The 57141-nt window shown below is 61.3% G+C and carries 50 protein-coding genes and 3 pseudogenes (1 of these 53 only partly in view); 29 read left to right on the top strand and 24 right to left on the bottom strand.

All coding sequences use genetic code 11. The annotated features are described in order from the left end of the window. The 4 genes and pseudogenes from QIW53_RS17305 to QIW53_RS17320 all read left to right on the top strand — a co-directional run. Positions 1–99, top strand: a pseudogene (locus tag QIW53_RS17305) (electron transfer flavoprotein subunit alpha/FixB family protein); the annotation flags it as partial. A gap of 15 nt (positions 100–114) precedes the next feature. Next, positions 115–957, top strand: a complete 843-nt coding sequence (locus QIW53_RS17310; RefSeq protein ID WP_371050819.1) for an FAS1-like dehydratase domain-containing protein — start codon at positions 115–117, stop codon at positions 955–957. Further along, entirely contained in the window at positions 954–1769 is an 816-nt protein-coding gene (locus QIW53_RS17315) for an HpcH/HpaI aldolase/citrate lyase family protein (RefSeq protein WP_371050821.1), read from the top strand. Before QIW53_RS17310 ends, QIW53_RS17315 begins: the two co-directional genes overlap by 4 nt. Positions 1770–1805: 36 nt before the next feature. Further along, positions 1806–2369, top strand: a complete 564-nt coding sequence (locus tag QIW53_RS17320) for a TetR/AcrR family transcriptional regulator (RefSeq protein WP_371050822.1) — start codon at positions 1806–1808, stop codon at positions 2367–2369. A 26-nt stretch (positions 2370–2395) separates the two neighbouring features. On the opposite strand, the gene QIW53_RS17325 is transcribed toward QIW53_RS17320, so the two are convergent. From QIW53_RS17325 to ptrR, 3 genes are all read right to left on the bottom strand, one after another. After that, positions 2396–3040, bottom strand: coding sequence for an alpha/beta hydrolase (locus tag QIW53_RS17325; RefSeq protein ID WP_371050823.1), 645 nt, complete (start codon positions 3038–3040; stop codon positions 2396–2398). 51 nt (positions 3041–3091) lie between these two features. Then, the gene (locus QIW53_RS17330) at positions 3092–4216 is read right to left on the bottom strand and encodes an MFS transporter (protein ID WP_371050955.1); all 1125 of its coding nucleotides are present in this window, start codon (positions 4214–4216) and stop codon (positions 3092–3094) included. A gap of 270 nt (positions 4217–4486) precedes the next feature. After that, on the bottom strand, positions 4487–5374 hold the full coding sequence (gene ptrR / locus QIW53_RS17335) for a putrescine utilization regulator PtrR (RefSeq protein WP_371050825.1): 888 nt from the start codon (positions 5372–5374) through the stop codon (positions 4487–4489). A 100-nt stretch (positions 5375–5474) separates the two neighbouring features. On the opposite strand from ptrR, the gene QIW53_RS17340 reads away from it, so the two are divergent. Next, positions 5475–6866, top strand: coding sequence for an aldehyde dehydrogenase family protein (locus tag QIW53_RS17340; protein WP_371050826.1), 1392 nt, complete (start codon positions 5475–5477; stop codon positions 6864–6866). Positions 6867–6946: 80 nt separating this feature from the next. Here QIW53_RS17340 and QIW53_RS17345 read toward each other — a convergent pair whose 3' ends face one another. Continuing rightward, on the bottom strand, positions 6947–7870 hold the full coding sequence (locus tag QIW53_RS17345) for a LysR family transcriptional regulator (protein ID WP_371050827.1): 924 nt from the start codon (positions 7868–7870) through the stop codon (positions 6947–6949). Positions 7871–8238: 368 nt separating this feature from the next. Here QIW53_RS17345 and QIW53_RS17350 point away from each other — a divergent pair, with 368 nt between their 5' ends. Next, positions 8239–9606, top strand: a complete 1368-nt coding sequence (locus QIW53_RS17350; RefSeq protein WP_371050828.1) for an MFS family transporter — start codon at positions 8239–8241, stop codon at positions 9604–9606. A 196-nt stretch (positions 9607–9802) separates the two neighbouring features. Here the strand turns inward: QIW53_RS17350 and QIW53_RS17355 are convergent, their stop codons facing one another. Together QIW53_RS17355 and QIW53_RS17360 are read right to left on the bottom strand one after the other, a co-directional pair. Then, the gene (locus QIW53_RS17355) at positions 9803–10927 is read right to left on the bottom strand and encodes an oxidoreductase (protein WP_371050829.1); all 1125 of its coding nucleotides are present in this window, start codon (positions 10925–10927) and stop codon (positions 9803–9805) included. A 1-nt stretch (position 10928) separates the two neighbouring features. Continuing rightward, positions 10929–11324: a RidA family protein gene (locus QIW53_RS17360; RefSeq protein ID WP_371050830.1), complete on the bottom strand. Its 396-nt coding sequence runs from the start codon at positions 11322–11324 to the stop codon at positions 10929–10931. 154 nt (positions 11325–11478) lie between these two features. On the opposite strand from QIW53_RS17360, the gene QIW53_RS17365 reads away from it, so the two are divergent. The 7 genes from QIW53_RS17365 (at position 11479) to QIW53_RS17395 (ending at position 19982) form a co-directional block, all read left to right on the top strand. After that, positions 11479–12366 (top strand): LysR substrate-binding domain-containing protein, encoded by an 888-nt coding sequence (locus tag QIW53_RS17365; RefSeq protein ID WP_371050831.1) that lies wholly within the window; start codon positions 11479–11481, stop codon positions 12364–12366. A 167-nt stretch (positions 12367–12533) separates the two neighbouring features. Next, the gene (locus QIW53_RS17370; RefSeq protein ID WP_371050833.1) at positions 12534–13445 is read left to right on the top strand and encodes an alpha/beta fold hydrolase; all 912 of its coding nucleotides are present in this window, start codon (positions 12534–12536) and stop codon (positions 13443–13445) included. A gap of 2079 nt (positions 13446–15524) precedes the next feature. Further along, entirely contained in the window at positions 15525–16373 is an 849-nt protein-coding gene (locus QIW53_RS17375; protein WP_371050834.1) for an ABC transporter substrate-binding protein, read from the top strand. Between the two features lie 82 nt (positions 16374–16455). Further along, complete coding sequence (locus tag QIW53_RS17380; protein ID WP_371050835.1) at positions 16456–17964, top strand: amino acid ABC transporter permease/ATP-binding protein; 1509 nt, start codon at positions 16456–16458, stop codon at positions 17962–17964. A 17-nt stretch (positions 17965–17981) separates the two neighbouring features. Next, positions 17982–18647 (top strand): GntR family transcriptional regulator, encoded by a 666-nt coding sequence (locus QIW53_RS17385; protein WP_201192097.1) that lies wholly within the window; start codon positions 17982–17984, stop codon positions 18645–18647. A 15-nt stretch (positions 18648–18662) separates the two neighbouring features. Then, on the top strand, positions 18663–19514 hold the full coding sequence (locus tag QIW53_RS17390) for an urea carboxylase-associated family protein (RefSeq protein ID WP_192308190.1): 852 nt from the start codon (positions 18663–18665) through the stop codon (positions 19512–19514). Between the two features lie 258 nt (positions 19515–19772). After that, a complete protein-coding gene (locus tag QIW53_RS17395; RefSeq protein WP_371050836.1) occupies positions 19773–19982 on the top strand; it encodes a hypothetical protein in 210 nt (69 codons plus the stop codon). Positions 19983–20221: 239 nt separating this feature from the next. On the opposite strand, the gene QIW53_RS17400 is transcribed toward QIW53_RS17395, so the two are convergent. Together QIW53_RS17400 and QIW53_RS17405 are read right to left on the bottom strand one after the other, a co-directional pair. Beyond that, positions 20222–21148: a LysR family transcriptional regulator gene (locus tag QIW53_RS17400; RefSeq protein ID WP_371050956.1), complete on the bottom strand. Its 927-nt coding sequence runs from the start codon at positions 21146–21148 to the stop codon at positions 20222–20224. 88 nt (positions 21149–21236) lie between these two features. After that, positions 21237–22436 carry an MFS transporter gene (locus QIW53_RS17405; RefSeq protein ID WP_371050837.1) on the bottom strand — a complete coding sequence of 400 codons (1200 nt, stop codon included), beginning with the start codon at positions 22434–22436 and terminating at the stop codon, positions 21237–21239. A gap of 282 nt (positions 22437–22718) precedes the next feature. Here QIW53_RS17405 and QIW53_RS17410 point away from each other — a divergent pair, with 282 nt between their 5' ends. The 4 genes from QIW53_RS17410 (at position 22719) to QIW53_RS17425 (ending at position 26952) form a co-directional block, all read left to right on the top strand. Further along, positions 22719–23999 (top strand): c-type cytochrome, encoded by a 1281-nt coding sequence (locus QIW53_RS17410; protein WP_371050838.1) that lies wholly within the window; start codon positions 22719–22721, stop codon positions 23997–23999. Next, positions 23996–24469 carry a (2Fe-2S)-binding protein gene (locus QIW53_RS17415; RefSeq protein ID WP_371050839.1) on the top strand — a complete coding sequence of 158 codons (474 nt, stop codon included), beginning with the start codon at positions 23996–23998 and terminating at the stop codon, positions 24467–24469. The genes QIW53_RS17410 and QIW53_RS17415 overlap by 4 nt, the downstream gene beginning before the upstream one ends. Then, the gene (locus QIW53_RS17420; protein WP_371050840.1) at positions 24466–26703 is read left to right on the top strand and encodes a xanthine dehydrogenase family protein molybdopterin-binding subunit; all 2238 of its coding nucleotides are present in this window, start codon (positions 24466–24468) and stop codon (positions 26701–26703) included. Before QIW53_RS17415 ends, QIW53_RS17420 begins: the two co-directional genes overlap by 4 nt. Positions 26704–26817: 114 nt before the next feature. Further along, positions 26818–26952 (top strand): hypothetical protein, encoded by a 135-nt coding sequence (locus QIW53_RS17425; protein WP_371050841.1) that lies wholly within the window; start codon positions 26818–26820, stop codon positions 26950–26952. On the opposite strand, the gene QIW53_RS17430 is transcribed toward QIW53_RS17425, so the two are convergent. Further along, complete coding sequence (locus QIW53_RS17430; RefSeq protein WP_371050842.1) at positions 26953–27867, bottom strand: LysR family transcriptional regulator; 915 nt, start codon at positions 27865–27867, stop codon at positions 26953–26955. Between the two features lie 100 nt (positions 27868–27967). Here QIW53_RS17430 and QIW53_RS17435 point away from each other — a divergent pair, with 100 nt between their 5' ends. From QIW53_RS17435 to QIW53_RS17445, 3 genes are all read left to right on the top strand, one after another. Continuing rightward, a complete protein-coding gene (locus QIW53_RS17435) occupies positions 27968–28717 on the top strand; it encodes an SDR family oxidoreductase (protein ID WP_371050843.1) in 750 nt (249 codons plus the stop codon). Positions 28718–28801: 84 nt separating this feature from the next. After that, on the top strand, positions 28802–29686 hold the full coding sequence (locus tag QIW53_RS17440; RefSeq protein ID WP_371050844.1) for a LysR substrate-binding domain-containing protein: 885 nt from the start codon (positions 28802–28804) through the stop codon (positions 29684–29686). Between the two features lie 185 nt (positions 29687–29871). After that, positions 29872–30798 (top strand): AEC family transporter, encoded by a 927-nt coding sequence (locus tag QIW53_RS17445; RefSeq protein WP_371050846.1) that lies wholly within the window; start codon positions 29872–29874, stop codon positions 30796–30798. Between the two features lie 27 nt (positions 30799–30825). On the opposite strand, the gene QIW53_RS17450 is transcribed toward QIW53_RS17445, so the two are convergent. Continuing rightward, positions 30826–32715, bottom strand: coding sequence for a sigma 54-interacting transcriptional regulator (locus tag QIW53_RS17450; RefSeq protein WP_371050847.1), 1890 nt, complete (start codon positions 32713–32715; stop codon positions 30826–30828). Between the two features lie 242 nt (positions 32716–32957). Between QIW53_RS17450 and cynS the strand changes: the two genes are divergently transcribed. Together cynS and QIW53_RS17460 are read left to right on the top strand one after the other, a co-directional pair. Continuing rightward, complete coding sequence (cynS, locus tag QIW53_RS17455) at positions 32958–33398, top strand: cyanase (protein WP_371050848.1); 441 nt, start codon at positions 32958–32960, stop codon at positions 33396–33398. Between the two features lie 54 nt (positions 33399–33452). Next, positions 33453–34265: a formate/nitrite transporter family protein gene (locus QIW53_RS17460; RefSeq protein ID WP_192308207.1), complete on the top strand. Its 813-nt coding sequence runs from the start codon at positions 33453–33455 to the stop codon at positions 34263–34265. Between the two features lie 177 nt (positions 34266–34442). Here QIW53_RS17460 and QIW53_RS17465 read toward each other — a convergent pair whose 3' ends face one another. After that, on the bottom strand, positions 34443–34673 hold the full coding sequence (locus QIW53_RS17465; protein WP_371050849.1) for a DUF3079 domain-containing protein: 231 nt from the start codon (positions 34671–34673) through the stop codon (positions 34443–34445). Positions 34674–34829: 156 nt separating this feature from the next. Here QIW53_RS17465 and QIW53_RS17470 point away from each other — a divergent pair, with 156 nt between their 5' ends. From QIW53_RS17470 to QIW53_RS17490, 5 genes are all read left to right on the top strand, one after another. Then, positions 34830–35183, top strand: a complete 354-nt coding sequence (locus tag QIW53_RS17470; RefSeq protein ID WP_371050850.1) for a hypothetical protein — start codon at positions 34830–34832, stop codon at positions 35181–35183. 87 nt (positions 35184–35270) lie between these two features. Further along, a complete protein-coding gene (locus QIW53_RS17475) occupies positions 35271–35801 on the top strand; it encodes an iron transporter (RefSeq protein WP_371050851.1) in 531 nt (176 codons plus the stop codon). 1 nt (position 35802) lies between these two features. Continuing rightward, entirely contained in the window at positions 35803–36132 is a 330-nt protein-coding gene (locus QIW53_RS17480; protein WP_371050852.1) for a cupredoxin domain-containing protein, read from the top strand. A gap of 21 nt (positions 36133–36153) precedes the next feature. Continuing rightward, complete coding sequence (locus QIW53_RS17485; protein WP_371050853.1) at positions 36154–37008, top strand: FTR1 family iron permease; 855 nt, start codon at positions 36154–36156, stop codon at positions 37006–37008. Then, positions 36996–38375, top strand: a complete 1380-nt coding sequence (locus QIW53_RS17490; protein WP_371050854.1) for a 4Fe-4S binding protein — start codon at positions 36996–36998, stop codon at positions 38373–38375. The genes QIW53_RS17485 and QIW53_RS17490 overlap by 13 nt, the downstream gene beginning before the upstream one ends. A 205-nt stretch (positions 38376–38580) precedes the next feature. Here the strand turns inward: QIW53_RS17490 and QIW53_RS17495 are convergent, their stop codons facing one another. The 13 genes and pseudogenes from QIW53_RS17495 to QIW53_RS17555 all read right to left on the bottom strand — a co-directional run bounded on the left by QIW53_RS17495 (position 38581) and on the right by QIW53_RS17555 (position 54962). Further along, a complete protein-coding gene (locus QIW53_RS17495; protein WP_371050957.1) occupies positions 38581–39717 on the bottom strand; it encodes a methyl-accepting chemotaxis protein in 1137 nt (378 codons plus the stop codon). Then, positions 39709–40254: pseudogene (locus QIW53_RS17500) on the bottom strand (MCP four helix bundle domain-containing protein); the annotation flags it as partial. The pseudogene QIW53_RS17500 and the gene QIW53_RS17495, both read right to left, overlap by 9 nt. 33 nt (positions 40255–40287) lie before the next feature. Continuing rightward, complete coding sequence (locus QIW53_RS17505; protein ID WP_371050855.1) at positions 40288–40983, bottom strand: anaerobic ribonucleoside-triphosphate reductase activating protein; 696 nt, start codon at positions 40981–40983, stop codon at positions 40288–40290. Then, positions 40980–41147 carry an anaerobic ribonucleoside-triphosphate reductase gene (gene nrdD, locus QIW53_RS17510; protein ID WP_192308219.1) on the bottom strand — a complete coding sequence of 56 codons (168 nt, stop codon included), beginning with the start codon at positions 41145–41147 and terminating at the stop codon, positions 40980–40982. Before nrdD ends, QIW53_RS17505 begins: the two co-directional genes overlap by 4 nt. A gap of 32 nt (positions 41148–41179) precedes the next feature. Further along, entirely contained in the window at positions 41180–43195 is a 2016-nt protein-coding gene (locus QIW53_RS17515; protein WP_371050856.1) for a ribonucleoside triphosphate reductase, read from the bottom strand. Positions 43196–43471: 276 nt separating this feature from the next. Beyond that, on the bottom strand, positions 43472–44464 hold the full coding sequence (moaA, locus tag QIW53_RS17520; protein ID WP_371050857.1) for a GTP 3',8-cyclase MoaA: 993 nt from the start codon (positions 44462–44464) through the stop codon (positions 43472–43474). A gap of 24 nt (positions 44465–44488) precedes the next feature. Continuing rightward, entirely contained in the window at positions 44489–45445 is a 957-nt protein-coding gene (locus QIW53_RS17525) for a peptidylprolyl isomerase (RefSeq protein ID WP_371050858.1), read from the bottom strand. 10 nt (positions 45446–45455) lie between these two features. Beyond that, positions 45456–46136, bottom strand: coding sequence for a respiratory nitrate reductase subunit gamma (gene narI / locus QIW53_RS17530; protein WP_371050859.1), 681 nt, complete (start codon positions 46134–46136; stop codon positions 45456–45458). Then, the gene (gene narJ / locus QIW53_RS17535) at positions 46129–46884 is read right to left on the bottom strand and encodes a nitrate reductase molybdenum cofactor assembly chaperone (RefSeq protein WP_371050860.1); all 756 of its coding nucleotides are present in this window, start codon (positions 46882–46884) and stop codon (positions 46129–46131) included. Before narJ ends, narI begins: the two co-directional genes overlap by 8 nt. 2 nt (positions 46885–46886) lie before the next feature. Further along, positions 46887–48425, bottom strand: coding sequence for a nitrate reductase subunit beta (gene narH / locus QIW53_RS17540; protein WP_371050861.1), 1539 nt, complete (start codon positions 48423–48425; stop codon positions 46887–46889). A 1-nt stretch (position 48426) separates the two neighbouring features. Continuing rightward, entirely contained in the window at positions 48427–52200 is a 3774-nt protein-coding gene (locus QIW53_RS17545) for a nitrate reductase subunit alpha (RefSeq protein WP_371050862.1), read from the bottom strand. A 69-nt stretch (positions 52201–52269) separates the two neighbouring features. Next, on the bottom strand, positions 52270–53682 hold the full coding sequence (locus QIW53_RS17550) for a NarK family nitrate/nitrite MFS transporter (RefSeq protein ID WP_371050863.1): 1413 nt from the start codon (positions 53680–53682) through the stop codon (positions 52270–52272). Beyond that, positions 53660–54962, bottom strand: a pseudogene (locus QIW53_RS17555) (MFS transporter). The gene QIW53_RS17550 and the pseudogene QIW53_RS17555 overlap by 23 nt, the downstream one beginning before the upstream one ends. 304 nt (positions 54963–55266) lie before the next feature. On the opposite strand from QIW53_RS17555, the gene QIW53_RS17560 reads away from it, so the two are divergent. Together QIW53_RS17560 and narL are read left to right on the top strand one after the other, a co-directional pair. Further along, positions 55267–57069 carry a HAMP domain-containing protein gene (locus QIW53_RS17560; RefSeq protein ID WP_371050864.1) on the top strand — a complete coding sequence of 601 codons (1803 nt, stop codon included), beginning with the start codon at positions 55267–55269 and terminating at the stop codon, positions 57067–57069. Next, positions 57066–57141, top strand: partial view of a two-component system response regulator NarL gene (gene narL, locus QIW53_RS17565; RefSeq protein ID WP_371050866.1) — the 5' end (the start) only. It continues 566 nt past the right edge of the window; 76 of the gene's 642 nt are visible here — the first part of the coding sequence; it begins with the start codon at positions 57066–57068; the stop codon falls past the right edge of the window. The genes QIW53_RS17560 and narL overlap by 4 nt, the downstream gene beginning before the upstream one ends.

Raw genomic sequence — 57141 nt, forward strand, 5'->3', positions numbered from 1 at the left:
ATCAACAAGGACGAAGAAGCGCCGATCTTCCAGGTGGCCGATTACGGCCTGGTGGCAGACCTGTTCGAAGCCATCCCACAACTCGCTGCACAGCTTTGATACAAGGATTGCGCGATGACAACACAACATCTCAACGCCTGGATTGGCCGAAGCGAAATCAGCCACGACCGTATTACGCACAATCTGGTAAAGCGCCTGGCTTCGACGCTCAGTGAGCCTGCGCCAGCCCCCGGTGATGCCCTCCCCTTGCTGTGGCATTGGGCGTTCTTCCAGGAACCGGTAGACGAAAAAGGCTTGGGCGACGATGGCCATCCCGCTCGAGGTGGCTTCCTGCCGCCGGCGGATAATCGCAATCGTATGTGGGCGGGCAGTCGTCTGGAGTTCATTCGGCCGCTTCGAGTGGAGGCAGAGGTATCACGTCGCTCGACCATCTTGAATGTTGAGGAAAAACTCGGGCGCACGGGCTCGTTGTTATTCGTCACGGTCAAACACGAATACATACAGGATGGATTGAATGCACTTGTAGAAGAACAGGACATTGTCTACCGGGAGCCAACGCCACCCAAATTGGCTGGAACAGAACCAGCACCGCAAGGAACCTGGCTGGAAACGGTGGTTCCGACTCCGACATTACTGTTCCGATATTCGGCGGTTACTTTCAACGGGCATCGGATCCATTACGACTGGCCTTACGTGACCGAATCTGAAGGTTACCCGGGGCTCGTCGTCCATGGCCCGCTCATCGCTACCCTGAACCTGCGCGCTTTCCAACGCGCAAATCCATCCGTACACGTTCATAGGTTCAACTTCCGTGGCGTGAGGCCACTGATCTCTCCCGATGAATTCGAGGTGGGAGGACGCTTGCTGAAAGCCGGTAAGGCTCAGCTTTGGGCAGCGACTGACGCCGGCATGGCTCAGGCAGCAGAAGTCGAATTCACGTTGGAGGCGCAAAAATGAACACTGATAAAGTGCGCACGGCGCTATTCGTCCCCGCAAGCCGTCCAGAGCGTATCCCCAAAGCACTGGCCAGCGGAGCCGATCGGGTCATTGTCGACCTGGAGGATGCTGTCGAAGAGGCCGCAAAGGAAAATGCACGGAACAATCTGGATAACTTCCTTACAGAACATCCCGATGCTCGTGTGCTCGTTCGTGTCAACGCTCCCGAACACTGGGCACATGAATCCGATCTCACGGTGTGCCAACGTCACTCTGGAGTCACCGGCATTCTGCTGCCCAAGGCTGAAACGGCTGAACAGGTGGGACGGGTGTGGGCCACAGGCAAACCTGTATGGCCAATCATCGAAAGCGCTCGCGGGCTGGTTGCCCTCCCCCTACTTTCCTCCTGCGCAGGTGTCGAGCGCCTCTCATTTGGCAGCCTGGATTTGGGACTGGATCTCAATCTGAGTACGGGCAGTGATGCCGCGGGCCAGGTCCAGGGCCACGCTCGGTATGCTGTGCTGGTGCATAGTCGTGCCGCGGGTTTGGCGGATCCTCTTGATGGGGTATTTCCAGCCATTCAGGACGTCGACGGTTTGTTTCGCAATGTCCAGTTTGCCCGCGACATGGGATTCGGCGGTGCGCTGTGCATCCATCCGAGCCAGGTCAGCATCATCCATCAGGCATTGGAACCATCAGCGGCAGAACTGGAATGGGCACGCAGGGTTGTGCAGGGTGCAAGCCATGGCGCGGGCGTGTTCACCCTCGACGGCCAGATGGTTGATGCCCCCGTAATTCTGCGTGCCCGGGCAATCCTGAAGCTTTCGAGGTAGTCAGCGAGATCCACGCCCTGTCCAGGTTACCGCCCCATGACTGAATCTCGATTGCTGGATAAGAAAACACTGTTGCAAGCGGCACGCGAACTCCTGGTCGAGTGCGGTTACGGTGCCATGAGCATGCGCCAGCTTGCTGCACGGGTTGGACTGCAACATGGAAGCCTCTATCACCACGTGGCCAGCAAGCAGGACCTGCTGCTCGACGTCCTCATGGATATCCTCAGATTGCGACTGGAGGACTGGCGCGACGGCTCACACTCACGTGATTTGCACGGCTATGTGAGCTTTCTTCTCAACCGCCAGCGCTCCCACCCGTGCGAAGAGCTCTTGCTTCGTCACGAGTCTCGTCACTTGAACTGCAAGCAACAATACTGGCTGGACCAGATGCTGGGCGCCTTGCGCATGCCACTGCGGCAAATTCTTGAGGAAGGCAAGGAGGAAGGTCGCTACAACATCCAGAACGTTGATCACACCACTGATGCGATCACCGCGCTCCTCGAGGCTGCCGACAGCATGCGTCGCAAGTCGGCATCAACCGATGAACAACGAATCAGCACATGGATTATGAGAATGTCCCTTGTCGCACTGAGCGAATAGGATGGGCCTGATACCGCAGCGACGGTTCAGCGCCACTTGTATTCCAGATGCCGCTCAACCTGCTCTGCAGCGACGTTCAAGCACCCCTTGAAAAAGTGATTCGCTCCCGCCAGTACCGTCACCGCGCGATGATCGGGTTTCGCCCATTGCAGCAAGTTCGGCAACGGCGCCATCTCATCCAGCTCACCATGCAACAGCAAGCAGTCTTGCGCCAGAGGAAGTGCTTCGTAATGACGACCGCCTGGTACTTCTCCCACAGGAAGACCAAGCAGTGCGACCGCCTGGAGTTGTCCTGGCAATTTACAGGCGACTCGTGCATATACGTGTGCGCCAAAAGAAAACCCCACCAGAGCCACTGACAGCTGTGGAAACGCCTGGCGAATGTAATCAACTACAGCAATGCTGTCTTCTGTTTCGCCAATCCCTTCATCATGTTGACCGTCGGTTCGGTCTACGCCACGAAAACTGGGACGGATCACCAACCAGCCGTTTGCGCTCAGGTGGCGCGCAAGTGTCAAAGGAACGATATGGCGCGGACTGCCACCCAACAACGGCTGTGGGTGACTGACCAGCACAGCGCCCCTGAGTGGGCCCGGAGGCTGATCGACAAGCACCTGGATTCGGCCGACAGGCCCGTCAATGAATATCTCGTTGCGTGTTGCATTCAGCATGGCTGTAGTCCTGAAGTCATAGGCCACCAACGTTCAAGATTCTGGCGCGACTCACATTAACTGCCCCGTGAGAGATCGCGAAAGAACCACCACCAGCAAAACGTTGATCAAGGCCAGCGCGCAAAGTGTCGTCAGTACACCCATAGCGCCGAAGTGCTGGAGTAGATAGCCGCCAACCAGAGGTGTCAGCGCCTGACCGATCAATGAAGGACGCGACATCTTGCCCATCAGCGCGACGTACTGCTGGGGCGGCATCAGGGACAAAGGCAGCAAACCGCGTACGATGGCGCGCAGGCCATTGCCGCACCCATACAGCAGTAAACCCAGCGCCGTCACTTGCGGTGAAACAGCGACGAGAAACATGCCGGCAGCGACCAGTAACGAGGAAATCAGAGCGGTCCAGATCGGATGTCGCTTGCTCGAGAGAACTTGCAGAATGCGCGAAGCCACCTGGCTCGGCCCTACCAGGGCACTGAGCGCAATGGCACTGGCCAACGAATATCCCAGCCCTTGCAACACGGCCACTAGTTGGACGGAAATGGCAGTCATGATGATCGCGCCCAGCGCGAAGGTCCAGGTCAGCAAAAGATACAAGCGCCGGTTAACGCTGGCATTCGGCTTGACAGCTTCGCTTTTCCGCACGGCCTTGTACTGGACGGCAGGTAACACCCAAAGGTAAAGCGGTGCGACAACGACGATCAGAATCACCGCGTAGACAAGGCAAGTCGTTCTCCAGCCAAAATGTCCAATGGCCAATGCGACCACGGGCCATATCACCGTAGTGGCGAAACCCGAGATCAGCGTAATACCCGTAATCGCCCTGCCCGCATGCTCTGCATACAAAGCACCTAACGTTGCAAACAGCGCCTCGTAAAGTCCCATCGCCATACCGGCACCGATAATCACCCACGCAAGCATAAAAACTGGAAGGGTCTGACTGACAGCAATCACAAGCAGGCCCAGCCCGACAATCACGCCGCTGCCAGCCAGTTGCATCCGCCCTCCTTGGCGGGCGACCCAGCGGCTCGACAGTGGAGCAAGCAACGCAGATACCAGTAGCCCCAGTGAAAGTGCGCCGTAGACCCAATGGCTGTCCCAATCGGTCTCGCGCATGATGGGTTCGGCCATGACAGCCAGCAGGAAAAAAGAACCACCCCAGACCAGAATCTGCAGCATGCCCAGCACAAAAATGCCAAGCGGTCCGGGAAGACGCACGCCAGTGCTCACAAAACGTCCTTCATTGTAGGAATGGAGTCAAGCAGCGCTGCCCCGGTCAAGAACGGCCTGTCCAGGGTTACGTCTGCGCAAGGAGAAACATCATCGTGCGAACAAGTCTAAATAGCCCGGTCACGTGCTGCCATAGAATCCAGGCCTACCAGTTATGCCGCAATTGACCGATCCATGAGGTGCTGTCTGAAGGGCGTATTCGATACACGGGCGAACTGCCTATGCCGTTTCGGTCCCTGGCTGCACCACCCCACGCTCCTCAAGCAAGCGAACAAACATATTCAAGCTTTGCGACACCGTACCTCTGCGCCAGACCAACCATGTACGCAAGTAGCGGAACGCTGACGACAACGGCCAGATACTCACCGTGCTGCATCCGGGCATGCTTTCGAGCATGCTGCGGGGCATCAGCGCCAATCCGGCTCCAGCGCTGACGCAAGCCAGCATGCCGTGATAGGACTCCATTTCAAAAATCTTGCCCGGTACCGCAGCATCCTTGCTGAACCAACTCTCAAAGTGATGGCGATAGGAACAATTGGCGCGAAACGCATAAATGTTTTCGCCGCTGACATCCTGCGCGCGGTGAATCGGTTGATGATGCTGCGGGGCGATGATCACCATTTCCTCCTGGAACACCGGTACGCCTTCCAGAGCTGGGTGCAAGAGAGGACCATCAACGAAAGCCGCGGCCAATCTGCCCGCCAGCACTCCATCGATCATGGTGCCGGAGGGCCCGGTGGACAGATCCAGATCGACTTTCGCGTAGCGCTGGTTGTACGCCGCCAGCAATTGCGGAATACGAACTGCTGCCGTGCTTTCCAGGGATCCCAGAGCAAACGTACCCTGGGGCTCCGCACCCGCAACGGTCGCCCTGGCCTGCTGTACTAGATCAAGAATTCGCCTGGCATAGTCGAGAAAGCTCCACCCGGCCGGCGATAACCGCAGACGACTTTTCTCGCGGATAAACAGCTCCGCTCCCAAGTCCTGCTCCAGCTGTTTGATTCGCATGGTCAGATTCGATGGGACTCGATGGATGTGCTTGGCGGCGGCGCTGATGCTGCCGTGATCGGCTACGGCTCTGAAAATCTCCAGCTGTACGAGGTCCACTTCATTCTCCATTCGTGAATGTTTCACTCAATATTATTCACTTAACAGAACACAAGCACCACCGTAACCTGAAGTCATCTCCAACGTGAAGGACGGCGTGATGACTCAGATTTCCAGTCTTACCCATGCAATTTCGATCAACCCCGCAACGGGCGAACAGATCGGCAGCTACCCTTTCGAGTCCGATGCGAGCCTGCAACTTGCCTTATCTCGCGCCGCGTCCGGATTTCGCGTCTGGCGCGGCAAATCCATCGCCGTGCGCGCGCAACTGTTGATCTCGCTCGCCGGGGTGTTGCGAGACAACGTGAACGCCATGTCGAACATGATTGCCTTGGAGATGGGAAAACCCATTGTTCAAGCATGTGGCGAAATTGAAAAGTGCGCGCAGTTATGCGAGTGGTACGCCGAACACGGCCCAGCCATGCTGGATGCGGAACCCACGCTTGTCGAAGGTGGGAAGGCCCGCATCGAGTATCGTCCACTTGGTCCGATTCTCGCGGTGATGCCCTGGAACTTTCCTGTCTGGCAGGTTTTGCGTGGTGCGGTCCCGGCGCTGATCGCCGGCAACACTTACGTGCTCAAACACGCGCCAAACGTCATGGGCAGCGCCTATCTGCTGCTCGATGCATTCAAGACGGCGGGATTTCCCGAGGGCGTTTTCGAGGTAGTCAACGTCACCCCTGATGGAGTCTCTGCGGCTATTGCCGATCCGCGCATCGCGGCTGTGACATTGACAGGAAGCGTGCGAGCCGGCATGGCGATCGGCGCCCAGGCTGGAGCGGCGTTGAAAAAATGTGTTCTGGAATTGGGCGGTTCCGACCCCTTTATTGTGCTCAACGATGCCGATCTCGACGAAGCAGTCAAAGCCGCCGTCATCGGCCGCTACCAGAACACCGGGCAAGTGTGTGCAGCGGCCAAACGATTGATCGTCGAGCAAGGCGTTGTCGAAGAGTTCACTCGAAAATTCGTCGAAGTCACACGCAACCTGGTAATGGGTGATCCTCTGTCCAGCACCACTTATATCGGTCCAATGGCGCGATTTGATCTGCGTGATGAGTTGGATCAGCAGGTCCGCAGCACGCTTGAGGAAGGTGCGACGTTATTGCTGGGTGGCAAGAAAGCGGCGGGCGTCGGTAACTTTTATGAGCCTACGGTCTTCGCCAACGTTACTGACCAAATGACCTCGTTCAAGCAGGAGCTGTTCGGTCCGGTCGCGTCGATCATCACCGCACGCGATGCTGCCCATGCGCTGCAATTGGCAAATGACAGCGAGTTCGGTCTGGCCGCGACCATCTACACAGGCAATGTCGACGCGGCTCAGCAGTTGGCCGGCGAGCTGGAAACCGGTGGAGTGTTCATCAACGGCTACTGTGCGACCGATCCTCGAGTGACTTTCGGCGGCGTGAAGAAGAGTGGTTTTGGTCGGGAGTTGTCCCATTTCGGCGTGCGTGAGTTCTGCAATGCGCAGACGGTTTGGCTGGATCGACGTTGACTGAAGTCGGGCGTCCTGCTTGTAGCAGGGCGCCAGGTTCAGATCCGCCATCGGCAATTGCTGGCGACACTCACCTGCACCTACAGCATATGCCCGGCCCAAATACCATCCTCCACAAGCTGGGTCGCCAACGACACGAATGTCTCCCCCACATATCGCGTCGCTGGGCTCACATGCCTGTCCGCAGGCAAGACCATCACCAGCTTGCGCATCGGTGTCGGGTCCACAAGTGGCGCAGCGCAAAGCGAGCCGTTTTGCAGATGGGCATAAATTGAAGCAAGCGGCAGGGCCGTATAACCGAAACCGTGTCGCACCAGGTCGATCATCGCCCCGAACGAATCCGCTTCAACGCTGGTGACTATTTTGAATCCTGCGTCGTTGGCGAATTGATCCATGATTTTGCGCAGGCTATGTCGCGGACTCGGCATCACGAGCGGTTCGTTTGAGAGCGCCGAAAATTTCACAGGTTTCTCTAATAGCAGCCCGGCCTTTGGCGGTCCTACCAGAACCAGATTTTCCATCATGACCGGTTCGATTCGAATGGTGGGTAGTGGTGGAAGATCGTAAGAAATGGCCAGCTCCAGTTCACCTCGCTGCAACCAGTCAACAAGATAACCGCTGAACGCCGACGAGAACCGAATCGACAACTCCGGATGGGCTTCCCGGAGTCGCTTCACCAGCGGGACGGTGATGATCTCGGCAATAGTCGGCGTGGTTCCTATGGCAACGGCTCCGCGGAACGATGCAATACCACCGGCAACAGAGCTGCGGATGGCCTCCAGCTCATCCATGATCCGGGTTGCATGCGCCAACACCTCACTCCCCGCCTCTGTGATGATCATCCCCCGACCATGGCGCTCGAACAGATAGACACCCAGTTCCTTTTCCAGTTGGCGAATCTGTCGACTGAGGGCGGGCTGTGCAATATGCAGACGGTCTGAGGCTTTGCTGAGGCTGCCAAGCTCAGCCACATGGATGAGAGTTTTTAGTTGTACGACGTCCATCGGCTTGCCTGCAAAGAGTGTTTTTGAATGTGCTTGCGATTATAGGGAGTCTAAGTAGACAGACCTGCAACAGCTATAAAATCTCGGCATATCAGTTAGAGGTTCTGCCTCCTTATTGAATCCGTTGCTCTGGAGTAGCTTGAATGCATGTCGATGCCTAAAGCTCGACTGACTACAAGAATAAGACCAGAGGGCTTCAACATGTCTCATACCGCACCTCCTCTCCTGGCAGCGCAAGTCCAAACGCTGCGAGTCCGGATCACCTCAGCACAGTTGCGCTGAACTTTCCGATTACTCCTTACACCGTACACGGAATGCATGCCTTGCACCTTCCGTGGTGTCCTGCACCTTGCCAGAGGGTCAATACCATGCCTGCACCACTTTCCGTCCCCGATCATCAGGATCGCTCGTCGACCAACCAACCCAACCGCGTAAAGGCTATCCTCGGTGCCTGTTCAGGTAACCTGGTTGAATGGTACGACTTCTTCATTTACGCCTATACCGCCATCTATTTCGCGGCCTCTTTCTTTCCCAAAGGAGATACCACCACGCAACTTCTGGCAACGGCTGGAGTATTCGCTGTCGGCTTCTTCATGCGCCCTTTGGGTGGATGGATCTTCGGCTGGTTGGCGGATACCCGCGGACGCAAGGTTTCGATGATCATCTCGGTGCTCATGATGTGCAGTGGTTCGCTACTGATCGCGCTCATGCCTACCTATGAGACCGTCGGTATAGCAGCTCCAATCATGCTGGTCGTGGCACGGCTGATCCAGGGCCTGTCCGTAGGAGCCGAGTACGGTACCGGCGCAACTTACATCAGTGAGATCGCTACGCCTGGCCGTCGCTGTTTCTACGGTTCGTTCCAGTACTTCACCATCATCGCCGGGCAACTGCTGGCACTGTTTACCGTCGTTGCCTTGCAGCAGACTCTGACGGATGAACAACTGCGTGAATGGGGTTGGCGTATTCCGTTCTTCATCGGCGCTGTGAGCGCCATTGTCGTGGTTTATCTGCGACGCTCGATGCACGAGACAGCTTCGAAGAAGGAAATGCATCGCGAAGGTGCCGGATCCCTGCGTGGGATGTTCAAACACAAACGAGCGGTGGCACTGGTGATCGCCTTCACCATTGGTGGATCACTGTACTTCTACACCTTCACCACATATATGCAGAAATTCCTGGTGATCTCAGTCGGATTCGATGCCGAGACAGTGAGCTTCATCATGACGTCGGCGTTGATTGGCTTCATGCTTTGTCAACCCCTGTTTGGCTTGATGGCAGACCGGGTGGGAATCAAGGTGCATATGCTACTTTTCTCTGGCCTGGGCATACTGTTGGTTATCCCGTTGCTCTTCGCGTTGCAAGGCGCTCACAACCCGCTCATGGCATTCGCCTTGGTCTTCGGTGGGCTGGTTGTCGCATCGCTGTATACTCCGATCGCCGGCATCGTAAAGGCCGAGCTGTTTCCACCAGCGGTACGTGCACTTGGCGTGGGCTTCCCTTATGCCATTGGTAACGCAGCGTTCGGAGGGACGGCGGAATATGTAGCGCTCTCATTCCGTGCCGAGGGTGCGGAAAGCTACTTTTTCTTCTATGTCGCAGCAGTTCTGTGCGTAACATTCATCGCGTCGGTGCTGATGCCAAATTTGACTCGGCATGGCTATATCAGCGGCGACGGCAAGGTAGAGGAAAACACCGGCCTTCACGTCACCAAGGTGCAAGCTTCCCAGGCCTGAGTCTTCATTGGCTGCTTCAAGCCTGAGCTACATTGTTCATGTGGAAATCCAACCCGCTTTCACACGTATGAAAGCGGGTTTCCAGTTTACGCAGCGTCCAATGGGTGCCTTGGCCGACAGAGCAGGAAATGCCTTCCAAGCTTCGACGGTATTGATTTTACCCTCTGCGCTAATCTCAGCAGCCATCGATCCTGTCTCAGGGGGTACCTGCATAAAACCGCTCAGCATTCCCAAGATCAGCCACCGGCGCCAACAACCCCGGATCAAACGCATTCAAACACTTCCCTCCCGCCACCCGCCTCGGCCAGTCCGCATGGGTCAGAGCACCGCGCCCCAGGGCGATCGCGTCGGTTTCGCCTCGCTCGATCATGCCGGTGGCCTGATGCGGGTCGTGGAGCGAACCGTTGGCCAGGACTGACAGGCCGCTGTGTTTCTTCGCCAGGGCAGCCAGACTCGGGCCTTCGCTGAAAGCAGGTTTCCAGGCTTCATATTCCGTGGTGTGCAGGTAGTCCAGAGGCAACTTGCCCAAGGCAGTGAAGACCTCGACAGCTTCCTCTTCACCACCTGACCACTTGTGCGCGAAGTCATTGACCTTGGCCTGCGAGATGCGCAATCCCACGGTAAAGTCAGGCCCAACCGCTTCGCGCACGGCCGCGACCACCTCATGGATCAGGCGTGTCCGCCCTGCGACATCACCTCCATAACCATCCTCCCGAAGGTTGATGCCTTCAGTCAGGAACTGATCCAGCAGATAACCATTGGCACCGTGGATCTCGACGCCGTCGAAGCCCGCTTCGCGGGCACGTACGGCGGCCTCGGCGAAGCCGGCCACGGCGTGCAGGATGTCCTGCTGAGTCATCGCCTCAGGGACGGGATACTCGCCCTTGCCACGATAAAACGTCATCTGTTGCCCTTTCGGGCGCACGACCGAAGGGCCGAGGTTTTTGTCGCTGTGTACGTTGCCTTGGGACAAGGCCCCGGCATGCATGAGCTGGGCGATGATCCGACCGCCCGCCCGGTGAACACTGACCACAATCGTTCGCCATCCTTCGAGCTGTGCCGCATTGGCCAGGCCAGGTTGAAACAGATATCCCTGGGAAAATTGTTCGTCCGTATAAAGGCCTTCAGTGATCACCAGGCCAAAGCCGCCTTCGGCAAATTGGCGGTAGTAATCACTCATTTGCGCAGTCGGAACACCCTGTTCAGTCGCGCTGACGCGCGTCATCGGAGCGACCACCAGGCGGTTTGGCAACGCGAGTTGGCCGAGCGTGGTGGGTTGAAATAGCAAATGACTGTTCTGGTGCGCTGCATGGGCTGTCATTTCACTGCTCCCCCGACTGACGTACGGCTGCAATGGCTTCGATTTCGATCATCGCCGCCGGGTCGTAAAGCGCCTTGATTTCGGCGATGGTGTCGGCCGGGTAAGGTGCCGAGAAGAACTGGCGGCGCAGCTCGACGACTTCCTCGAAGTGCCCCATATCGGTCACGAATATCGTCACCTTGATCACGTCATCAAGGCTGGAGCCTCCCGCCTCCAGCGCCCGGCGAAGGTTGGCGAACGCTTGTTCACCCTGGGCGAAAAACCCGCCGTCGACGATCTGTCCATCCGAGCCGCTGCCCGCCTGGCCGGAGATGAACAGAAGGTTTCCAAACTTGATGCCCTGTGACAGCAAGTACGGTTCGTAGGGGTCGGGTTGCGTAACGATGCGTTCGATCATGATTGCCTCCAGTGGAGTTGAGTACGACCAAATGGATGACTTGAAATCATCGACCTGGCTTCGAGCTCAATACTGGACACCACGCAACAACTGGACAAACGATCAAATATCAGGCGTAAGATGATTTCAAATCATCCATGAACGACATTGAGCCATGCGCCGACTTCCTCCTCTTTCAGCACTTCGCGCATTCGAAGCCGCCGCCAGGCATGGCAGCTTCAAACAAGCCGCCCAGGAACTGGCGGTCACACCGACTGCAATCAGCCATCGAGTCCGCGCACTGGAGGAACATACCGGTCTGGAGTTATTTGTAAGGTCGGTCCGACAGGTCAGCTTGACTGACGCGGGCGCAACGCTGTTTCCGGTGCTGAAACAGGGCCTCGATGCCTTCGAATCCGTTTTGCAGCAATTGACCCAAGCCTCCCAGCGCCAGCGCGTCACCATCACCGCCACCAATGCGTTCACGGCCAAGTGGCTGATGCCCAGGCTGTCCAGGCTGCATGCGCTGCACCCTGATATCGACCTGCAGATCCAGGCCAGCGATCAGGCCGCCCTGTTGTCGGATCAATCCTTCGACATCGCTTTGCGCTATGGGCAGGGGCCGTATCCCGGCTTTAACGCCGAACCCTTGTTCACGGATGAATATGCGCCAGTGGTGAATCCGCTGCTGCGAGTCAACGGGCCGGCATCACTGAAATCATTGCCGGTGATTCACTTCGACTGGACACGGGACAATCCTGCCAACCCTACCTGGCAAAAGTGGCTGACCCATGCAGGCCTGCAAGGCACCCCCCTTCAGGGGCAATTGCGCTACTCGGATGAGGGTCACGCCATTCAGGCTGCCATTGCAGGCCAGGGCATTGCGCTGCTCAGCCTGGCGCTGGTGGCTGAAGACATCGCTGCGGGGTATCTCGTACAGCCCTTCGGGCCCGCCATTGCCGGCTACACCTATCACCTGTTGACCCGTGCAGACAAACAACCCAGCCCCTCGGTACAGAAAGTGGTGATGTGGCTTCGGGGAGAGATCGAAACCCAGGGTTGACGAGCCTCTTCCAATGGAGACCGATATTCATCAGCCAAGCTCATGAATGCAGGCTTCAATGGTTTTCCGACGCCGTGCTGCACCGTATAGTGGCGGCCTCTCACAGCCCAAGGAATGGCCATGCCCGCGATCAACACTTCAACGCGTTGCACCAAAAGGAAGATTTCATGCGGGTTTCAATGATCCTTGCCACGATTGGAACGGCCGTGTCGATGGCGTCTGCGTCGGTGTCGGCATCACCCGCGCAGCCTTCGAACCCGCCGTCACAACCGATGACCCACAAGCGAATCTCGGTGCAGGTTGAAGGTTCGGGCAAGGACATCATATTGGTTCCAGGCCTGGCCTCATCCCGCGACGTGTGGGCGGATCTGGGGTCCAGATTGCGCAAGGATCACCGCCTTCACCTCGTCCAGGTCGCGGGATTCGCCGGCTCGCCGGCCGTACCTGATGCAGAGGGCAAAATCGTCGCGCCAACGGCCGAGGCCATCGCTGAATACATCCAGAGCCAGCACATCGAGGCGCCGGTGATCATCGGCCATTCGCTGGGGGGTGAGGTGGCACTGATGCTCGGTGCGCGCCATCCAGATCGGGTTGGGCGCCTCATGATCGTCGATGCGCTGCCCTTCTACACGTTGTTGTTCAACCCTTCCGCGACCAGCGAAACCGCTGCTCCGCACGCCGCCGCCATGCGCGATGCGATGCTGGCCGCGTCAGCTGAGCAGACCGAGGCCATGCAAGCCGCAGCCATCGCCCGCCTCGCCAAAACCGAAGCACTCAGACCCGCCTTGACGTTGGCCGGGATCAGCTCCGATCGCAGGACAGTCGCTGATGCCACGTATGAACTCATGACCACCGACCTGCGCCCTGAACTGGGCCGCATCAAGGTGCCGGTCGAAGTCGTCTACGCCTACGACCCTCTTTACGGGATGCCAGCATCCAACGTCGATGCACTCTTTCGCACCGCCTATGCCTCGACGCCGGACATCAACTTCACGCGCATCGACGGCAGCTTTCACTTCGTCATGCTGGATCAGCCAGAGCGGTTCGCCGAGGCGGTCTTTGCTTTTCTCAACAGGTGAGTGGCGTCGATGGGCGCGCCAGATGACGGTAGACTTCGCGTCTGCAACGCTGAGTCATGGCGGCTGTGCGTGGGACGTCTTCGGACGTGCCGCGCATAAGCTGCGACCTTCAAGTATTTAATTGCCGGCCGATAACCAATGGACATATAGACCAGGGAGTTGTCTGTGAAGCCCCTTTTGCTTGCCCTTTCGTCTGCTCTTTTGCTGTGTGGCTGCGGCTCTACAAGCTATGAAAAGCCCATACAGGAACAGCCCTATGATCAGACGACCACGGCCCGGATACGCCTATTCGGCAACAACGGTTTGCCCGTCGCAATCAATCCAGGACAAGACTGTGCTTCGAGTAAAAAACCTCTTCTCGCCTACGGATATACCGTTGCAGACAAGGTCAACTCGACATTAGGAAAACACACAGTGCGAAGCGCAGGGATGCCTGCATCCTGGAGAAGTGAACATCTGAGCTATGGAGAGTCCTACTCGGAGTTTGTCATCCCCGCAGGACAGCCATCCGTAGTTGCGATGCAAATGGTCACAGAACAAGTGGTTTGCTTACCACCCAATCGTGTATTCGTTCCCGTCGCGGGCAAGGACTATGAGGCATACCTGAAGCGGTCCAACGGACAATGCAGTGGGGTAATTCGATTGCTGTCCAGTTCAGAGACGCCTGGTACCACCGCAGAAGTGCCGTCGAGTAGCTGCGCCAACAAATAGAAAAGCTCTCAGCGCTCAGGTCGTCTTCGCTTCAAACCCGGACAGTCGCCTACTGATGTCGGGTAATCGGCAGGCACCCGCAGCGTGTACCCACAAGTGTTTACTCAACGCACCAAAATATCGGATGACGCCTAAAGCCCTCTGTAGGCAAACTCTGATTCTTGCTGCTGGGCACTTTGATGCCTTGTTGCGCGTTTCTTTGGCGGGATAGTCTCTGGTCGTCAGAGCTTCTCCATACATCCCCATACGCCACTTTCGTAACTCTTCGCCTCATCGATAGCCCGTCTACCATCACAGCAATAGGATTGGTGGTTTTCAGCGTAGCCCCTGCGCTTTTTGAACTAACTAAAATTTAAAAGACACAGAAAATTTTGGCCCGAGCTCAGCCCTCAAACTTATAACTAGTCGGTCCCCCAGGACCTGAACTCACGCTCCAACTCCTCACTCTTGAACCCGGAATTTGGTGGGTAATCAACATCCAGTGTGTTGTCATACATAGTGGTCCATTTCAATAGACGTTCCCGAAGCTTTTTAGAAATCGGAAGGTCGCAGGGAGCCATGCCGCAATATTGCTCAGATTCTCTTGTATCAGTTGACCCTTTAGCTTGAATACAAGGCCGCATTTTCAGCACCGGAGCCAACACCTCTCCCTTTTTTCACAAAAAAACAATAGACGAAAATTACGAAACTTTATCCCACTTTACCGCGGCCTTCTATTGACAGCATCCAGCAGCCGCTCCAGCTCAAGGCCATAACTATTCGACTCAAAGCTTTCCTCTACGCCGCTCATCATGAACTCATTGGAAATCAACTCACACAGCTCGTCTCTCTCATTCGACGATATTGAACCATTAAGTATTTTTTCAGCTAACTCCAGTTGGAATTCTCCCACCAAAGAGCACAATGCAACTAAAAGCTGACATTGAGGGGCTGCCATCCGCGCCTTTCAACCCTTCGAGCCGGCCCTCGACCACCAGCACCTGTAGCCGCCCATCCGACACATAGAGGCCTCCGTGGGTCGGGGCGTTTTCGGGAACCAAAAAGAACGCGTCAATCTGCAACCTACTCACAACTTTCAGCGGCGACCCAAACGTCGCGGCTACCCGCCATTAAGTGCAAGCACCGCCCAGTAACAGCGCCCAACCTCCCCCACCCAAAACCCGCCCCTACGCCCCACCCTGTGGCATTCGGTAACGAATCGCGCCCATTCAGTGCGCTCGACTCCTGAAAAAACACCATTCCCACAACAAAAAACCATCAATCGAGCACCAGAACCCATAGTTGGCACGATTTTAGGTTAAGTACAACTACAGGATTGTTGAACAATCATGCTCACTTCAACTGCGTTGAGAAACCGAGGATACGAACATGCAAAAAGGTCTGATGGGCAAAAAAACCAGCTTCGCATTGGCGATCGCCCTGTCTTGCGTGGCGCCGCTGCTGTCGGCGGCAGAGAGCAAGGGCACGCTCAAGCCGGGAGAACTGTCGATCGGTTCCGACCTGACCTATCCGCCCTACACCTATCTGGAGCAAAAACAGCCCAGCGGTTTTGATCCCGAGTTCATGCAGTTGATAGGCAAGCAGTTGGGACTTGAACCGCGCTTCCTCGACACCCGCTTTGCCAACCTGATCCTGGGCGTCAATGCGCAGCGTTTCGACGTGGTCGCTTCGGCGCTGTATGTCACCCCGGAACGCGCCAAGCAGGTGGATTTCATCAGTTACCTGAAGACCGGCTCCTCGCTGATGGTGCTCAGCGCCAGCGACTTCCGCCCGCAGCGCCCGGAAGACCTTTGCGGCAAGCGCGTGGGCTCGATCAAGGGCGCGTCCTGGGTGCCCAAGCTCAACAAGGTGTCCGCCGAGTATTGCGTGGCCTCGGGCAAGCCGGCGATCCAGTCGCGCGAATTCCCGACCTCGCCTGAAGCGGCTCAAGCGCTGCTGGCCAAGGCTGTGGATGTGCAGATGGAAGACCCCGCCGTCGCCAAGATCACCGTGGAAAAACTGCAGGGCAAAACCGTGATCAGCTCCAGCGAGTTGATGTACCCGGTGGTCATCGGGCTGGCGGTGCGCAAGGGCAACCAGGCGCTGCTGGATGAATTGAACACAGCATTGGCGCAGATCAAGCAGGACGGCAGCTACGGCCAATTGCTGGCCCGCTACAACCTGGACGAGCCGAATGCCGGCGAGATCAACACGGCGCTGGGCACGACCACCCCTTGAAACCCTGCGCCGAGCGCATCCAGTAGCGGATTGACCGATTTTTCCGGCCTCCGGAAAAATCACAGCAACGCGGAGTAAGTACATGCAATTCGATTGGTATTACACCCTGGGCCTGTTGTGGAACGGCGATTTCTGGCGAGCCGTGGCAACCGTGGTCGAACTGAGCCTGGAAACCTGGCTGCTGGGCATCGTCCTGGGCTTTTTCCTGGCCTTGGCGCGACAGTCGCAACGACGCTTGCTGCGCGATGCAGCCGGGCTCTACATCTGGTTTTTCCGTAGCCTGCCGCTGCTGGTGCTGCTGATCTTCGTCTACAACCTGCCCCAGGTGTTTCCGTCGACCAGTGCGCTGCTGTCCAATCCCTATTCGGCCGGCCTGATTGCCCTGGTGCTCAGTGAAGCGGCGTACATCGCCGAGATTCATCGCGGCGGTCTGCTGGCGGTGGCCAAGGGTCAACTGGAAGCGGGCAAGGCCCTGGGCATCCGCTATCGCGGTGTGCAGCGACTGATCGTGGTGCCCCAGGCATTGCGGGTGGCCCTGCCGACCTTGGCCAACGAATACATCACCATCGTCAAGCTGACCTCGCTGGTTTCGGTGATCTCGCTGTCGGAAATCCTTCTGGTCGGCCAACAGCTCTATACCCAGAACTTCCTGGTCATGGAGACGATGTTCGCGGTGGCCTTCTATTATGTGTTGATCGTCACCGTGTTCAGCCGCCTGCTGCGCCTGCTGGAAAACCATCTGGACGTGACCCGGCGCCAACCCAAGCGCATCGCCCCGGCCGAACTCGGGCAGGTGGCGACCCGTCGTGCTGCCGGTCAATCCGAGCCGGGCGAGTTTGCCCTGCAGGCGCGGGGCGTGCGCAAGTCCTATGGCGAGCTGGAGGTGCTCAAGGGGGTCGAGCTGAATGTCCGCTGGGGCGAAGTCGTGTCGATCATCGGCCCCTCGGGCTCGGGCAAAACCACGCTGATCCGCACCATGAACGGCCTGGAGAGCCTGGATCACGGCGAAATCACCCTGCAGGGCCAACCGTTCCTGCGCGGCACCCGGTGGGCGGAAGGTGCCTTGGGCGACAAGGTGCATATGCAGGGCATCGTGCATGTCGGGATGGTCTTCCAGGGCTTCAATCTGTTCCCGCACAAGACCGCCCTGGAAAACGTCATGCTCGCCCCGGTCTATCACGCCCATGGCGATGGCGAAGCGCTGCGCCTGTTGAGCCTGGCCCTGCTGCGCAAGGTCGGCATGCTTGAACATGCCGGCAAATACCCGCACCAGCTTTCCGGCGGTCAACAGCAGCGCGTGGCGATTGCCCGGGCGCTGGCAATGCGCCCTTCGGTGATGCTGTTCGACGAGCCGACCTCGGCCCTGGACCCGGAACTGGTCGGCGACGTACTGGCGGTGATCGAGGAGCTGGCCCGCGAAGGCATGACCATGGTGATCGTCACCCACGAAATGAACTTCGCCTTCAAGCTCTCCGATCGGGTGGTGTTCATGGAAGGCGGCGAGATTATCCAGAACGCCGCGCCGCGTGAAATGCTGGAGCAGCGCAGCGAGCGCATGACCAAGTTCCTCAAAGACGTACAACTGGCGTGAGCCGAGGGGACAAAACGGTGAGTCAACCCAAGGAAAAAAGCCTGTCGCTGTCGGATCAGGTCGCCATCGAGCTGCGTGAAGACATCATCAACGGCCGCCTCTTGCCAGGCACGCCGCTGGTGGAAAGCGATCTGGTCAATGCCTACAACGCCTCGCGCAATACCGTGCGCGAAGCGTTGCACCAACTGGGTCGGGAAGGCCTGACCAGCTACGTGCGCAACAAGGGCGTGATGGTGCGCCGCATGGGCATCGACGACGTGCGCGACATCTTCAAGGTCCGTCGCACCCTCGAATTGCAGGCCATCGTCGCGAGCAAGCCGCTGCGCGAATACCAGTCCGACCTGATGCTGGAGGCCATCGAGGCGGCGCAACTGGCCCAGGACCGCGAGAACTGGCAAGCCTTCGGCACCCACAGCCTGCGCTTTCACCAACATATCGTGGGCCTGATGCGCAGCCCGCTCTTCGATGAATTCTTCACCCATGTCGCGGCCCAGATGCGCCTGGTGTTTTCCAGCGCGCCCAGCGAGGAAGCCTTCCAGAAACCCTGGCTCGAACGTGACCGGCATATTCACGACCTGCTGGGCGAAGGCCGCAAGAAAGAAGCCGAGGAAGCCATGAGCAGCTACCTCAACGACTCCGAACTCGTGCTGCTGGACATTCTGAGCAGCATCCCAAAACACTGAAAGAGAGGACACCCCATGTACAAGGATTATCCAGCGGCCTACCAGGTCAGCAAGGGCGCGGCACTGCAAGTCGACAAAGCCTTCTATGATCGCGTGCGCGAATCCAGGGACAACCGCACCCTGGTCGAGCAGTTCGAAGTGCCGATCCGTACCGGTCGCGCCTGGAAGGTGCCGGCCGGCCATGTCTTTCGCGTCACCACCCCGGTCGGTCCGCAGGTTGGCGACTTCAACGTGTGGAGCGCCAACGACCCTCGCGAACGCATGTGGGCGGCCCGTACTCGCCAGTTGCAAGGCGCCCACGTCAGCACCTACGACCGCCTGTGGTCGAACCTGCCCTTCCTGCGGCCGATGGTCACCATCACCGATGACAGCCTGGCCCACTACGGCATCGACGAACACGGCGGTCGCCTGCATGACTTGCTCGGCACCCGCTGCGACCCTTATGTGAACAAGATGCTCACCGGCGAAGACTTTCACCACCACTGCCATTCGAACCTGACTCGCGCCGTATTGCCCCACGGCCTGACCGAGTTCGACGTGCATGACGTGCTGAACATCTTCCAGTGCACCGGCCTCAATCACGACGACATGTACTTCATGAAGGCGTGCCCGGCGAAACAGGGCGACTACCTGGAGTTCTTCGCCGAAATCGATCTGCTGTGCGCGCTCTCGACCTGCCCGGGTGGCGACCTCTCCCTGCCGATGTGGGGCCCGGATGCCGAGGATCCGCTGAAGGTCTGCCGCCCACTGGGCGTGGAAATCTACCGCCTCGACGCGTCACTGCTCGAAGGCTGGAAACAACCCGAGCGCGCCGCCTACAACGGCAATCACGGCCTGCTGATCCCGAAAGCCGAGTGGGAAAAGTAGCGACAGGTTGTATTGGAGCCCGGGGCGCCCATTGGCTCCCGGGGCTTTTGCTGCCTGCCAGGCACCGAACGGCGGTTATTCTCTGCGGTCCAAGACGTTGCGCATGGGCAGTCCTACGCTTGCGGGCTCAGCCGCAACACGCGAACGCACGTCCGTGTGGCGGTGCCAGGCGGAATTTCCCTGCGCGCACTTCTTTCGCATCCTGCCAGCTACCGGGCAAATCCGATGCTAGGCTGTCCCGATAACCGAGGATTCGCAATGCCCAATTCCGACCTGATGCCGACCTTGCTCTACAAGCTCAACGAGAACCAGCTTGCCCTGGAAGCCGCCATCATGGAGCTGGCGAACTGGGCCGAGAAACACGGGGCCGGGGACATTGCCGAGAACGTGCATGTCGCTCTGGACGTGCTCGACAGGAATGAAGAGTTCATCAAGCTGACGCTTGCGGTGCTGATGACACCTGAATGAAACACGGCGCGAGACGGCAAGGACCCGCACCCGCCCTTGCGATCCCATGAACAAGCCCACCCTGACCAGTTGCGGCCACTCAGCATTTCTCTGAAACAGCTGGCAGGGCGAACGCTTGAACCTTATGCCAGTCAGTCCTTCGCGTATATCAGCCATTCCCTGATAGCCGTCTCCCAGACACTTATCGGACACGCCCACCAAAACCCTATTGCCCGGCGCCCAGAGTTGGGGCCCACTGTCTACGACAGGTCATTTTCAAGCGGCGCAGCAGGCGCCAGAATTTCCTCGAGAAAGTCGATGAACACGTTGATCCGACTCGATCCCCGGTGATTGGGCAGATACAACGCGTTGATGCAACTGCTCGCACTGCCCGGGTTGACTTCGTAGTGCTCCAATAACCGGGTCAAGCGCCCTGCGACAACGTCGTCGCGCACCAGCCAGTCGGCGAGCAGGGTCACTCCGCCGCCCTTGATGGCGGCCTCGCGCAGGATGTCGGCGTTGTTGCTTTGCAGGCGGCCCTGGACGTTGAGCTGAATGGTTTCCTCGTCGCCCTGGAACGTCCAGTGCTGATGGGAGCCTCCATAGTCGAACCGCAGGCATTGATGCTCGAGCAAGTCGCGCGGATGACCGGGGGTCGCATGGCGGCTCAGGTAATCCGGGCTGGCCACCACCCAGCGCTGAAAGGCTCCGACCCGTTTGCTGACGATGTCCTCGCTGACCACCGTGGAGCCGAGGCGCACCGACACGTCAATCTGCTCGCTCAGCAGGTCACCGACCTGATCGCTCAACGACACGCTGATTTCCAGCCCGGGATGGCGGTCGAGCAACCGGTCCAGGTGGGGAGCGATGATGCGTCGACCGAACTCGACCGGAACGCTGATGCGCAGGCGCCCCTGCGCATCGCTGCCACGGTCGGCGACCACCGCATCGGCTTCGTCGATGGCCTCGAGAATGGCCACGGCTTTCTCGAAATAAGCCTGCCCGGCGACGGTCACGCTGGTGTTGCGGGTCGTGCGGTTGAGCAGACTGGCACCCAGTTCGTGTTCCAGCCCCGCCACCTGGCGCGTGACCGAAGAGGTGGAGATACCGAGCTTGCGCGCCGCCGAGGAATAGCCGCCGCAACGTACGGTCTCAACAAACATCTTCAGTGCCAGCAACTTGTCCATCAGTAGGGTCCGGTCGATAGGGAACGGTGCCGATTGTGCCTCACCGTTCGCCGGACGTCTTGTATGACCGTGCTTGACCGCCAGATGATCAGGCATCGGCCTTGCGCCCGAGGAACATCACCAGCGCCAGCGCCGGAAGCACCGCCACGGCCATGGCCGACAGGTGCCAACCGAAGTGTTCGTACAGCGGGCTGGCCACCAGCGAGCCCAGGGCGCCACCGACGAAGATGCTGGTCATGTACACCGCGTTCAGTCGAGCCCGGCTGTGCGGGTCGATGGCGTACACCTCGCGCTGGCCGAGTACCATGTTCAGCTGCACGGCGAAATCCAGCAACACCGCACACACCACCAGCCACAGGTAACTGCTGCCCGGCAAGGCTCCAATCAACAAGGAGGCCGGTGCCAGCAGCAAAGCGACCAAGGTCCCGCGACGACCGTGACCGGCATCCGCCAGGCGCCCGGCAATCGGCGCAGCGACCGCCCCCACCGCGCCCACCAGGGCGAACAGCGCGACCTGCGACTGGCTGAAGCCGTGGTGACGCATCAACTCGATGGGCGCAAGGGTCCAGAACAGGCTGAAACTTGCGAACAACAGCCCCTGATACAACGAACGTTGACGCAGCAGCGCATGGCGACGCACCAGCGCAAACACCGAGCCGATCAGCGCCGCGTAGGTCGCCTGGTGCGTCGGCACACGGCGCGGCAAAGCGACCGCAGTGATCAGCGCAATGACGGTCATCAACGCCGCCGCGCTGAAAAACACCCCGCGCCAGCCAAACACGTCCACCAGCAGGCTGGACAGCGGCCGCGACAACAGAATGCCCAGCAACAGGCCGCTCATGATGTTGCCGACCACGCGACCACGACTGGCCTCGGGCGCCAGGTGCGCCGCCAGCGGCACCAGGATCTGCACCGCCACCGAGGTCAGGCCGATCAACAGGGAAAACACCAGGAACATAGACGGAGAATGGGTCAGCCCGGCGCACAGCAGTGTCACGCTCGCGGCGAGGGTAAAGCCCACCACCAGGCGGCGGTTTTCCATCAGGTCGGCCAGCGGCACCAGCAGCAACAGGCCCACCGCGTAGCCAAACTGGGTCAGTGACACGATCAGGCTGGCATTGGCGCTGGACAGGCCGATCTGCGGCGCGATCAGTTCAACGATCGGCTGTGCGTAATACAGGTTGGCCACGACCGCGCCACAGCAAAATGCCAGGAACGCGACCATCAGGCCGGAGAGCGAAGCAGGCTGTTCGGCCTTGGCCGCTGCTGCAGGGTTGCCCGTGAGCATGATGACACCTCAATTGCATGGAGAAAGTGAGGGCAAGGCTACGGGTCCCGCGCGGCATCGAGAATGGGTGCCGGGAGCAAGGCAGTGATGCGCCATCCGCAACGGTTCGGGCCGTTGCTGTTGGCGCAACGCGGTATTGCGCGACCTGGCAATACTCTGGCGCCGACGCCTGCTCTACCGTGGGGCAACTGGCGCCGGGCTTTCCCTTGACGCCCTGACCCGACCGTTCAAGGAGCTGATCATGACGTCACCCGCTGCTGCACTCCCGCGCTTGAAATGCCCATGAACAGCCACCTGTTGAAGTCAAGACGCCTGTGGATCGGCGTCGCGGCCCTGGCGTTGATCGGCGCAACCGGCGCGGCAATGCTGATGTGGCGCCCGGCAATCGCCCCCATCGATCACCCGCCGAGTTTCGAGGCCGCACAAGTGCAACGCGGAGCGCGGGTGGTCGAGGCCGGCGATTGCGCGGTGTGCCATACCCGACCCGGTGGCCAGTACCTGGCGGGCGGGCTGGCGCTGGTCACGCCGTTCGGCACGCTCTACAGCACCAACATCACCCCGGACCCGCAGACCGGTATCGGGTCCTGGTCACTGCCGGCGTTCGAACGGGCGATGCGTGAAGGGATCGCCCGCGATGGCCATTTCCTCTACCCGGCCTTCCCCTACGTGCACTACCGGCGGATGACCGCTGCCGACATCGCCGATGCCTATGCGTACCTGATGAGCGGCCCGGCCGTGGACTCACCCGCGCAACAGAACCACATGAACTTCCCGATGAACATTCGCCCGCTGGTGTCGTTCTGGAATCTGCTGTTCCTGCATGGCGAGGTGCTGGCGCCCGTGGCGGAACATTCAGAGGCCTGGAATCGCGGACGTTACCTGGTCGAAGGCCCAGGGCACTGTGCCGGCTGCCATTCGCCGTTGAACCTGATCGGTGCCGAGAAGTCCGGTGAAAATCTCGCCGGCGGCAGCGTCGATGGCTGGGAAGCGCCATCGTTGCTCGGCATGGCCCGTCGGGCAAACCCATGGCGCCAGGATCAACTGGTTCGCTACTTGCGGGCAGAAGTGGTCGAGGGTCACGGCACCGCGGCCGGGCCGATGCGCCCTGTCAGCCTCGGTCTGGCGAAACTGCCTATCAGTGATGCGCAGGCGATTGCCGAGTACCTGCTGAGCCTGCAAACCGCGTCGACGGTGAAGGAAGTTCATTCCGGCGCCACCACCGTTGCACCCATCGACCACAACCCCGGCGCCCTGCTGTTCGCCAGTGCATGCGCCGGCTGCCATGCCCCGTCAGCGCCCATGCGGATGATCGACGGGCGCCCCGCCCTGACGCACACCTCGGCATTGCAAAGCCCGAGCGCGCGCAACTTCCTGAAAACCGTGCTCGAAGGCATACCCGCCATCCCGGGCGAGCCCGGCCCGGTCATGCCGCCATTTGCAGCCAGCCTGGACAACCAACAGCTCACGGCCCTGGCGTCGTACCTGCGCCAGCAAGCCACCCCCGGCCAGCCATGGACCGATCTTTCTTCCACGATTGACGCACTGCGTCAGGAGGCGAAATGACTCAACTCACGCTCAACGTCAACGGTTCGGCCAAGGCCCTGGAGCTGGAACCGGACATGCCGCTGCTCTATGCCCTGCGCAATCACCTGGGCCTCAACGGTGCCAAGTACGGTTGCGGCCTGGGCCAGTGCGGCGCCTGCACCGTCATCGTCGATGGCGAGGCGGTTTTTTCCTGCCTGACGCCCTGCGCGGGCCTGGAGGGCAAGCAGGTGCGCACCGTTGAAAGTCTCGGCAGCGCCGAGCAACCCGGCCCGTTGCAGCAAGCCTTTATCGACAAGCAGGCCGCCCAGTGCGGTTACTGCATCGCCGGCATGCTGATGCGGGCCCAGTCACTGCTGGAACAAAACCCGCACCCGGACGAAGAGACCATTCGCCAGCACATGGCGGTCAACCTGTGTCGTTGCGGCACCCACCTGCGGATCATCGAGGCGATCCGCCTGGTGGCCGGGCCAACCGGGAGCGCAGCATGAGCCAGGCGCCAGCCCTCAACCCCAGCCGCCGGGCATTCCTGCGCGGCAGCGCCTTGCTGATGGCCTTTACTCTGGTGCCGGCGGCCCGTCGCGCCTGGGCCGATAGCGAAGTCGATACCCTTGGCACCCTGGTGCTGGCGCCGGACCTGCCCGGCAGCCTGCGCACCAATCCCTACCTCGATGCCTGGATTCGCATTGCCCCTGAAGGCATCACCGTCTATACCGGCAAGGTCGAGTTGGGGACCGGTGTCAAAACCGCATTGCTGCAAATCGCCGCCGAACGCCTGGAAGTGTCCCCGACTGCCATCACCTTGCTGACGGCCGACACCGCCCTGACGCCCAACGAAGGCTACACCGCCGGCAGCCACAGCATCTTCGACAGCGGCACGGCGTTGTTCAACGCGGCGGCCCAGGTGCGTGAGTTGCTGATGGATTCCGCCGGACGCACCTGGGGCGCCGCACTGGCCTTGTTGAGCACTGCCGAAGGCGTCATACACGGCCCCGGCGGGCAACGGATGGCCTACGCCGACGCGGTCAAAAACGTCGACCTGCACCTTTACGCCAAGGCCGAGTCGCCGAGTATGCCGCCGACCGCGTTCAAGCTCATCGGCCACTCGCTGCAACGGCTGGATATCCCGGCCAAGGTCAGCGGCGGGCCTGCGTTCGTTCAGGACATCCGCCTGCCGGGCATGCTGCATGCCCGGGTCATCCGCCCGCCTCGTCCCGGCTGCACACTGCTGGCATTCGACACGCAGGCGATCGAGGCGTTGTCCGGCGTGGTGCACGTCATGCGTGACGGCAATTATCTGGCCGTCGTCGCCCGTGACGAGTGGCAAGCCATCAAGGCCATGCGCGAGGGATACGCGTCGGCGCAATGGAGCGGCGGCCAGGCAATCCCTGAGTCCCGGGACATTCATGCCTTGCTCGAACGCCTGCCTTCACGCCGCTACCCGATCAGCCATGAAGGCACACCTCAGGCGGCAACCGAACTGGGCTATCGGGCCCGGGTGACCAAGCAGTACCTGATGCACGGTTCCATCGGGCCGTCCTGCGCGGTGGCCTGGTTCAAGGACGGCAGCCTGACGGTCTGGACCCACAGCCAGGGCGTCTACCCGCTGCGCGCCGGCATCGCCGAAATGGTCCGGCTGCCGCCCGAGCGCGTTCGCTGTATCCACGCCGAAGGTTCCGGCTGCTACGGCCACAACGGCGCCGATGATGCAGCGGCGGACGCAGCGCTGATTGCCATGCGCATGCCAGGCACGCCGGTGCGGGTGCAGTGGATGCGCGAACAGGAAAACCTCTGGGAGCCCTACAGCTCGGCGATGGTCAGCGAAGTGCAGGCCAATCTGGATGCGCAGGGTCGATTGCAGGACTGGAACTACGAGCTGTGGACGACGCCGCACAACGAGCGCATCGTCAATGCCGGCCGGCTGCTGCCGGCGCGATTGCTGGCGCGTCCCTTTACCTCCGCGCCCTCGGTGCCGATCGCCCAGCCTGAAGGCGACGGCGATCGCAATGCCGTGCCGTTGTACACGCTGGCCTCCACGCGCATCGACATGAATTTCGTGACCCAGATGCCGTTTCGCACCTCCGCCATGCGCTCGCTGGGCGCACACATCAACATTTTTGCCATCGAATCCTGCCTGGATGAGCTGGCCGCCAAGGCCGGAGTCGATCCGGTCGCCTTGCGCCTGGCTCATCTGCCAGATCCACGGGCACGGGCGGTGATCGAGCGTGTGCGCGACGCCATCGGTTGGCCGCATGACAGTCCCGAGCCCGGCGCGGGGACCGGCCTGGCCTTCGCCCGCTACAAGAACATCATGGGTTATTGCGCGATTGCCGTGCGCCTGCGAGTCCATCCGCAGACCGGCGAGGTACGGATCGATCATGTCGTCACGGCGGTCGACGTCGGAAAAATCGTCAACCCTGACGGTCTGCGCAACCAGGTGGAAGGCGGGATCGTGCAGTCCAGCAGTTGGACCCTCTACGAAAAAGTCGCCTATGACGCCGGCGGCATTCGCAGCTACGACTGGAGCGGCTACCCGATCCTGCGCTTTTCGCAGCTGCCGAAAAAGGTCGAGATTCACCTGCTCGACCAACCCGGGCAGCCGTTTCTCGGGGCCGCCGAAATCGTCCAGGGCCCGATGGCCGCCGCCATCGGCAATGCTGTGGCGAAGGCTACCGGGAGGCGTTGGCTGAACCTGCCGCTGACCCGCTCGGAGCAGCCAGCGTGAGGCAGAACGTTCGCGGCATGCCCTGTTTCAATTGCGCCCTTAGGCAAATTGAATTGGCGACGGCCCCGCCCAATCAACAAACATGGGCGCAGCCAATCCGACGAGACAACCGCCATGAAGTTCGAAGCCGACACGCTGGTGCAACTGACCGAAGTGCTTAGACAGCACGGCATGCGCCTGGTCGCGGATGTCGCCTTCATCCGCGCGCCGTACCGGCATGATCATCGCTGGTTTTGTACCGTGGCGTAATCAGGCCCCGAGATGTGCGCCACTGCTGCTCAGGCGCACCACCTCCTGCTGCACGAAATCCGTGAACAGCTTGACCCTGATGGGTGTGTTCACACCAAACCCGTGCACGGCATGCAGCTCCAGTGCTGGTAACGTCTGGTCAGGCAAGAGCTGCACCAGGCGCCCCTCCTGCAGATCCTGCTGGACGATGCAGCGCATCAGGTAGGCAACGCCCATGCCGTCGAGGGCTGCGGTGCGCAGGCCAAAACCCGAATCGAGGCCGATTCGGCCTTTCGGCAACAACGTTTCACCGCTGGCGAAAACGATCGGCAGCGTGCGACCACCCAACTGATAGCGTACGAATGGCAGGTGGCGCAGATCTGCGACGGTCTGCGGATGTCCTTGCGCCTGGAGAAGTCCGGGAGACGCTACCAGCACCATGTCCATCCGAGCCAGCGTACGGGCTCGCAGGTTGCTGTCGCCCAGCGCTCCCACCCGGAAAATCACGTCATAGCCTTCGGTGATCAGGTCGACGTGGTGATCCTGCAGGTTGAGATCGACCTCCAGGTCCGGATGCTCCACCAGAAACGACGCGCCAATTGCCGGCAGCAGCAGGCGACCCAGCTCGCTGGGCAGGCTCACCCGCAGATGCCCGCGCACACTTCCGGTGGGCCTGATCGCATCCCCGGAGTCTTCAAGCGCACGCAACAACGGCGCCACACGTTCGAAAAACAGGTGGCCGTCGGGCGTCAGGCTGAGGGTCCGGGTCGAGCGCCGAAACAGCGTGACATTGAGCTGTTTTTCCAGGCGTGCAATGCCTTTGGAAATGGCCGAAGGCGTCGTGCCGAGCTGGCGCGCCGCGGCACTGAAGGAACCGGCCTCCACCACCCGGACAAAGGCAATGAGGCGGCTCGACTGACTTAACAGGCTGGACATCTTGTGACTCCCAAGCACAACTGATGTGCCAGATTCTGGACTGGTGACGCAGACGACGCGCCGGATAATACGCCGAATCATCAATGATCGGAGTCAGCGAATGAAGCGTCTGGAAGGTAAAACAGCCGTCATCACAGGTGGCAACAGCGGGATCGGCCTGGCCAGCGCCTGCCTGTTCGCCCGGGAAGGCGCACAGGTGATTGTTACGGGCCGGCGTAAGGCAATCCTGGATCAGGCCATCGAGGCCATCGGTCATGGCGCCATTGCCATCGAGGGCGATGTGGCCAGCCTGGAACATCACGAGAGCGTTGCCGCGCAGGTCAAAGCACGCTTCGGCGCACTGGATATCTACATGGCCAACGCCGGGGTCATCTCCCTGCAGCCCACGGCGCAGGTGTCGCCGGACGATTACGACACCCAGTTCAACATCAACACCCGGGGCGTGTTCTTTGGCGTGCAGTCGATCACCCCGCTGCTGCGTGACGGTGCCAGCGTGATCCTGACCAGCTCCCTGGCCGCCACCAAGGTCCTGGAGCATCACGCGGTCTATGCCGGCAGCAAGGCGGCCATTGCGGCGTTCGCTCGCAGTTGGGCACTGGAACTGCGGGCACGCCGCATCCGCGTCAATGTGCTGAGCCCGGGGCCGGTCGACACCGCGATCATCGGCAAACTGGGTGTGTCCGATGAACAGCGTCCGGACTTTCTCAAGATGCTGGGTGAGATGATCCCCGCCGGCAGACTGGGCGAGGCCGACGAACTGGCGCGTGCCGCGCTGTACCTGGCCTCGGACGACAGCGCGTTCGTCAACGGCATCGAACTGCTGGTCGATGGCGGGATGTCCCTGACCTGAGGGGACAAGGCCACTTTGCCTGTCGTCGATCCCGCTGCGGTCTGCCAGAATCGGCGGCACACCTTCAACGACAAGTCCTGGCCCATGTCCCTACGCGCGCTTCGCACCCTGCTTGCCATCGCTCAACACGGCTCGTTCGTCCAGGCCGCGCAGAGTGTGCACCTGACGCAATCGGCTGTCAGTCTGCACATCAAGGCGCTGGAAGAAGAATTCAACACGTCGTTGTTCGACCGTTCGCGCCGGCTGCCGGTCCTGACCGACGCCGGCCACGTGGCCGTGGAGCGTGCACGGGAGATCGTCGCGCTCTACGACAGCATCGCGGCGGAAATTGGCGGCGACAGCGAGCTGCGTGGGCGATTGAAGATCGGCGTGATCCCTACAGCGCTCACCAGCACCCTGCCCCGGGCGCTGGCCGCATTGGGTGTCGAGCAGCCCCACCTGCGCATCACCGTGGCGTCGGGAATGTCCGCCGACCTGGCGACACGGGTGGAGGCCGGCGAACTCGACGTGGCGATCACCACTGAACCGGTCAAGCCTCATCCCTATGGTCTTGTCAGTACGACGCTGTACGAGGAAGGATTCTGGATCATCGCACCGGTTTCGCTGGCCAGCCTGGAAGACCGGCCCCTGCTGGAGCAGCACCCGTTCATACGCTTTGACCGCAGGGCCTGGGCCGGGCGCACCATCGAACGCGACCTGCGGCGGATGCGCCTGCGGGTGCAGACCACCATGGAGCTGGACAGCCAGGAAGCGATTACCCAGATGGTCACGCAGCAACTGGGGGTCGCGGTGGTGCCCCTCTCCAACCGCAACCTGGCGCAGCTCAGCCACCTCGAGATTCGTCCGTTCGGTTCGCCGCAACGCACGCGCCGCGTGGTGCTGCTCGAGCGCGAGGACCGTCCCCGCGCACGCCTGGCGGCGGCCCTGGCGAGAGTGATCCAGAAACAGACAGCCGCCGATCAACCATGAGAAATACTTGTTGATCGCTGGATTATTAATCGATTTTATTTCTGAGTCACTGCTTTTACCGTAGTGCCTGTCCACACGCCAACGGCAGGTCCCATGCACACCCGCTCCAAGACACCCCATTTCTGCGAAGCTGTTGACCGTTCGCCACTGACACGTCGAGCCCCGCGAACCCGCCAGGTGCACTCATGATTGCCGAGCTTTTGCTGGCGCTTGTGCCCATCGCCGTGCTCATCGGCCTGGGGGCGTGGCTCAAGCACCGTCAGTTCCTGGCCGAGACGTTCTGGTCGCAGGCCGAACGCCTGGGTTACTACGTGCTCCTGCCCGCGTTGTTCCTGCACGGGTTGTCGACCGCCAAACTGGATGACGTGCCCGTCCAGGGCATGATCGTCGCCCTGGTGTTTTCCACGCTGACGGTGGCCGTCCTGCTCGTTGGTGCTCGCCCGTTCCTCAAGGGTAACGACCCGGCGTTCACCTCGGTTTTCCAGGGCGGCGTGCGCTTCAACAATTACGTGGGCGTCTCTGCGGCGGCCGGCCTGTTCGGCGCCCAGGGCATCGCGTTGGCCGCAGTGGCCAATGCAGCCATCGTCCCGACCGTGAACATCCTGTGTGTGCTGGTGTTTGCGCGGTATGGCGCTGGCGGGCGGATGTCGGCGGCAAAGGTGGCGAAGCAGGTGGCACTCAACCCGCTGGTGCTGGCCTGTTTTGGCGGCATCCTGCTCCAGGCGTTGAACCTCGGGCTCCCCGTGGGCATCGAGCCGGCGGTCAAGGCGCTGGGCATGGCGTCGCTACCGCTGGGTTTGCTCTGCGTCGGCGCCGCCCTGGAACTGGGTGCCGTACGCAGTTGGGTGCGTCCGCTGGCGTACTCCTCCGCGTTCAAGTTCCTGCTGATGCCTGTCGTCACCGTACTGGCCTGTCGAATGGCGGGCCTGGACGGAAAGGCAGCGATCGCCGCGCTGGTGTTCCAGGCCCTGCCCACCGCGTCATCGTCCTACATCATGGCGCGACAACTGGGTGGAGACGCACCGCTCATGGCCGGCATCATCGCCAGTCAGACCTTGCTGGCCGGTGTGGCCCTGCCGGCTGCGGTGGTGGTCTTGTCACCGTGGATCTGAAACCACAAAGGGCAGGATCGCGATCGTTCATCGCGTGCGCTTGTACTCCCGAGGATCGATCCCCCACTTGCGCAGCCGCGACGCCAGCGTGGTCGGCTTGAGGCCCAGCAGCTGCGCAGCCCCACCCTCGCCGGACACCTTGCCCGCCGTGCGTTGGAGCATCGCCACTGCATTTGACCGCAGTTTGAGCTGCAGCAATTCGTCGGCGACGGGCTCGCCCGCCTCAGGCGGCTCAACGGCGATCGAACTCTGAATCCGTGCTCCGGCCACCAGCAGATCGTCGAAACGCAGACGTCCGTCTTGGGAAACGATCATCTGCCGCTCGATCACGTTTTCCAGTTCGCGAATATTGCCCGGCCACGGGTAGCGTTTTAGCAGCTCCACTTGCGCCAGCGGCAGGCGCACCCCCGTCTTGTTGAACGCCAGGGACGCCCGGCGCAGGAAATGGCCGGCGAGAAGCGGAATGTCGTCGATTCGTTCGCGCAGCGGCACCGAGCGCACCGGGAACACATTGAGGCGGAAATACAAATCTTCGCGAAACCGTCCTTCGGCAATCATCGCTCGCAAATCACGGTTGGTCGCGGCAATGACCCGCACGTCCACCGCCTGGGTAACGTTGTCACCGACCCGCTCGAACTGCTGATCCTGGAGCACCCGTAGCAATTTGCTTTGCAACTCCAGCGGAATCTCGCCCACCTCATCGAGAAACAGCGTGCCGCCATCAGCCAGTTCGAAGCGGCCCATGCGGGCATTCACGGCGCCGGTGAAGGCCCCTTTGACGTGGCCAAAAAACTCGCTCTCGAACAGATCCCTCGGAATGGCCGCGCAGTTGACCCGAATCAGCGGACGGTCGCTGCGCCGGCTGCTGGCGTGGATGGCCCGGGCAATCAGTTCCTTGCCGGTGCCCGACTCGCCATTGATCAGCACGTTGGCATCGGTCGGCGCCACGAGCTCGATCTGGCGAATCAGGTGCAACACCGCCGGGCTCTCGCCGACGATCTCATGGTGGTTGCGCTCGGCCTTGATCTCTTCCTGAAGGTACTGGTTCTCCACCTCCAGGCGCTGCTTGAGCTGTTCGACTTCATTCAGTGCCTCACGCAGGCGCTGCTCGGCGCGCTGGCGCTCGCGAATATCGCGAAACAGCACCACCGCACCCACCAGCCGGCCCATCTCGAAGATCGGCGTGCTGGTGTATTCGACGGCGATGGCTTCGCCGCTCTTGTGCCAGAACACTTCGTTATCGACCCGATGCACCTGCCCGTCGCTGAAGGACGCATGGATGGGACACTCCTGAACCGCAAAGCAGGAGCCGTCGCGGTGACTGTGATGGAACAGTTGGTGCGCGTCGTGGCCCACCATATCGGCGGCGCTCCAGCCGAGGATGCGCTCCGCCGCCGGGTTGATGAACGTGGTCTGGCCCTTGGCATCCAGTCCGTAAATGCCCTCGCCGACCGCGCCAAGGATCAGCCGGTTCTGCTGCTCGATGCGCTCGAAGACCTGGGAAATGCGCTCCCACCCCACATGGCCGAGACGGTGCTGTCGCCGCGCTTCCGAACGGTTACGCCGCGTTTCCAGCAGGTCACGGCGCTGGACGGTGAACAGGATGCGCCGTCCATCGGCCAACGCGTTGGCGCTCACCTCCACCGCGTGTTGCCGACGGCTCATGTCGACCAGCATCAGGTCATCCGACCAGGCTTGGCCCTGGGTCAGCGTCTCATCGCTGAAGCTGACCCACAGCGACAGGCCTTCGCCGAGAAAATGACTGAAGCGCAAAGGGATTTCATCGTCGCGGGTACAGCCCAGCAATGCCAATGCAGCGAAGTTCGCCTGCAGCAGGGAATCACTCTGGGGATCGACCACCAGCATCGCCTGTGACGCGTGATCGATTGCTTCATCGTCGAAACCGGCACGGGTCATTGCGTTCACTCCTGGAGGTCATAGGGTCGCACAAAGAAAATACGAGATTTCGTTTTTTATTTCACCACATTTCGTAATTTACGAAATATCGTTACTTAACCCATTTTCGTGAGCCGAGATAAAACTTATATATTTCAACACGTTAAAGATAATTTTAAAGTTGGCACAACTCTCGCTTTGGGTAGATTCGCAAACGGCGAATACCCGCCATCTTTCGTCCACCCAAGAGAGTGAACTGCCCCATGAACAAAATCGAAATGCACCACACCATCATGGCCGCCAAGGCCCGCCTGAACCTGAGCTGGGAAAGCCTCGCCGATGCCGCGCAAAAAGCGCCGGTCTGGGTGGCCTCGGTCTGCTACGGGATGAACAGCGCCCCAGCGGACGTCGCCGCACGTATCTGCCAGGCGCTGGAGCTGGGTGACGAGGTGGCAGCGGCGATGACGGTATTCCCGACCAAGGGCTGGGACCAGGCCATTCCTCAGGACCCGCTGATCTATCGCCTGTACGAGCTGGTGGGCGTGTACGGCCCGACGCTCAAGGACGTGATTCAGGAAAAGTTCGGCGACGGCATCATGAGCGCGATCGACTTCTCCATGCATGTCGACAAGATCGAAGACCCCAAGGGCGACCGCGTGCTGGTCACCCTGAACGGCAAGTTCCTGCCTTACCGATCCTGGTAACGGCTTCATCTCATCGCACTCGCCGCCACCCACGCATGCCAAGGGGTCACCCAAATGTCCTATCTGCTTCCGTTTGAATTCGTCACCAAGATGCTCGATGCCGGCGAATCGAAGATTCACATGTCCACCCGGGACACGCTGATCCGCGCCTACATGGCCGGGGCGATCCTCGCGCTGGCGGCCGTGTTCGCCGTCACCATCGCGGTCCAGACCGGCTCGGCGCTGCTCGGTGCCGTGCTGTTTCCGGTGGGCTTTTCCATGCTCTACCTGATGGGCTTCGACCTGCTCACCGGCGTGTTCGTGCTGACGCCGCTGGCGCTGCTGGACAAGCGCCCCGGCGTCACGGTCAACCGGGTCCTGCAAAACTGGGGACTGGTGTTCCTCGGCAACTTCGCCGGTGCGCTGACCGTCGCCTTCATGATGGCGTTCATCTTCACCTACGGCTTCAACACCGCGCCAGGCGCCGTCGGCGAAAAGATCGCCAGCATCGGCGAAGCACGCACCTTGGGCTACGCGCATTACGGGGTGGCCGGCTGGATCTCGATTTTTCTGCGCGGCATGCTGTGCAACTGGATGGTGTCGATGGGTGTGGTGGGCGCGATGATTTCCACCTCGGTCAGCGGCAAGGTGATCGCCATGTGGATGCCGATCATGCTGTTCTTCTTCATGGGCTTCGAGCATTCGGTGGTGAACATGTTCCTGTTCCCGTCCGCGATGATCATGGGCGGCAACTTTTCAATCATGGACTACATGATCTGGAACGAGATTCCGACCGTACTGGGCAACCTGGTGGGCGGCCTGGCCTTCACCGGCCTGACGCTGTACAGCACGCATATCAGGACGGCAGCGAAGCGGGTGATTTGCTGAAAAGCCACTGCGCTGAGGGTGAGCGCCTGCAGGCGTAAACAGGCACGGGACGGGTTTACGACGATGGGCGCTCAGACACCGCGGCGAATCTGGTTCCCAGCGTTATCGTTGAGCCCATCGCCAGCAAGCTGGCTCCTACAGGTCTGGCGGTGTTATCCGTTCATCGCAGACCCCGGGTCACGCCGCCGAATCATCCTTGGCCCGCTCCCCCGCAGCCTGATCCGTCGCAATCACCGCATCGATCCCCCAGTCATTGGGCTCGGCCCAGTCCTCGCCGAACATTTCCACGGGGTGCATCGTTCGGTCGGCGCCGTTGCCGCAGGCCAGGGATTTCGCCGGGCAATACCGGTCACAGCCCCAGCAGATGCGCTCGGGGTGGCTGGGATTGACGGGGAAGTGCTTGGCCATGCCGATCTCCAGATCATCAAGGGGCGAATTCCCAGCCTACAACCCCGGACTTGAGTCGGCCTTGATGCAAATCAAGAATGAGCGCCCGATGCGCCCTACACGCTTCACGCTCCACGGGCTAAGCTTGTCTCGCCTGATACAGACCGGAGAGTCGTGATGCTCAACAAGAATCCTGCGCCAAATGCTTCTACTCCCCCGACGCTGTCGACCTGGGACGACAAGGACACCACTGCCTCTCTCGCCAGCGAAGCGTTCAACGCACCGCCGGCGCTGAGTAACGCCGAGCTGGTGCATTTGCGCGTGCGGGTGATTGCCCTGGAAAACCTGGTGATTGCCCTGCTGGCCGAAGGCTCGGAACGCCAGCGTGAAGTGGCGCGGGAGATGGCTGATTTCATTTCCCCAAGACCCGGTTTCACCCAGCATCCCCTGACCGTTCACGCGGCAGACCATATGACCCACAGCGTGGATCGCGCCGATCGCTTCCGTCGACGTGATGAGCCGGCGGCTTAAATACTCAAAACTTGATAACAATCATTATTGTTCGCAGCAAAGCTTCCTAGACTCGGGTTCTTGTTCGTCAGTCCTCAGGAAGTCACCATGCGTACCCCGTTTTCGCTGTCACTCGCCCTGCTCCTGCTCGCACCGCTGGCCCACGCGAAGGAATACCCGATCGGTTCGCCACAGATGTGTGCGGGGCTGGAAGTCGGGGCGGTGTATTTGCAGCCGATTGAAATGGAGCCGGCAGGCATGATGCGCGCCACCGCCGATTCCGACGTGCACCTGGAAGCCGATATCCGTGCCACTGCGGACAATCGCAACGGCTTTCAGGAAGGCAGCTTCGTGCCTTACCTCAACGTGTCCTTCAAACTGAAGAAAGTCGGCAGCGAGTCGGAACTCAAGGGCGACTTCCACGCCATGGTTGCCAATGACGGCCCGCACTATGGCGATAACGTCAAGCTGCTCGGCCCTGGCAAATACCAGCTGACCTTCACCCTCCTACCGCCCGGCGGGCATGCCTCACTGGGCCGTCACACCGACAAGGAAACCGGCGTCGCCCCATGGTTCGAACGTTGCGAGCTGAACTACGAGTTCGTCTACGCCGGCATCGGTAAAAAGGGCGGCTACTGACATGAAGCGTCTGCCGCTCGCCTGGCTGCTGGCCGCAGCCTTGGCGCCGCAGGCCGCCCTGGCCGAACTGCCGACCTATGAACTGAGCCTCAACGATGGTCACTTCACCCCCGCCGTGCTCGAAGTGCCGGCGGGACAGCGCTTCAAGATCATCCTGAAGAACATCGGCCAGGGCCCCGCCGAGTTCGAAAGCACGCCGTTGCGGGTGGAAAAGGTGCTGTCGCCCGGCGTGACCACCTTCGTGGTCATCCACCCGCTGCGGCCCGGTCAATACCCGTTCTTCGACGAGTTCAACCTGCAATTGCCCGAAGGCAGCCTCCTCGCGAAATAACCCGACATGTACGGAGCGTTCATGAATCAATCAATGTTCATCGTCTGGCGGGAAAGCGTCGAGGCACTGCTGGTGATCGGTATCCTCCAGGCCTGGATCAGCCAGCAGCAACAGGACCAGCGGCTGACCCGGTTTCTCTGGGCCGGTGTGGTGCTTGGACTGATGTTCTCGGGGCTGCTGGCCGGGGCGATCCTGTGGGCGGGCAACGCCATGAGCGGGGCCGGCAGCGAGTGGTTCCAGGCCGCCCTTGCGCTGATCGCCAGCCTGCTGATCGTGCAAATGGTCCACTGGATGCGCCGCCACGGGCGCACGCTCAAACAGGATTTGCTGCGCGATGCCAGCAGCAAAATTTCCCGTCAAGGTGGCTGGGGCCTGTTGCTGTTGGCGCTGCTGGCGGTCAGCCGAGAAGGCAGTGAAACCGTGGTGTTCCTGTATGGCGCCGGTGCGCAACTGCGCGGTCCCCAGCTCGGCCTGTTCGCCATCGGCGGTGCGTTCGGGCTGGTGCTATCGGCGCTGACCATCACTCTGCTGCACGGCAGTCGTCGGTTCATTTCCTGGCAACGCTTCTTCGCCATCAGCGAGACCATTTTGCTGATGCTTGGCGCGGCGCTGCTGGTCAGTGCCGTCGAGCGCATCGGTGGCCAACTGCTCGGCATGGACATGCCCGAAGTGGTTTACAACCTCGCCGGCGACGCCCTGTGGGACAGCAACGCCTTGCTCGGTGACAGCCACGGTCTCGGCGGTTTCCTCGCCAGTTTTGCCGGTTACCGGGCAACACCCAGTACCCTGACCGTGCTGGCGTGGGTCGGTTACTGGCTGATCGTCGGTGGCTGGCTGCGCCACCGCAGCACGGAAAAACTCCCATGCCTGAACTGACCTGGCGCAATCGATGGCTGCAGCGCGCGGGAGACGGGATGCGTCGCCACGCGCGGGTCATCCGCGTGGTGCAGTGGTTCGTCGTGCTGTTCTACGCATCATTGCTGGTGATACCGGCGCTGTTACCGTTGCCGGACAGTCAGGCGCGGATGCTCGACAACCTGACCCTGTTCGCGCAGTTTCTGTTCTGGGGCATCTGGTGGCCGTTCGTGTTGCTGTCCATCGCGCTGTTCGGCCGACTCTGGTGCGGCGTGCTGTGCCCGGAAGGTTCGCTCAGCGAATGGGCCAGCCAGTACGGCAAAGGCATGGGGGTGCCGCGCTGGGTGCGCTGGGGCGGCTGGCCCACCCTGGCGTTTTGCCTGACCACCCTTTATGGGCAGCTGATCAGCGTCTATGACTACGCACAGGCGGCGCTGTTGATCCTCGGCGGTTCCACTGTGGCGGCCGTTGCCGTCGGCTTGCTGTTCGCCCGTGGCAAGCGCATCTGGTGCCGCTACCTGTGCCCGGTCAGCGGCGTCTTCGCCCTGCTCGCCCGCCTGGCGCCGGTGCACTTTCATGTCGATGAACAACGCTGGGTGGCAAACACCGCGCCGCGTCTGCCTCCGCCCAACTGCGCACCGCTGCTGGATATCCGCCGCCTGCGCGGCGCCAGTGACTGCCATGCCTGCGGACGCTGCAGCGGACAACGTGGCGCGGTGCAGTTGATCGCCCGCTCAAGCAATCAGGAAATTCTGCAGTCGACGGCGCAAAGCGTTTCGGCCTGGGATGTGCGCCTGCTGCTGTTTGGCGTGATCGGCCTGGCAATGGGGGCGTTTCAGTGGACCGTCAGCCCCTGGTTCATCGCTCTCAAGCAAACCCTTGCGCAATGGCTGGTGGAACACGATCACCTGGGGGCCCTGGAGGACAATGCGCCTTGGTGGCTGCTCACCCATTATCCGCAGCTCAATGACAGCTTCAGCTGGCTCGATGGTTTCAGCATCATCGCCTACCTGGGTTTGAGTTCGCTGATTCTGGGTATGGCGTTGATGATCCTCATGCGCCTGGCTGCAAGCCTGGCCGGCGATCCTGCACTGTATTGGCCCCTGGCGCTGACCTTGACGCCCCTTGGTGGTGCCGGGCTGTTTCTTGGACTGTCGGCAACCACGGTGAAACTGCTGCGCTATGAGGGGTTGTTGCTGGACTGGGTGCAACCGGCGCGGGCATGTTTGCTGGTGGCGGCACTGGGTTGGAGCCTGCTGCTGGGATGGAAACGGCTGCACCGGGAAAGCCTTTCGTTGTCAAGGCTGGCTGCGGCGGAAGCCTGCCTGTTGCTGGCCAGTGCTTTGATCGGTTGCGGCTGGTGGTTGCAGTTCTGGGGATGGGCTTGACTCTGTGGGCGTCGGGTTGCTCGCGAGGCGGCAGAACAGCTGACTCCGGTGCTGAATGTACCGCCGCCTTCGCGAGCAAGCCCGTTCCCACAGGTTTTTGGGTGATCCCGGATGCTGTGAACCGCACAAAACACTTTGGGAGCGGGCTTGCCCGCGATAGCGGTAGACCTTTCGCCGCCCTGCTGGATTTGCCCACCCCACCAATTCATGTCTTGAACCGCGCCACCGTCTGGTGCAGGTCACCGGCCATCTGCGCCAGTTCCTGGCCGGCGCTGTCGGTGTGCTGGGCGCCGAGCAGGACCTGTTCGGAGAAGCTGCGGATGCTCACCAGGTTGCGGTCCACCTCACGGGCGACCAGCGCCTGTTGTTCGGTGGCACTGGCGATCATCAGGTTGCGCTCATTGATCTGCGAGATGGACCGGGTGATTTCATCCAGCGCCTCGCCCGAGCGTTGCGCCACTTCCAGGGCGACCCGAACACGCTCGCTGCTGCCCTGCATCGCCGTCACTGCCTGCCCGGTATCCTCGCGCACGTTGTCGATCATCTGCTCGATTTCCCGCGTCGACTCCTGAGTGCGATGCGCCAGCGCCCGCACTTCATCGGCAACCACCGCAAAACCGCGCCCGGCATCCCCGGCGCGCGCGGCTTCGATGGCGGCATTGAGGGCCAGCAGGTTGGTCTGCTCGGCGATGCTGCGGATCACATCGAGCACCTTGCTGATGCCCTGGACCCGGCCGGCCAGTTGTTCGATGCGCTGCGAGGTGTCGCTCACGCCATGGGCCAGCTCGCCAATCGAGGCCACCGTTTCCTGCACCTGTTCACGTCCTCGGTGCGCGGTGATTTCAGACTGCCGGGAGGCTTCGGAGGTGCTCACCGCATTGCGCGCCACTTCATCCACTGCGGCGGTCATCTGGTTGACGGCGGCAGCGGCCTGCTCGATCTCCTGCCCCTGCAATTGCAGGTTGCTGGACGTCTGGCTGCTGACCGCACTCAGCTCTTCGGACGAACTGGCGACCCGGTCCACCGAGCCGGCGATGTGCCGGACCATGGCGTTGAGGCTTTGCTGCATCTGGTGCATGTTCATCATCACGCTGCCGTCGGCACTCGATGTCCTGGGCACGTCGATCGTCAGGTCGCCCTCGGCGATCTGGCTCAAGACCCGCGCCGCAGCATCCGGTTCGCCTCCCAAGGGTCGGGTGACACTGCGGGTGACAACGACCGCCGCCGTGATGACCAGCCCCATGCACAGAACAAACAAGCCGAACATGGTGCGCTGGGCGTCGCTGTACAGTTGCTGCGCCGCCCGCTCACGGTCGGCGAAGATTTTTCCTTGCAGCGCCATCACGGCGTCCAGGCTGCGATACACCTCGGCTTCGGCCGGTACGACCTTGTCCTTCAACTGCGCCCTGGCTTCATCGAGCGCCCCCTGGCGGATCAAGACCTGCACTTGGGTGAACGCTGCAACGTAGGCTTCACGGTGTTTTTTGAGGGTCAGGTACGCGGCCTTGCCTTCGGGCAAGTCGAACAACGGCGCCAGGGTTTCGAAGGCCTGGGTGATGCGTTGCTTGGTGGCGTCGATTGCCTGGAACGAGGGCTGGTGGTCTTCGTTGATCAACAGGTCGCGGGTATGTTTGGCGTTGTCGCGCACGCCGGTGGCAATGACCATCAGCGGCTCGATCTTCGGCCAGTCCTGCTCGACGATGATGGCCGCCTGGTCCTTGAGGATTGCCATGTCGCGCAAGCCCTCGAAAGCCATGCCGATCAGTGCCAGCGGCGCAATGGCGAAGCCGATGACGATGCGTTGTGCGGTCGTTAATTTAGCCATATCAAATGCTCCCCGTTTGATACCTGCCCGATGGGCAGCGCATTTGAACTTCATGGTGGGTGCTGCATTGTTCTGCGCTGTCCCTGATCACCCCCGCAATACGAAGACTGGAAACAGCTCGCGCATCGCGTCCCAGAGATCGGGTAGCAAAGCTTGTGCCGAGACGCTCGACAACAGCGGATCGAACATCCGTTCGGTACGCACCAGTTGCACGGCGAAGCGTTTGACGCCCAGCGCGCTCAAGCGCTGCGCCATGAGCAACAGACGTTGCGGCTCGAACAGATGCCAGTGCACGGTGGTGCGGCATTCGTAGTCGACGCCGCTGGCCAGCAGGTGCTCCAGGCTGCGCCAGTTGGCGGTGCCGCTGCCCTCGACCCCGGTGATGGCCTGACAATCCTCGGGTAATGCCTTGACGTCGAAACCCACCCAATCGGCGCCCTCCAGCGCCCTGGCAAATGCTGTCGGCTTGATCCCGGCGCTGTGCAGGCCGATGCGAAAACCCATCTCCCGCACTTCATCCATGGCGCCGCGCAAGCTGTCCTGCAAGGTCGGTTCGCCACCGCTGAACACCACCGCATCGAGCAGGTCCTGGCGACGTTGCAGAAACGCGATCACCCGCCGCCAATCCACTTCCTCGGTGCCCCGGGGCGGGATCAGTTGCGGGTTATGGCAGTAACGACAACGCCAGGCGCAGCCCTGACAAAACAGCACGCAGGCGAGCTGCCCCGGATAGTCGATGGTGGTCAGGGGCACCATGCCCCCGACCCGGATCACTCGACTCATTGACGCCCGGCCAACGACGCGCCTTCAGTGAAATGCACCCGCTCGCGGTGCTCGGACTGTTTGCCGGGATTGAACGCCGACACCGGACGGTGGTAGCCCATCACGCGGGTCCAGACTTCGCAACGTTGACGTTGAGCCTGTGGCAGGGTTTGCGATGCAGTCATGGTGAAGCTCCTTGCGGTTGAGTGGATCGGAATCAATGAAGATTGGCGGCCTTCTGCTCCTTGAGCAGCAGGGCTTCGTCGCATTTCGGGCAGAACTCGTGCTCGCCATCGAGGTAGCCGTGGACCGGGCAGATCGAGAACGTCGGCGTCACGGTCAGGTACGGCAGGCGAAAGCGCCCCAGCGCCTTGCGCACCAACTGCTTGCAAGCCTGGGTGGAGGAAATCCGCTCGGCCATGTACAGGTGCAGGACCGTGCCGCCGGTGTATTTGCATTGCAGTTCGTCCTGCAGCTCCAGGGCCTCGAACGGGTCTTCGGTGTAGCCCACCGGCAGTTGCGAGGAGTTGGTGTAATACGGCGCCTGGGGGCTGCCGGCCTGGAGGATCTCGGGATAGCGCTTGAGATCTTCCTTGGCGAAGCGGTAGGTGGTGCCCTCCGCTGGCGTCGCTTCGAGGTTGTAGAGGTGACCGGTTTCCTCCTGGTAGCGCAGCAAGGTGGCGCGGACATGGTCGAGTACGTTCAGCGCGAACTGACGGCCCTTCTCGGTGTGCATGCCTTCCTGGTCATCGGTGAAATTGCGCAGCATTTCGTGCAGGCCATTCACGCCAATGGTCGAGAAGTGATTGCGCAAGGTGCCCAGGTAACGCTTGGTGTAGGGGTACAAACCGGCGTCCATGTGCCGCTGGATCACCTTGCGCTTGACCTCCAGGCTTTCCATCGCCAGCTCCATCAGCGTGTCCAGACGCTGCAACAGACCGCTGGTGTTGCCCTTGAACACATGCCCCAGGCGCGCGCAGTTGAGGGTCACCACCCCCAGCGAACCGGTCTGTTCGGCCGAACCGAACAGGCCGCCGCCGCGCTTGAGCAACTCGCGCACATCCAGCTGCAAGCGGCAGCACATCGAGCGCACCTGGTTGGGCTGCATGTCCGAATTGAGGAAATTCTGGAAATACGGCAGGCCATAACGCGCGGTCATCTCGAACAGGCGGTCGGCGTTTTCGCTGTCCCAGGGGAAGTCATGGGTGATGTTGTAGGTCGGGATCGGGAATGTGAACACCCGGCCCTTGGCGTCGCCGGCCTGCATCACTTCGATGTAGGCGCGGTTGAGCAGGTCCATTTCCACTTGCAGGTCGCCGTAGGCAAACGGCATTTCCTCACCACCGATCACCGGGATCTGCTCCTTGAGGTCCTGCGGGCAGACCCAGTCGAAGGTCAGGTTGGTGAAGGGTGTCTGGGTGCCCCAGCGCGACGGCACGTTGAGGTTGTAGATGAACTCCTGGATCGCCTGGCGCACCTCGTCGAAGCTCAGTTGATCCTTGCGCACATAGGGCGCCAGGTAGGTGTCGAACGAGCTGAACGCCTGAGCACCGGCCCATTCGTTTTGCAGGGTGCCGAGGAAGTTGACCATCTGCCCCAGGGCGCTGCTCAAGTGCTGCGGCGGGCCGGCTTCAACCCGTCCCGGCACACCGTTGAGGCCTTCATGCAAGAGCGTGCGCAGCGACCAGCCGGCGCAGTAGCCAGCGAGCATGTCGAGGTCGTGTACGTGCAGGTCCGCCTCGCGGTGCGCCTGGCCGATGGCCTCGCTGTAGACCTCGTCCAGCCAGTAGTTGGCGGTGACCTTGCCCGACACGTTCAACACCAGCCCGCCCAGGGAATAGCCCTGGTTGGCGTTGGCCTGCACGCGCCAGTCTTCACGGTCCAGGTACTCGTTCATCGAGGTCGCGACCTCGACCATGGTTCGACGGTCACGGCGCAGACGCCCGTGCTGTTCGCGGTAGACGATATAGGCGCGCATCGCGAAGAAGTAACCGGCGTCCATCAGGACCCGCTCGACCCGGTCCTGAACCTGCTCGACGTGCAGCCTCGACATGCCCTCCAGGCGGGCGAGAACCGCCTCGAGCAAGCCTTCGACTTCGACGTCGGTGTATTCCCCGGTCGCTTTGCCCGCAGCAATCAATGCCTGACGGATCTTGTTGGCATCGAAGGCGACCAGGTCGCCATTGCGCTTGTGCAAGCGGTTACATCCCACTGAGATCAGCGTGCTCTGCATTCGGCCTCCAAACACTACATATTGATTTTTAGTCATTAAAAAACACAAGATGCAGTGAAGGGTACGGACAAAACGCTGATGTGCAATTGATCGACATCAAGATTCGCCGGTGAAAAAAAGCCGCTCGAAAGCGGCGAGGAAGGGAGGGAAAAGGATGCGAGGTCGCCTCCAGGCGACATCGGTGAGGGTGCTGATGGCCTGTTCGCGAGCAGGCTCCCCACACGGTTTCGTGTTCGTTTCAAGCGCCTGCGTCTGACTCAATATCTGCGAGTCGTTTCACCCTCCACTCATGTTCATGAACCGCACGACCTGCACCTCACCTTGCGGGGTGAAGTCATGGCGCAGGGGTTTGCCGCGCAGGGCCTTTTGCACGGCGTTGATCACCGGCTGGTCCTCCAGCGGATAGCGGCGCAGCAGCCCGCGCAGGTCCAGAGCATCGTCCTGACCGAGGCAGAGCAGCAGCTTGCCTTCCACGGTCATGCGCACCCGATTGCAGGTGCCGCAGAAGTTGTGGCTGTTGGGCGAGATGAAACCGATGCGTGTCTCGGGATGACGCTCCAGGCGTACATAGCGCGCCGGCCCGCCACTGTTTTCCGTGCTGTCGAGCAGCCGATGGTGGCGGGCAATCTCTGCCCTCACCTCTTCGCTGGAACAGAACGATTCACCGCGCGAGCGGCCGACATCGCCCAGGGGCATCTCCTCGATGAAACTGATGTCGATGCGCTGGTCGATGGCGTACTGCACCAGCGCCGGCACCTCGTCGAAGTTGCGCCCCTTCATCACCACACAATTGAGCTTGATCCGTTCGAACCCCGCATCACGCGCCGCTTCGATGCCGTTGAGCACCTGATCGAGGTCGCCGATCCGGGTGATCGCGCGAAATTTGTGCGGGTCCAGGCTGTCGAGGCTGATGTTCATGCGTTTCACACCCGCCTCCACCAGTGGCCGCGCCAGCCGGCCCAGTTGCGAGCCGTTGCTGGTCATCACCAGTTCGCGCAAACCGGGCAATGCGGCGATGTTGCGGCACAGGTCGACGATGCCCGGACGGATCAACGGCTCGCCGCCGGTGAGGCGGATCTTGCGCACGCCCATGCCGACGAACAACGTGGCCAGGCGCTGCAATTCCTCCAGCGTGAGCACCTGCTGACGCGGCAGGAAGGTCATGGTTTTCGCCATGCAATACACACAGCGAAAATCACACCGGTCCGTCACCGACATCCGCAGATAGTCGATCTGCCGCCCAAAACCATCCTGCATCACAGCGTTCATCACGTCTCCCGGTTTGCCCGATGCTTACTGCACCAAAGGTGAGTCGGCACCCTGCAATCGAATGCCGCGAACGTCCGCCGCGCCGATCAGGGTTTGCAGGTACTGCACCAGGGCTTTTTGCCAGACCCCCTGCTGCAACTGGGTGCGAATCGCCGTCGCCACCGCCTCATAAGGCAACGGCTGGCCTTCGATGCGCTGATCGACGCTGATCACGTGCCAGCCATAACGGCTTTCCAGCGGCTTGCCCGCCAAGCCCGGGGCCAGGGTGAACAACTGACGTTCCAGCTCGGGCACGGTCTGGCCCTTGCTGATCTGGCCCAGCGACCCGCCCTGCTCCTTCGACGGACAGGCCGAATACTTCAAGGCCAGCTCGGCGAAGCTGCCGGGGAAATCCTGCAGCCGCTGCAACAGCACTTCAGCCTGATCATGGGCAACGCCCCGCGCTTCGGCATCGTCCGGCGCGCATTCGAGCAGGATGTGCCGCACCGCCAGCAACGGTGCGCTGTGAAAACGCGCCCGATTGCTGTCGTAGTAGCGCCGACTGGTCACCTCATCCAGCTCTGGCACCTGTACCTCGCGCTCGAGCAACAGCCGCGTGGCCGCCTCCTCTTCGTTCTCGCCGGCACCGATCTCGAGCGACAGCCCGAGCTCGGCGATGCGCTGCTGCAACAATTCGCGGATGACCAACGCCCTGGCGGCCAGGTACACCGCCTCTTCGCGACTGTCTGCCGGGTGATATTGCAGCTCCTGGGCCATCGCTTCCGGGGTGATCAGCACCTCGTTGACGCTGATGATCGGCCATTCCTGCTCACTGCTGGCGATCAACTGAGCCGGAGCCTTTTCGACCGCCGCCGGTTCTGCCGCGAGCGCTTCGAACTGCGCCGCTGCCACCGGTGCGACCTCGAGCACTTCCTCGGTCACCCTGGAAGAACCGCAGCCACCGCCGCCCCCACCACCGCCGCCACATCCACAACCTGACATGAAGACCTCCTCAGAATTTCTGCCGAACGATTTGATAACGACGCCCCAGGTACCAGACCGGCGCGCTGACGATGTGCACCAGACGGGTGAACGGGAACAACACGAACAGAGTCAGGCCCAGGAATACATGGAGCTTGTAGGTCAAGCCCACCGGGGCGATGGACGCCGCCGCTTCCATTGGCCGCAGCATCACGGTGTTCTGCGCCCAGTCGGCTAGCATCACCATCACCGAGCCATCCATGTGCGCGGTCGACGCGACGATGGTCAGCAGCCCGAGCAGCAACTGCGCCAGCAGCACGAACAGGATCAGGATGTCCGACGTGCTGGACGTGGCGCGGACCCGCGGGTCGGTCAGGCGACGCTTGATCAGCATCAGCAGGCCGATCAGGCACAGCAGACCGAAGAAGCCGCCGGACACCATGGCCAGCAATTGCTTGTGCTCGGTGCTGATCACGTGGTGATAGATCGACGCCGGAGTCAGCAGGCCGACAAAGTGCCCGGCCAGCACGAACAGCACGCCGACGTGGAAGAAGTTGCTCGCCACGCGCATGCCGCGCCCGTTGAGCATCTGGCTGGAACCGGCCTTCCAGGTGTACTGCGAAAGGTCGAACCGCGCCCAGCTGCCGATCAGGCAAATCGCCAACGCGACGTAGGGATAGATCCCGAACACCAACAGATTCCATTTAGACATTGCGTGCCTCCTCGGCTGGCGCTGTGGCCAGCCCTTCATGCTGAAAATCCACCCAGTGCAACGGCACTGCGCTTTCTTCCCGGGCCTTGCCCGGTGCGCTTGGCAGTGCGCCGCAGCGCTCCTGCTGCTCGGCCTTGAGGAAATCCACGGCCTCCTCTTCCCAGATCTTGTCGAGGGCTTCGAGGGAGTCGTCACGCACCTCGGCGGCGACCTGCTCGCGCAGATCGGCCACGGCCTGATGGGGTTCGGACCCGGCAATCTGCAGCAGTGCCCGGAAGCAACTGGCGTAGGCGCTTTCGCGCTCCTCCAGGCGTGCTGCGAGCAGGGCCAGCAAGTGCGCGACATCGGCCAGGCCCTCGCGGGCCTCGTCGTCTTCGCGGGTGGAGAGAAACTCCAGGTACAGCGGGATGTAGTCCGGCAGCTCCTTGACGCCGATGGCGAAACCGGCCTCTTCGTACTGCGCCATCATGTCGACCATGGCCTGACCGCGATCGCGGGACTCGCCGTGCACGTGCTCGAACAGCAGCAGCGACAGCGAGCGGCCCCGGCCGAACAGCGCACCGTAGTGCTCCTGGCCATCCATCAGGTCGTTGGCGCAGATCAACTCCAGCAACTCGAACAGCGCGCCACGTTGTTTCGGGCTGATTTCCCGGGACTGGTGGATCGCCTGCTCCAGCTCGTCGCGGCCGTTGACCAGGGTCTCGGTCGGATAGTCGAGCAACAACGAAATCACTTTGAGGATTTGCATGCTCAGTCCTCCCACAACTGGACGGTTTTGAGGATGTCGCGGCGGTTGGCCTTCTTCGCCCCGAACATGTTGGTGTCGGAGCTGCCACTGCAACCGCTGCCAAAGCTGAAGCCGCAACCGGAACGTTCGGCAAACGCGTCGCTCATGGCGTCTTCACGGTGCGCGCTCGGCACCACGAAACGATCCTCGTAGTTGGCGATGGCCAGGTAGCGATACATCTCCTCGACCTGGCCCACGTTCAAGCCGACATCGGCCAGCACTTGCAGGTCCTTGACCCCGTCGACCTGCTCGGAACGTTTGTAGGCACGCATCGCGAGCAAACGCTTGAGGGCGCGCTTGACCGGTTTTTCGTCGCCGGCGGTCAGCAGGTTGGCCAGGTACCGCAACGGAATCCGCAGGCTGTCGACATCCGGGATCACGCCGTTCATGCCGACGGTGCCGGCCTCGGCCGCGTTCTGGATCGGCGACAGTGGCGGTACGTACCAGACCATCGGCAAGGTGCGGTATTCCGGGTGCAGCGGCAGTGCGAGTTTCCAGTCCACGGCCATCTTGTAGACCGGCGAACGCTGGGCCGAGTCGATCACCGACTGCGGAACGCCATCGGCCAGGGCCTGGCGAATCACGGCCGGGTCGTTCGGATCGAGGAAGATCTCCAGTTGTTTCTCGTACAGGTCCTGCTCGTTGGCGGTGCTCGCCACTTCGCTGATGCGGTCGGCGTCGTACAGCAACACGCCGAGGTAGCGGATACGCCCGACGCAGGTCTCGGCGCAGACGGTCGGCATACCGGCTTCGATCCGCGGGTAGCAGAAGATGCACTTCTCGGATTTGCCGCTTTTCCAGTTGAAGTAGATCTTCTTGTACGGGCAGCCGCTGATGCACATCCGCCAGCCACGGCACTTCTCCTGGTCGATCAGGACGATGCCGTCTTCCTCACGCTTGTAGATCGCGCCGCTCGGGCACGAGGCCGCGCACGCCGGGTTGAGGCAGTGCTCGCACAGGCGCGGCAGGTACATCATGAAGGTGTTTTCGTACTCGCCGTAGATGTCCGCCTGGATCTTGTCGAAGTTCTTGTCCTTGCGACGCTTGGCGAATTCGGTGCCGAGGATTTCTTCCCAGTTCGGGCCCCACTCGATTTTTTCCATGCGCTTGCCGCTGACCAGCGAGCGTGGGCGCGCCACCGGCTGGTGTTCCCCCAGCGGCGCGGTGTGCAGGTGCTGGTAATCAAAGTCGAACGGCTCGTAGTAGTCGTCCAGGCTGGGCAGGTCCGGGTTGGCGAAAATGTTCGCCAGCACGCGGAATTTGCCCCCGATGCGCGGGTTGATCGACCCGTTGGCGTTACGGATCCAGCCGCCCTTCCACTTGTCCTGGTTTTCCCATTCTTTCGGGTAGCCGATGCCGGGCTTGGTCTCGACGTTGTTGAACCAGGCGTATTCCATGCCTTCGCGGCTGGTCCAGACGTTTTTGCAGGTGATCGAGCAGGTATGGCAGCCGATGCATTTGTCCAGGTTCAGGACCATGCCGATTTGTGAGCGAATCTTCATCTCAGTTCTCCTCGATGTCGGTCGGCAGTGGACGCGGCAAGGCATCGCCGTCGGTGCCATCGAGCCAGTCAATTTTGGACATTTTGCGGACCACGACGAACTCGTCGCGGTTGCAGCCGACGGTGCCGTAGTAGTTGAACCCGTAGGCCTGCTGGGCATAGCCGCCGATCATGTGGGTCGGCTTGAGCACCACGCGGGTCACCGAGTTGTGGTGGCCGCCACGGGTCTTGGTGGTCTGCGCACCGGGCACGTTCACGATCCGTTCCTGGGCGTGGTACATGATCACCATGCCGTCCTTGACCCGCTGGCTGACCACCGCACGGGCGGTCAAAGCACCGTTGGCGTTGAAACACTCGACCCAGTCGTTGTCCTCGATGTTCGCGCGCTTGGCGTCGTTCTCCGAGAGCCAGACAATCGGGCCGCCACGGCTCAGGGTGAGCATCAGCAGGTTGTCGGTGTAGGTACTGTGGATGCCCCATTTCTGGTGCGGGGTGATCCAGTTCAGGACGATCTCGGTCTCGCCATTGCCGCGCTTGCCTTTCACCCCGGCGATGGTCCGGGTGTTGACCGGCGGCCGGTAGTTCATGAACTGCTCGCCGAACGCCTGCATCCACGGGTGATCCTGGTAGAACTGCTGGCGACCGGTGATGGTGCGCCACGGGATGTCTTCATGGACGTTGGTGTAGCCGGCGTTGTAGCTCACGTGTTCGTCCTCGAGCCCCGACCAGGTCGGGCTGGAGATGATCTTGCGCGGCTGCGCCTGGATGTCGCGGAAACGAATCGCCTCGTGGGCTTTGGACAGCGCCAGGTGGCTGTGGTCGATGCCGGTGAATTCCGACAGCGCCGCCCAGGCCTTGACGGCCACATGGCCGTTGGTTTCCGGGGCCAGGGACAGGATCACTTCGGCGGCATCGATGGCGGTGTCGATTTTTGGCCGACCCTGGCTGATGCCCGCTGCGGTTTCGTGATGATTGAGTTCGCCGAGGAATTCCACTTCCTCCTCGGTGTTCCAGTTGATGCCCTTGCCGCCGTTGCCGTGTTTCTCCAGCAAGGGGCCCAGTGAGGTGAACTGCTTGTAGATGTTGGTGTAGTCACGCTCCACCACTTGCAGGTTCGGCGCGTTCTTGCCCGGCTGTGGGGCCACGCCGGCGGTTTTCCAGTCGGTGCCGCCAAACGGTTGGGCCAGTTCGCCCACGCTGTCGTGCAGCAACGGCACGGTCACCAGGTCCTGCTCGACGCCCAGGTGCCCTTCGGACATGGCGGAAAACGCCTTGGCGATGCCTTTGTAGATTTCCCAGTCGGACCGCGATTCCCACGCCGGGTCGATCGCCGCCGACAACGGGTGAATGAACGGGTGCATGTCCGAAGTGTTCATGTCGTCCTTTTCGTACCAGGTCGCCGTCGGCAACACGATGTCGGAATAGACGCAAGTCGAGGACATGCGGAAGTCCAGGGTGGTCACCAGATCGAGCTTGCCGATGGCACCCTCGTCGACCCATTCGGCTTCTTCAGGCTTGCAGTCACCGACCTGGCCGATGTCTTCGTTCATCACGCCGTTCTTGGTGCCCAGCAGGTACTTGAGCATGTACTCGTGGCCCTTGCCCGAGGAGCCCAGCAGGTTGGAACGCCAGATGAACATGTTGCGCGGGAAGTTGACCGGGCTGTCCGGCTGTTCGCAGGCAAAACGCAGCGAACCGTCCTGCCACGACTTGACCACGTAGTCCTTGGGGTCCATGCCGGCAGCGGCGGCATCACGGCAGATGTGCAGCGGGTTGGTGTTCAGTTGCGGCGCGCTCGGCAACCAGCCCGCGCGTTCGGCGCGGATGTTGTAGTCCAGCGCGTGCTCGGGGAACTGCGACTTGTCGGCCAGGGGCGAGAGCACATCGTGCATGCTCATCTTCTCGTGGCGCCATTGCGAGCTGTGCGCGTAGAAGAAACTGGTGCCGTTCATCTGGCGTGGCGGACGGCTCCAGTCCAGGCCGAAGGCCAGCGGCAGCCAGCCGCATTGCGGACGCAGTTTTTCCTGGCCGACGTAGTGCGCCCAACCGCCACCGGTCTGGCCGACACAGCCGCAGAGCATGAGCATGTTGATCAGCCCGCGGTAGTTCATGTCCATGTGGTACCAGTGGTTCATCGCCGCGCCGACGATGATCATCGAGCGACCACGGGTCTTGTCGGCGTTGTCGGCGAACTCACGGGCGATCTGGATGGCTTTCTCACGGCTCACGCCCGTGATCTGCTCCTGCCAGGCCGGGGTGCCGGGCACCGAGGCGTCGTTGTAGTCGCGGGCGACGTTGGCGCCACCCAGGCCACGGTCGATCGCCAGGTTGGCGGCCGAGAGGTCGAAGACGGTGGCCACCTTGGCCACGCTGCCGTCGGCCAGCACCACGCTGTGCACCGGCACACGGCGGTACTGCACCGCATCGCCGGCCACGTGCTGGAAGTGCTCCTGCACTTCGCCGGCAAAATACGGGAAGGCGACTTCGGCGACGTCGTCACCGATCAGGCTGAGCTTGAGGTCGATTTCGCGGCCTTCGCCACCCTCGCGCGGCAGTATGTTCCACTTGCCCTTCTCGCCCCAGCGATAACCGATGGAGCCTTGTGGCGACACCAGTTCACCGTTGGCATCCAGGGCGATGGTTTTCCATTCCGGGTTGTTGTCCTGGCCGAGGTTGTCGGTCAGGTCGCTGGCCCGCAGGAAGCGATCCGGCTGGTAACCGGCCCCTTCAGCCACGTCCGCCATCGGCTTGAGCAGCACCAGCACCGGCAAATCGGTGTAGCGCTTGGCGTACTCGGTGAAATACGCGCTCGGCTTGTCCAGGTGGAATTCTTTGAAGATGACGTGGTTGAACGCCTGGGCCAACGCCGCGTCGGTACCCTGTTTTGGGTTGAGCCACAGGTCGGTGAGCTTGGCGACTTCCGAATAGTCGGGGGTGATCGCCACGGTCTTGGTGCCCTTGTAGCGCACCTCGGTGAAGAAGTGGGCGTCCGGGGTACGGGTCTGCGGAACGTTGGAACCCCAGGCGATGATGTAGTTGGAGTTGTACCAGTCGGCCGATTCCGGCACGTCGGTCTGCTCGCCCCAGACCATCGGCGAAGCGGGAGGCAAGTCGCAGTACCAGTCGTAGAAGCTCAGGCAGGCGCCACCGATCAGCGACAGGTAGCGCGCGCCGGCGGCGTAGCTGACCATCGACATGGCCGGGATCGGCGAGAAGCCGACGACGCGGTCGGGACCGTAGGTCTTGATGGTGTAGACGTTGGACGCGGCGATGATCTCGTTGACTTCATCCCAGCTCGAGCGGATGAAGCCACCCATGCCACGCTTGCTTTTATACGAGTCGGCCTTGGCCTTGTTCTCGACAATGCTGGCCCAGGCTTCCACCGGCGCCAGGGTCAGGCGCGCCTCGCGCCAGAGCTTGAGCAGCGGTTTGCGGATTTTCGGGTACTTGAGCCGGTTGGCGCTATAGATGTACCAGCTGTAACTGGCGCCGCGCGGGCAGCCCCGGGGTTCATGGTTCGGCAGGTCGTTACGGGTGCGCGGATAGTCGGTCTGCTGGGTTTCCCAGGTGATCAGGCCATTCTTGACGTAGATTTTCCACGAGCACGAGCCGGTGCAGTTCACCCCGTGGGTGGAACGCACGATCTTGTCGTACTGCCAGCGGGAACGGTAGACGTTCTCCCAGTCGCGGGACTCTTTACGCGTCTCGCCATGACCGTCGGAAAACTCGTTTTGCTTGCGATTGAAAAACCGCAGTTGATCCAGTAAATGACTCAAGGTGTAGTCCTCTCAGGCTTGCTGCGGGGTTCTGCGCCCCGCCCACGCAATGGTTGGATTCGGTTGGTCTCAGCAGGGGTTCGCGGCGCCTTTGCGCGCGTAGCACCACCAGGTCACGAGAATGCAGCTCAGGTAAAAACCGACGAACATGTAGAACGCCATCTCCGGGCCGCCGGTTTGGGCCATCGACGTGCCGAAGGATTTGGGAATGAAGAACGCACCGAAGGCACCCATGGCCGAGCTGAAGCCGAGCACGGCCGCCGATTCCTTGCCGGCATCCTTGAGCGCCTGGTCACGCACGGCTTGCGGTTTGCCCGCCGAGGCTTTCTCGTGCTGGGTGCGGAAGATCACCGGGATCATGCGGAAGGTGGAGCCGTTGCCGATGCCGGTCGTGATGAACAGCAACATGAACATGCCGAGGAAGCCGTAGAAACTGCCGCCCTGTGCCACTTCGCCGTTATGGCTGGCGGGCAGGAAGTGCAGCACGCCGAAGACCATCACGATCATCAACACGAAGTTCCACAGGGTCACCTTGGCACCGCCCAGCTTGTCCGCCAACCAACCGCCCAACGGGCGAACCAGGGCGCCCACCAAGGGGCCGAGGAAGGCGAACTTCAGCGCGATGACATCCGGGAACGAGGTTTTGATCAGCAGCGGGAACGCGGCAGAGAAACCGATGAACGAGCCGAAGGTCGCCAGGTACAACCAGCACATCAGCCAGTTGTGCTTGCGCTTGAAGATCACCGCCTGCTCACTGAACGAAGCGCGGGCACTGGACAGGTCGTTCATGCCGAACCAGGCCAGCACGGTCACCAGCACAATGAACGGCACCCAGATGAAACCGGCGTTCTGCAGCCACAACTCGCCACCGTCCGGCAGCACCCGCGATTTGCCACCGAGGAAGCCGAACACGCCGAAGGTGATCACCAGCGGCACGCAGAACTGCATCACCGACACGCCCAGGTTGCCGAGGCCGGCATTCAGGCCCAGCGCGGTGCCCTGCTGCGACTTGGGATAAAAGAAGCTGATGTTGGACATGCTCGAGGCGAAGTTGCCGCCGCCGAAACCGCAGAGCAAGGCAATCCATACGAACACGCTATAAGGAGTGCTCGGGTCCTGCACGGCGAAGCCCATCCACAGCGACGGAATCAACAGCGACGCGGTGCTCAGTGCGGTCCAGCGCCGGCCACCGAAGATCGGCACCATGAACGAGTAGAAGACCCGGAAGGTGGCGCCGGACAGTCCCGGCAGCGCGGCCAGCCAGAACAGCTGGTCGGTGCTGAAGTTGAAGCCGATGGCGTTCAGCCGCACGATCACCGTGCTCCACACCATCCACACGGCGAACGCCAGCAGCAGTGCAGGAATGGAGATCCACAGGTTGCGCGTGGCGGTCTGTTTGCCGCTGCGCCCCCAGAACGTCGGGTCTTCCGGGCGCCAGTCGTGGATGACCGGGCCCTTGTCAGGCTTTTGCAGAACGGACATGTTCTTCTCCTAGGTAATGCTTGAATTCAGGGGCGGGTCTTCGGTTGCTCTTTGCCGAGCACCGGGTTTTTGCGCACTTCGCTGAGGTACATCCAGATGAGGGAGACCCAGACCACGCCGTACAACAACATGAAGCAGGAGGAGCGCACGCCGGTGAGGTCCACCAGGGCGCCAAACATGATCGGCAGGACGAAGCCGCCCAGGCCACCGGCCAGACCGACGATGCCGGACACCGCCCCCATGTTTTTCGGATAGTCGTTGGCGATGTATTTGAAGACCGAGGCCTTGCCGAACGCGAAGGCGATGCCCATGACGAACAGCAGCACGGTGAACAGCGCCGGATTGAGGCCGATGTGGAAATCCACCGGACCATTGAGGGTCTGCACTTGCAGCTGGGTCTGCGGGTACGACAGCAGGAACAGGCAGATCCAGCTGACCCACAGCACCCACCAGGTCACGCTCTGGGCACCCCAGCGATCCGACATCCAGCCGCCGACCGCCCGCAGCACACCGCCGGGCAGTGAGAAGCAGGCGGCCAGCAGTGCCGCGCTTTGCAGGCTGAAACCGTATTCCTGCACGTAGTACTTGGTCATCCACAGGGCCAGGGCGACATAGCCGCCGAAGACGATCGAGTAGTACTGGCAGTAGCGCCACACCGCCGGGTCTTTCAGCGAGGCCAACTGCTGGCGCAGCGTGGCGCCCGAGGCACTGCGGTGCGTCTTGTTTTCGGCACTGAGGAACCAGAACAGCAACGCGGTGATGAACAGGATCGCGCTGAAGACTTTCGGCACCAGTTGCCAGCTGCCGGCGGCGATCAAGGCCGGGGCGAGAAACTTGGTCACCGCCGACCCGGCGTTACCGGCACCGAACACGCCCATGGCGAAGCCCTGGCTGTCCTTGTCGAACCACTTGGCAACGTAGGCAATGCCCACCGAGAAGGAACCGCCGGCCAGGCCGACGAACAGGCCAAGCACCAGGAATTGCCAGTAGGCGGTGGCGTGGCTGATCAGGTAGAGGGGGCCGACACAGCACAGCATCAGCAGGAAGAACACGCTGCGCCCGCCAAAGCGGTCGGTCAGCAGGCCCAGCGGCAGACGGACCAGGGAGCCGGTCAGGACCGGCGTGGCGGCCAGCAGGCCGAATTGGGTTTCGTTGAGCTGGAGCAGTTCCTTGATCGGCACCCCGAGCACGGCAAACATCATCCAGACCATGAAACAGACAGTGAAGGCCAGGGTACTCATACCCAGTACCAAGCCTTGTTGTACACGGGGTTGGGTCACAATGTTCTCCCAGTCAGTTAGCCATGGCCGCAGACTAAAGAGCCCTACCCCGCAAAAACTTGATCTGCATCAACGTCGACCTGAGCGCCCCAGGCCTATGCTGGCGCCATCTACCTCCAAGGAGGTAGCTCAGGAAAAGCCTGAAACCCCTTGTTTATAAGTGTTTTGACTTTGTCCGCCCAGTGTTCTGTCGACAAGGACCCGTCGACAACTCTTTAGAGGTAGCGCGCCCTGGATCGAGGTGCCCACCTACCCTGGAACGTGTCATGCCTTGTTTTCCCATGTTCTGTAAAGGCCCGCGACCATGATTCGCTGGTTGCGCAGCTCCCTGCCCGCCCGCGCCGGACTGGCCGTGATCCTGATTGCAGTGCTCGCCCTCGCCAGTTCCTTGAGCGCCGGGCTGATCGCCTGGTTCAGCCAGGGCGATGCCGCCGCCATCAACACCGCAGGCTCGGTGCGCATGGAGACCTACCACCTGAGCTGGAAACTCGGTGCCGGTGCGGCGCCGGAAGAAATCGCCGACATCTCCAACAGCCTGCAACGAAGACTCAACAGTCAGTCGCTCAAGGCTGTGCTTGAAGACGGGCCGAGCACGGCTCTGCAAATAAGCTACGGGCAGATCCAGCAACAGTGGCGCGAGGTGTTGCACCCGGCGCTGGCCCGCGGAGATGCCGCGACCTTCCAGGCCCAGGCGCAGCCCTTCGTCGAGCGCCTCAACCAGTTCGTCAGCCTCCTGCAACGCCAGAGCGAACAGAAGCAGAGCTGGCAGCAGCTGATTCAGGGCATGGCGCTGTTCAGCACCATGATCATCCTGCTGATCGGCCTTTACGAATTGCAGTACGGCGTGGTCTCGCCGCTCAAGGAACTGGTGAACGCCACCCAGCGTTTTCGTCGCGGTGAGTTCCAGGTCCGGGTCAATCACCAGTCCCAGGACGAACTGGGCCAGTTGGCCACCAGCTTCAACGACATGGCCGAGACCATCGAAGAGTCCCATCGCACACTCGAGAGCCAGGTCCGGCAAAAAACCCTCAACCTGCAACAAGCCAATGCCGCCCTGGAGCTGCTGTATCAGAGCAGCCGCAACCTGGCGACGCGCCTGGCCAATGCCGAAGGCCTGGACGACCTGATCCGGCGCTTCCAGCAACGCCTGCCCGGCCTGCGCCTGTCCCTGTGCCTGCAAGGCCAGGAACAGGCCCCCGCCCAACAGCTGATCGCCCTGCACGGCGCCAACAGCCGCGAGGTCTGCGCCAGCAGCGATTGCGCCACCTGCGACAGGCACCACAACACCAGCCAGCAGACCTTCAGCATCAGTAACCAGGGCAGCGAATTGGGCGAACTCAAGGCGCACTTCATCGATGGCCACCCCACGCAGGCCTGGGAAACCCAATTGATCCAGGCCCTGGCCAACCTGATCGGCACCTCGCTGTCGCTCAAGCGCCAGCGGGAACAGGATCACCGCCTGCTGTTGCTCGAAGAGCGAACGATCATCGCCCGCGAGCTGCACGACTCGCTGGCCCAGGCGCTGTCCTACATGAAGCTGCAAGTCAGCCGCATGCAGACCTTGATGCGTCGCGGGGAACCGGTGCAGACACTGGAAAACGTCACCAACGAGTTGCGCGAGGGCCTGAACAACGCCTATCGCCAGTTGCGCGAGCTGCTGACCACCTTTCGTTTGCAGATCAACGATGCCGGGCTGATCCAGGAGCTCAAGGACACCGCCGCCGAGTTCACCCGGCGCGGCGAGTTCAAGGTCCACCTGCATGTCGACACGCTGGCCTTCGAGCTGTCGGCCAGCGAACAGATCCATATCCTGCAGATCACCCGCGAAGCGCTGTCCAACTGCCTGCGCCATGCCCATGCGCAGAATGCCTGGCTGGAGCTGCGCCAGGACGGTGAAACCGTACGGCTGCTGGTTGAAGACGATGGACGCGGCTTCAGCGGCGACGTCGACCAGCGCGAACACCACGGTCTAAACATCATGGATGAACGGGCGCGCAGCTTGCGCGGCCATTTGCACATTTTTTCCAGGGAGCCCCAGGGCACCCTCGTCCAGTTGCAATTCCGCCCGGAATTCCTCGGACAGCACACGGAAGGTAGCGTCGCATGAACACTCAACACCGAATCCTGCTGGTAGACGACCATCCGATGATGCGTCGCGGCATCCGTCAGATGCTCGAGC

The sequence above is a fragment of the Pseudomonas fluorescens genome (genome assembly GCF_041354075.1).
Classification (GTDB): domain Bacteria; phylum Pseudomonadota; class Gammaproteobacteria; order Pseudomonadales; family Pseudomonadaceae; genus Aquipseudomonas; species Aquipseudomonas fluorescens_CE.

What these genes read in the sequence shown, in the direction of transcription:
- QIW53_RS17395 (WP_371050836.1), top strand. Translation starts at nt 19,773, where the DNA reads ATGCCCAATTCCGACCTGATGCCGACCTTGCTCTACAAGCTCAACGAG.
- narH (WP_371050861.1), bottom strand. Translation starts at nt 48,425, where the DNA reads ATGAAGATTCGCTCACAAATCGGCATGGTCCTGAACCTGGACAAATGC.
- QIW53_RS17410 (WP_371050838.1), top strand. Translation starts at nt 22,719, where the DNA reads ATGAACAGCCACCTGTTGAAGTCAAGACGCCTGTGGATCGGCGTCGCG.
- moaA (WP_371050857.1), bottom strand. Translation starts at nt 44,464, where the DNA reads ATGAACGCTGTGATGCAGGATGGTTTTGGGCGGCAGATCGACTATCTG.
- QIW53_RS17445 (WP_371050846.1), top strand. Translation starts at nt 29,872, where the DNA reads ATGATTGCCGAGCTTTTGCTGGCGCTTGTGCCCATCGCCGTGCTCATC.
- QIW53_RS17475 (WP_371050851.1), top strand. Translation starts at nt 35,271, where the DNA reads ATGCGTACCCCGTTTTCGCTGTCACTCGCCCTGCTCCTGCTCGCACCG.
- QIW53_RS17560 (WP_371050864.1), top strand. Translation starts at nt 55,267, where the DNA reads ATGATTCGCTGGTTGCGCAGCTCCCTGCCCGCCCGCGCCGGACTGGCC.
- QIW53_RS17480 (WP_371050852.1), top strand. Translation starts at nt 35,803, where the DNA reads ATGAAGCGTCTGCCGCTCGCCTGGCTGCTGGCCGCAGCCTTGGCGCCG.
- QIW53_RS17340 (WP_371050826.1), top strand. Translation starts at nt 5,475, where the DNA reads ATGACTCAGATTTCCAGTCTTACCCATGCAATTTCGATCAACCCCGCA.
- QIW53_RS17430 (WP_371050842.1), bottom strand. Translation starts at nt 27,867, where the DNA reads ATGTCCAGCCTGTTAAGTCAGTCGAGCCGCCTCATTGCCTTTGTCCGG.
- QIW53_RS17350 (WP_371050828.1), top strand. Translation starts at nt 8,239, where the DNA reads ATGCCTGCACCACTTTCCGTCCCCGATCATCAGGATCGCTCGTCGACC.
- QIW53_RS17505 (WP_371050855.1), bottom strand. Translation starts at nt 40,983, where the DNA reads ATGAGTCGAGTGATCCGGGTCGGGGGCATGGTGCCCCTGACCACCATC.
- QIW53_RS17360 (WP_371050830.1), bottom strand. Translation starts at nt 11,324, where the DNA reads ATGATCGAACGCATCGTTACGCAACCCGACCCCTACGAACCGTACTTG.
- QIW53_RS17380 (WP_371050835.1), top strand. Translation starts at nt 16,456, where the DNA reads ATGCAATTCGATTGGTATTACACCCTGGGCCTGTTGTGGAACGGCGAT.
- narJ (WP_371050860.1), bottom strand. Translation starts at nt 46,884, where the DNA reads ATGCAAATCCTCAAAGTGATTTCGTTGTTGCTCGACTATCCGACCGAG.
- QIW53_RS17425 (WP_371050841.1), top strand. Translation starts at nt 26,818, where the DNA reads ATGAAGTTCGAAGCCGACACGCTGGTGCAACTGACCGAAGTGCTTAGA.
- QIW53_RS17495 (WP_371050957.1), bottom strand. Translation starts at nt 39,717, where the DNA reads ATGGCGCTGCAAGGAAAAATCTTCGCCGACCGTGAGCGGGCGGCGCAG.
- QIW53_RS17550 (WP_371050863.1), bottom strand. Translation starts at nt 53,682, where the DNA reads ATGTCCGTTCTGCAAAAGCCTGACAAGGGCCCGGTCATCCACGACTGG.
- QIW53_RS17435 (WP_371050843.1), top strand. Translation starts at nt 27,968, where the DNA reads ATGAAGCGTCTGGAAGGTAAAACAGCCGTCATCACAGGTGGCAACAGC.
- QIW53_RS17345 (WP_371050827.1), bottom strand. Translation starts at nt 7,870, where the DNA reads ATGGACGTCGTACAACTAAAAACTCTCATCCATGTGGCTGAGCTTGGC.
- narI (WP_371050859.1), bottom strand. Translation starts at nt 46,136, where the DNA reads ATGTCTAAATGGAATCTGTTGGTGTTCGGGATCTATCCCTACGTCGCG.
- nrdD (WP_192308219.1), bottom strand. Translation starts at nt 41,147, where the DNA reads ATGACTGCATCGCAAACCCTGCCACAGGCTCAACGTCAACGTTGCGAA.
- QIW53_RS17370 (WP_371050833.1), top strand. Translation starts at nt 12,534, where the DNA reads ATGCGGGTTTCAATGATCCTTGCCACGATTGGAACGGCCGTGTCGATG.
- QIW53_RS17515 (WP_371050856.1), bottom strand. Translation starts at nt 43,195, where the DNA reads ATGCAGAGCACGCTGATCTCAGTGGGATGTAACCGCTTGCACAAGCGC.
- QIW53_RS17400 (WP_371050956.1), bottom strand. Translation starts at nt 21,148, where the DNA reads ATGGACAAGTTGCTGGCACTGAAGATGTTTGTTGAGACCGTACGTTGC.
- cynS (WP_371050848.1), top strand. Translation starts at nt 32,958, where the DNA reads ATGAACAAAATCGAAATGCACCACACCATCATGGCCGCCAAGGCCCGC.
- QIW53_RS17310 (WP_371050819.1), top strand. Translation starts at nt 115, where the DNA reads ATGACAACACAACATCTCAACGCCTGGATTGGCCGAAGCGAAATCAGC.
- QIW53_RS17525 (WP_371050858.1), bottom strand. Translation starts at nt 45,445, where the DNA reads ATGTCAGGTTGTGGATGTGGCGGCGGTGGTGGGGGCGGCGGTGGCTGC.
- QIW53_RS17390 (WP_192308190.1), top strand. Translation starts at nt 18,663, where the DNA reads ATGTACAAGGATTATCCAGCGGCCTACCAGGTCAGCAAGGGCGCGGCA.
- QIW53_RS17465 (WP_371050849.1), bottom strand. Translation starts at nt 34,673, where the DNA reads ATGGCCAAGCACTTCCCCGTCAATCCCAGCCACCCCGAGCGCATCTGC.
- QIW53_RS17415 (WP_371050839.1), top strand. Translation starts at nt 23,996, where the DNA reads ATGACTCAACTCACGCTCAACGTCAACGGTTCGGCCAAGGCCCTGGAG.
- QIW53_RS17365 (WP_371050831.1), top strand. Translation starts at nt 11,479, where the DNA reads ATGCGCCGACTTCCTCCTCTTTCAGCACTTCGCGCATTCGAAGCCGCC.
- QIW53_RS17320 (WP_371050822.1), top strand. Translation starts at nt 1,806, where the DNA reads ATGACTGAATCTCGATTGCTGGATAAGAAAACACTGTTGCAAGCGGCA.
- QIW53_RS17470 (WP_371050850.1), top strand. Translation starts at nt 34,830, where the DNA reads ATGCTCAACAAGAATCCTGCGCCAAATGCTTCTACTCCCCCGACGCTG.
- QIW53_RS17460 (WP_192308207.1), top strand. Translation starts at nt 33,453, where the DNA reads ATGTCCTATCTGCTTCCGTTTGAATTCGTCACCAAGATGCTCGATGCC.
- QIW53_RS17490 (WP_371050854.1), top strand. Translation starts at nt 36,996, where the DNA reads ATGCCTGAACTGACCTGGCGCAATCGATGGCTGCAGCGCGCGGGAGAC.
- QIW53_RS17325 (WP_371050823.1), bottom strand. Translation starts at nt 3,040, where the DNA reads ATGCTGAATGCAACACGCAACGAGATATTCATTGACGGGCCTGTCGGC.
- QIW53_RS17375 (WP_371050834.1), top strand. Translation starts at nt 15,525, where the DNA reads ATGCAAAAAGGTCTGATGGGCAAAAAAACCAGCTTCGCATTGGCGATC.
- QIW53_RS17330 (WP_371050955.1), bottom strand. Translation starts at nt 4,216, where the DNA reads ATGCTGCAGATTCTGGTCTGGGGTGGTTCTTTTTTCCTGCTGGCTGTC.
- QIW53_RS17450 (WP_371050847.1), bottom strand. Translation starts at nt 32,715, where the DNA reads ATGACCCGTGCCGGTTTCGACGATGAAGCAATCGATCACGCGTCACAG.
- QIW53_RS17485 (WP_371050853.1), top strand. Translation starts at nt 36,154, where the DNA reads ATGAATCAATCAATGTTCATCGTCTGGCGGGAAAGCGTCGAGGCACTG.
- QIW53_RS17315 (WP_371050821.1), top strand. Translation starts at nt 954, where the DNA reads ATGAACACTGATAAAGTGCGCACGGCGCTATTCGTCCCCGCAAGCCGT.
- QIW53_RS17440 (WP_371050844.1), top strand. Translation starts at nt 28,802, where the DNA reads ATGTCCCTACGCGCGCTTCGCACCCTGCTTGCCATCGCTCAACACGGC.
- QIW53_RS17420 (WP_371050840.1), top strand. Translation starts at nt 24,466, where the DNA reads ATGAGCCAGGCGCCAGCCCTCAACCCCAGCCGCCGGGCATTCCTGCGC.
- QIW53_RS17355 (WP_371050829.1), bottom strand. Translation starts at nt 10,927, where the DNA reads ATGACAGCCCATGCAGCGCACCAGAACAGTCATTTGCTATTTCAACCC.
- QIW53_RS17405 (WP_371050837.1), bottom strand. Translation starts at nt 22,436, where the DNA reads ATGCTCACGGGCAACCCTGCAGCAGCGGCCAAGGCCGAACAGCCTGCT.